We start from the raw sequence: 56,709 nt of genomic DNA on the forward strand, positions 1-56,709 counted from the left end.
CTTGCGCTGCAAGCCGCCACCGAAGCCGGTCAGCGACCCGTCCGCGCCGATCACCCGGTGGCACGGCACCACGACCGGCAGGGGGTTCGACCCGTTCGCCGAGCCGACCGCCCGGGAGGCCTGCGGTCCCAGCTCCAGTCGCGCCGCGATGTCACCGTACGACCGCGTCGCGCCGTACGGGATCTCGCGCAGCGCCGACCAGACCCTCAGCTGGAACCCGCTGCCGGAGGGTGCCAGCGGCAGGTCGAACTCCCTGCGCTCGCCGGCGAAGTACTCGCCGAGCTGGGCCTCGACGTCGGCGAACAGCGCGAGGCCGTCGTCCTGCACCGGCTCCGGCAGTCGCGCCAGCTGCCGGTCGTGCGGCGCGAACCAGAGCCCAGTCAGCGACTCGCCGTCCGACACCGCCAGCAGGTCGTCCACCGGGCTGGCCAGCAGCGTCCAGCGGTGCTGGACGCGCTCGCGGACGTCGGTCATGCCTCAGCCTCCCGCGAAGCACCGACAGGCGCCGCACCGACCACGGGCGGTGCCGCCGGTCGCCGCCGGGACAGGGCCACCCCGAGCAGGCACACCGCGCCCCCGGCCACCGCACCGATCGGCGGCGTCTCGTCGAGCAGCAGCCAGCCCAGGGCGATGGCGAGCGGCGGCACCAGGTAGGTGGTGGAGCCGAGCCGCCCCGCCGAGCTGCGGGCCAGCGCGTACGCCCAGGTGGTGAAGGCGATGGCCGTCGGGAAGATCCCCAGGTAGAGCACCCACCACGCGGCCGACGGACCGGCCGCCGTCAGGTCGCGCCACAGGTCGGCGGCGAACGGCAAGCAGCACAGGCCGCCGATCGTGCACGCGATCCACGTCACCTGCAGGGCAGGCAAGGCAGCCAGCAGCGGCTTCTGCGCGATCACCGCGACGGCGTAGGCGACGGCAGCGGCCAGGCAGAGCACGACCCCCCACCCGTCCGTGGAGTCGGCGGTCGAGGTCGAGACCCCGATCAGCACGACGCCGGCGAAGGCGACCAGGCTGCCGACCAGGAGCCGCTGCGGGAAGCCCTCGCCGAGCAACAGCCCGGCCAGCACCGCGATCAGGATCGGTCCGACGTTGACCAGCATCGCCGCCGTCCCGGCGTCCACCCGCTGCTCCGCAGCGTTCAGCGCCACGTTGTACGCCCCGAACCACAGGACGCCGCACACCACCAGGCGTACCCACTGCGCCCGCGTGGGCCGCGGGGCGGCAACGGCGCCCTCGCGCCGACGCCGCGCGAGCAGCAGCCCGCCGAGCACCAGGCTGGCCACCAGGCACCGGCCCAGGGTCAGCGCACCGGGCGAGACGTCGTCCCCGACGTGCCGGATGGCGACGAAGGCCGACGCCCACAGCAGCACGGTGATCCCGATGGCCAGGGCGGAGCGGCGGTTCTGCGTCATGGTTCCCATGACTGGTGAACGTCGGGGCGGGACGTTTCGTGAGGTGCGAACGGTCCCTCAGCCCACCTCGTACTCCCAGCCGGGCTGCCACCCGAACTCGGTGCTCAGCAGCTGCTCGAGCGAGCGTCCGCGCAGTGCGACCTCCAGCCCGTACCGGGTGGCGACGTGGCCGACCACCAGCACCCGCCGTCCGGACCAGCGGGTCGGCAGGTCGGCGAGCAGCCCGGCCACCCGGGCGGTTGCCTGGCGCCAGCTCTCCCCGCCCGGGTAGGGGAGGTCGAGGTGGACGAGCCGGTCTGCGAGGACGACGTCGCGGCCCGCGCCGTTCCAGTCCCCGTAGTCGCACTCACGCAGCCGCCAGTCCTGCAGCACGGGCAGCCGGCCCGCGAAGGCCAGCTCGGTGGTCTGCACGGCGCGGGCGAGGTCCGAGGTGAAGACGGCGTCGATCCCGTCGCCCAGCCGTCGCCGGCCCAGCTCGGCCGCCTGCTCCCGGCCGGCCCCGGACAGCTCCCCCGGCAGCCACCCGGTCGCCGCCCCCCGCTCGTTGTCGACGGTCGTCGCATGGGTCTCGAACACGACAGCGACGGTCACGCCCGTCACGTTAGGGCAACCCGGCCTGCTGGACTGCTCAACCCACGCCGGGTTCAGGCCGATGGGCAGCACGTGGGAGAGCACGAGCCACCGACGTCCTCGGTCGGCCGCGTCTTCGTGTCGTTCGCGGCGTTGATGCTGGTCGTCGTCGTCGCCATGGGCGTACTCCTGAGCACGTCCTTCCGGGCCGGCGCCGAGCAGCGGGCCCTGACCGCCGCCCGCAGCCAGGCGCAGATGATCGGCAGCAACCGGATCGAGCCCGCCCTGAAGGGCCAGCCGGCGACGCAGCACCTGGGCACGGACGTCATCGCCACCCTCGACCAACTCTCGGGCCGGCTGAAGGACGACGGCCGCATCCTGCGGCTGCGCCTGCGCTCACCCAACGGCCAGGTCGTCTTCTCGGACGACGGCACGGGCTTCGGGGATGCGGCCGACGGCGAGGCCCTCGAGGCCGCCGAGGGCCACGTCGAGGCCGAGCTCACCCGGCTCAACGCGGACGACGACCGCGGCGCCCTGGGCGTCCGGGCCGTCGAGGTCTACCAGCCGCTGGCCGACGGGGCGCTGGGCGTCCTGGAGATCTACCTGCCGTACGCGCCGATCGCCGCCGAGGTGCAGGCCGGTGTCGGCCGGCTCTACCGGGACCTGAGCATCGGGCTGGGCGTCCTCTACCTCGTGCTGGTCGGCCTGGCGCTGACCACAACCCGTCGGCTGCGGCAGTCGGCCACCCGCAACGCCTACCTCGCCGAGCACGACCCGCTGACCGAGCTCGCGAACCGTCGCGGGTTCGCCCTGGCCATCGAGCGCGTCACCGCGGATCCCGCTCGCCCCGGTGGGGCCGTGGCGGTGATCGACCTCGACCGGTTCAAGGAGGTCAACGACTCGCTCGGTCACCACAACGGCGACGCGCTGCTGCTCGCCCTCAGCGTCCGCCTGCAGGCCGCCGTCGGACCGCACGACCTGGTGGCCCGGCTCGGCGGGGACGAGTTCGGCATCGTGCTGCCGCGGATCACCGACGACGCGGCCGCCCATCGCGTGCTGCGCCAGGTGCTGCACGAGCTGAGCGCACCGCTGACCCTGTCCGGCATCGCCCTCGAGCCCGAGGCGAGCGCCGGCTTCGTCCTGATCGGGGAGGACGGCGACGACGCGGCGACCCTGCTGCGCCGGGCCGACATCGCGATGTACGCGGCCAAGGTCCGCAGCGCCGGGGTCATGCGGTTCGAGCGGGCCCAGGACCACTACGACCCCGAGCGGCTGGCCATGGTCGGCGAGCTCGGACGCGCGATGGCGCAGGACGAGCTCGTGCTGCACTTCCAGCCGAAGGTCGCGCTGGACTCCGGTGAGGTCACCGGCGTCGAGGCGCTGCTGCGCTGGCAGCACCCGCGGCACGGCCTGCTCTTCCCGGACCGGTTCCTGCCGCTCGCCGAGCAGACCGGGCTGATCGACCCGTTGACCGACTGGGTGCTGGATCGCGCACTGCGTCAGCTGACTGCCCTCGGCCTGCCGCCGCAGGCGCGGGTGTCGGTGAACGTGTCCGCCCGCAACCTGGGTCAACAGCCCTTCGCGGACCGAGTGCTCGACGCGTTGGGGCGCAACGGGATCGCCGCCGAGCGCCTGGTGCTGGAGATCACCGAGACCGCCGCGTTCGCCGACCTGGAGCGGGCCAGCGCCGTGCTGCGCTCACTGGACGAGGCCGGCATCGCGATCAGCCTCGACGACTTCGGGCAGGGTCACACCTCGATCGGCCACCTGTCGACGCTGCACCTGTCCGAGCTGAAGATCGACCGGGCGTTCGTCGGGGACATGCTGACCGACCTGGCGCACGGCGCGATCGTGCGCTCCCTCGTCGAGCTCGCCCACAACCTCGGCCTGACGGTCGTCGCCGAGGGCGTGGAGGACGACGACACCCGAGAGGCCTTGCGAGACCTGGGGTGCGACGAGGGCCAGGGCTACGGCATCGGCCGTCCCGTCCCCGCCGCCCAGCTGACCGAGTGGCTCAGTAGAAACCGACACGAGCCAGCGGCTCGATGAGCTCCCGCTCCTCGTAGGACAGGTGCGAGAGCAGGGTGTCCGTCAGCAGGTCGAGCGCACCCCGCACTGCTGCGAGTCCGTCCGGTTCGCTCACCAGCGCGACCAGCGCGGCGTCTACCCGCTCCAGCACGTCGCTGATCACGTGGTGCTCCTCCTCGAGCCGGTCGATGACCGGCGCCAGGCGGGGGTCGCGGGCGCGCAGGTGCGGGAAGACACTGGCGTCCTCCAGGCTGTGGTGACCGGTGACCACCCGGCAGTACTGCGCGCAGTAGACACCGAGCGTCCAGTCGTTCTGCCGCAACGTCATCGCCGCGATGTGCGAACGGGCGGCTCCGACGTCCCCGCGCCCCGTCGCGACCTGGTCGACGAGGTCGCGCAGCTGGGTCAGCTCGCTGCGCAGGTGGTCGTGCACGTCGACGAGGTGCCGGCCGGCGGCCTGCTCGTGCGCGGTGTACTCGCGGCCCGGATCCGGGCCGGGTCCGGTGGGTCGGGTCGACTCGTCCCACAGCCGGACGTCGCTGAGCCGGGTGCCGTCGTCCGGGGTGGGGACGACGTCCAGGCCGCTGACCGGCAGGACGACGTCCACCTGGCCGGGGTGGTTCTCGCGCAACGGAACCGGCGCATCGGTGTGCTCGGCGCCGGCCGCCGGCCGGGAGCGCTCGGCCTCGACCAGCTCGCGGACGGCGGGGGCGACCTCCGCGGCGAACCGGCGGATCGTCTCGGGGTCGTCCGAGCCCAGGATGTAGGTGCTCATCCCCTCGGCGAGGGTGAGGTCGGCCAGCTGCTCGACCCAGACGGCCGGCGGGCCCTGCAGGAACTCGCTGCCGTCACCGGTGAAGCTGCCGCTGATGTTGTAGAGCCGCCGGACGTAGGCCGGCTGGCGACCCGCTGCGATCGCCGCTTCGTCGATGGCGGCGTTCATGTCGTGCAGGGTCTCGGGCGCTGCGTAGCCCGCACTGGGCAGCCAGCCGTCGGCCAGCCCGCCGGTGATCGCCAGCATCCGCGGCTTGTAGGCGCCGAGCCAGATCTCGATGTCGTGCGCCGGCGCGGGGCCGGGGTGCGCGCCGGCGATGGCGTGGTGCTCACCGGCCAGGCGCACGGACCTGTCCTCCGGGCGCCAGGCGGCCCGGATCACCGCGATCGCCTCGACCAGCGCGTCGACCCCTTGGGCGGCGGTCAGGGTGGGGCCGCCGACCGCGGCGATCGCCTCCCGGAAGCCACCGGAGCCGAGGCCGAGCTCGACCCGTCCACCGCTGAGCAGGTCGAGCGTCGCCGCGCTCTTGGCGAGCACCCAGGGCGGGCGCAGCGGCACGTTCGCGACGTTGGGTGACAGGCGCACCCGGCTGGTCCGCGCGGCCATCCAGGACAGCAGCGTCCAGGTGTCGGCGAACGATGCCTGGTACGGGTGGTCCTGCACGGTGACGAGGTCCAGGCCGACCTGCTCGGTGAGGACGGCGAGGTCCACGACGTGCTGCGCGCTGGCGGCGACCGGGGTGAGAAAGGTGCCGAAGACCAGGTCCTGCCCGTAGTCGCTCATCTGCCCATCATCCACGCCGGCGAGGTCGTCGTGGCAACGGCGTCCGCTCTGGCGCACGCGGTTGCCACGATCCCGTGACGGCGCGACCGGGGTGGGCCAAACTGGCGGGATGGCCGTTCAGGGAGTCCACCGGATCACCGTGTCCGTCGCCGACCTCGACGTCTCGCTCGCCCTGTACCGCGACGCCCTCGGCCTGGCCGAGCTATGGCGCGAGGGCGAGCTCGCGACGCTCGAAGCACCGGACGGCACCCAGGTGCTGCTGCACGAGCGCGAACCCGCCCCCAGCCTCGCCGGGGTGGCCGCGAGCCTCGCGGTGGACGACGTGGACGAGATGACGCAGGCCGCCGTCGCAGCCGGGGCGACGATGCTGGACGCGCCCGCCGACCAGCCCTGGGGCGAGCGGCAGTCGGTGCTGCTCGACCCGGACGGCCACGTGCTCTGCCTCGTCTCGCCGCTGCCGCCCGCGGCCTGACTCCTACCCGGCCTCCAGCGCGATCAGCAGCAGCTTGGCCGCCTCGCCGCCGCCGTACTGCCCGGGCGAGCCGTCGCTGCGCACCACCCGGTGGCAGGGCAGCACCAGCGGGAGCGGGTTCTTGGCGCAGGCACTGCCCACCGCCCGTACCGCGCGCGGGTTGCCGACCGCCGCGGCCACGGTCGCGTAGCTGGCCGTGTGGCCGTAGCCGATATCGGTCAGGTGCTCGATGACGGCCCGCCGGAACCCGTGCGCCAGCTGCAGGTCCAGCGGCAGGTCGAAGCGGGTCCGGCGTCCAGCGAAGTACTCGTCGAGCTCGCGCGCCACGGGGTCGAGCCGGCTGGGGGCGTTGAGCACCCGCGGGCTGACGTCGTCCGCGAGCTGCTCGAGGACGTGCGCGTGCCCCTCGCGCTCGAAGGACACCTTGACCAGTCCGCGCTCGGTCGCCGCGAGCAGCAGCGGCCCGACCGGGGAGTCGACCGTCCGGTAGGCGACGTCCAGCACGCCGTCGGCGGCGGCGCGGGCGGCGAGCCGCTGGTGCAGCCGGGCGAGGACCGCGTCGTCCCGCTCGGGCAGTGACGCGAACAGGTCGCTGGTGCGCGTGCTCATGCTCGAACCTCCTGTGCGGCAACGGCGGTGCGCATCGCCTTGATGCCGTCCGCGGCCGCGCGACGGGCCGCGTCGGCCGTCCCGCCGACGATGGCGGCGACCTCGGCGTACGGCAGCCCGACGAGGTGGTGGTAGGCGACGCAGGCGCGCTGCTTGGGCGGCAGGTGCTGCAGGACCGGCCACACGTCCGACTCCCAGAGCGCAGCCGGGGCCTCGGTGACGCGCTCGGGCAGCGTGTCGGTCGGGCGCGGACGCCGGGCCGCCGCCCGGATCTGGTCGATCGCCTTGCGGTGCGCGATGGTGACCAGCCAGCCCTGGACGTCGCTGTCCGGACGCAGCCGGGGGTAGGCCTGCAGCGCGGACAGGAAGGTCTCGGACCAGGCGTCGTCCGCGGCGTCCGGGCCGACGACGGCGCGGCACACCCGCAGCACCATCGGTCCGTACCGGGTGACCACCGTCTCGAAGGGTTCGAGGCTCACACCAGGTAAACGTGCCACACCCGCCGAACGTGAGGTGGCCCGACCCGATCAGCTGTTGCGCTCGACGTACCCCTCGGGGTCCTTGTCCCGTGGGGTGATGCCCTCGGCCGCCTTCTGCGACTCGTAGCGCAGGAACTGCACCGCGATGTCGTGCCGCAGCTGCAGCGAGGCGTGCAACCGGAAGTCCGCGAGGTCCTGGCGCTCCTCCTCGCCCATGTGGTCGTCGTTCTCCAGGCGAGCCTTGGCGATCGCCTCCCACCAGGGGGCGCTGCCGGCCCGGTGCTCGGCCGCGTCGCGGACGCCGTCGCGGATCTTGTTGTGGTCCTTGACCGCGTCCTCGACCTCCTCCTCGACGGAGTCCGCGTCCGCCTCGCCCGTCCCGAGCTTCAGCAGGTGCGGGTAGAAGTAGAGCTCCTCGGCCTCCGCGTGGACCTCCAGCAAGATCGCGAGCCGCTGCCAGATCGCGGACGCCGTCTCGGTGTCGTCGCGCACCTCGTCGAGCATCGCGAACATCCGCCGCTGCTCCATGTGCTGGTGCAGGATCACCTCAGTGATGTCCACGTCTCACTCCTCCGGTCGGCCACGGGGCCGCCCGGGGTCAGAGTCGGCGGCCGCTCAGCAGTCTGGTGGCCGCCGCGCGCCAGTGCGAGTTGGAGCACGACGTGTAGTGCGTCCAGGACGCGCCGAGCTGGATCGCCATGCAGTCGGCGGCCCGCTCGGCACCGGTCATGCCCGACCCGCCGAAGACCCGGTTGGTCGCCGACATCATCGCGGGGTAGCTGCCGCCGTAGGCGCGGACCGACAGGATGTGCGACCACTCGTGGCGAACCACGGCATCGAGCACGGACGACGGGACGCCGGGGTTGATGTAGACGTTGTTGCTCGCCAGATCCGTTGCGCCGTAGTGCCCGTAGCGCCCGGTCGAGATCCAGTTGGCCGGCCGGTGGGCGGCGTAGCCCGGGATGCGCGAGATCGCCTGCTGCAGGGACGAGCTGCCGCCGCCACCCGAGGGACGGGCCGCCGACGCCTTCGCCCGAGCGGCCTTCGCCTTCGCCTTCGCCTTCACCGCTGCCTCGTGCGTCGCCTTCGCCTTGGCCGCCTCGACCCGCGCCGACCGGCGCGCCGCAACGACAGCGGCGTACAGCGGCACCGCCCGCCGGACGTGCGTGGGTGGCGCCGCTGCGTCGTCGACGGTCAGCACCAGCCTCGTCGTGAAGGCGTGCGGGGACAGCGAGAAGTCAGCCAGGCGGATGGTCGTGCCGGCCGCGCGCTCGTGTGTCGGCGCGGCCGCGGCGGTGGTCGTGGCACCGACGGGGAGGAGCACCAGCGCGGCGAGGACCGCCACCCGTCTCACTCCGCGCGATGCTGCCATGCCAGACCACCCCTAGTCCCGTGGGCGCCACTCGATCGGTGGCACTACATCGGGCCTCGGCAGGTTCCGTCAGCATCTTGAACCATGACGGTCCACGCCGTGGATGGCGTCCGCGACCGATTCTGCACGGTTTGCCGAGCCAGGACCAGAGTCGATCTCAGAAAGTGAGAGACGCAAGTCCCTGTCATGTGCTATTGGCGCGTGCAGGACAGGGCGTGGGTCCTAGTCGTCGACGGCGCGGGTGGACTGCCGGACCACCAGACGGGTCGGCAGCGGGATGTCCTCGGTGAGGGTGTCGGGTTCCTCGACCGCGATCAGCACCTTCTGCATGATGATCTCGCCGAGCGTCGCGAAGTCCTGCCGGATCGTCGTCAGCGGCGGGAAGAGGTACCCCGCCTCGGGCACGTCGTCGAAACCGACCACGCTGACGTCGCGCGGGACCTGCAGCCCCCGCTCGCGCAGCGCCGACAGCAGTCCGATGGTCATGTGGTCGTTGCCCACGAAGACCGCGACACCGGGCTCGATGTCCAGACCAGAGCCGAGGCGGTGCCCGCTCGCCGCCGACCAGTCGCCGAAGAGCGGCTCGGGGATCTCCAGGCGGTGCCCGGCCAGCTCGTCCCGCCAGCCCCGCACCCGCTCGACGGCGTCGAGCGCGGTCCTCGGGCCCGCGACGTGCAGGATCCGGGTGTGCCCCAGCTCGACGAGGTGCCGGACGGCGGTGCGCGCCCCGCGGTACTGGTCGATGGACACGATCATCGGGCTGCGGCGCGGCGCCGAGGCCGCTGCCACGACAGGGATCCGCAGGTCCAGGCTGCGCACCAGCTCGAGCACGGCGATGTCGACGACGACCAGGACGATCGCGTCCACCCGCTGGCGCAGCAGCCCGTCCACGACGGCCCGGATCGCCTTGGGGTCCTCCGACGGTGCGCTCACCGTCTCCACGTTGTAGCGGGCCGCCCGCGCGGCGAAGTTGAAGTGCATCGCGATCGAGGTCGGCCCGTAGTCCGAGATGCCCGGCGTCACCAGGCCGATCGACCGAGTGCGCCGGGTCACCAGGGCGCGGGCGGCCGGAGAGGGGCTGTACTGCAGCTGCGCGATGGCCTGCTCGACCCTCGCCCGCGTCGACGGCCGCACGTTGGGCAGGTCGTTGATGACGCGCGAGACGGTCTGGTGGGACACCCCGGCCAGGCGAGCCACGTCGAAGATGTTGGCGGTGCGTCCCGGGCCGGGCTTGCCGTCGCCGCCCGCCCGCCGCGGCTCACTCATCGAACTCGTCCGGTCGTGCCACCAGCGCGGTCAGGGTGTCGGCGTTCAGCGAGTCGGACGGCACGACGTCCACGACGCGTCCGTCCATCAGGATCGCGACGCGGTGCCCGACGCGCAGCACCTCCTCCAGCTCGGCGGAGATGAACATGACGGAGAGCCCGTTGCCCGCGAGCTCGCCCACCAGGTTCTGCACCTCGACCTTGGCGCCGATGTCGATCCCGCGGGTCGGCTCGTCCAGCACCAGGACGCGCGGCGACAGCGCCAGCAGCCGGGCGAGGAGGACCTTCTGCTGGTTGCCGCCGGACAACGTGCCGGCGGGGCGGTCCGGGTCCGCGGGACGGATGTCCAGCGCGTCGATCCAGCTGAGCGCGAGCTCGCGCTGCCGGGACGACCGGATCCGGCGCAGCATCCCGCGCTCGGCCTGCAGCGCGAGCGTGATGTTCTCCATGACGCTCAGCTCGCTGATGATGCCCTCGGCCCGCCGGTTCTCCGAGGAGTACACGACGCCGAGGGACATCGCCGACCGTGGTCCACCGAAGCTCTCCGCCTGACCCTGGATGTGGATGATCCCCCCATCCAGCTTGTCGATCCCCGTGATCGCGCGGGCGAGCTCGGTGCGACCGGAGCCGAGGAGCCCGGCCACCCCGAGCACCTCGCCCTCCATGAGGTCGACGTCCGCGCCGCTGATGCCGGCGCCGACGCTCACCCCGCGGGCGCTCAGGAACGGACGCCGGTCGTCCTCGACCACGTGCAGCCGCGGTTTGGCCCGCAGCGACTCCGCGCTGCGGCCGAGCATCGCCTGCACCAGGTCGATGCGCAGCAGCTCCTTGGTCAGGAACTCGCCCACCAGCTTGCCGTCGCGCAGGACGGTCACCCGGTCGCTGATCTCGTAGACCTGGTCGAGGAAGTGCGAGACGAACAGGATCGCCACGCCGCGCTGCTTGAGGTCACGGATCACCCGGAAGAGCTCCGCGCACTCGTCCAGGTCCAGGCTCGACGTCGGCTCGTCGAGCACCAGTACCCGGACGTCGGTCGAGATGGCGCGGGCGATGGCGACCAGCTGCTGCACCGCCAACGAGTGCCGGCCCAGCAGCGAGGCGGGATCGATGTCCAGGCCGAGGTCGCTCAGCACCTCCTGCGCCCGCCGCCGCATCTGCGCCCAGTCGATCATGGCGAACCGCCGCGGCTCGCGGCCGAGCGCGATGTTCTCCGCCACCGAGACGTTGGGCAGCAGGTCGATCTCCTGGTAGACCGAGCTGACCCCGGCCCGCTGCGCGTCGTGCGGCGTCCCGAAGGTCACGACCCCGTCACCGAGCCGCAGGACCCCGGCGGACAGCGGGAGCGCACCGGTGATCGCCTTGATCAGCGTCGACTTGCCGGCACCGTTCTCGCCCATGAGCGAGTGCACCTCACCGGGGAACATCCGGAAGTCGACCCCGTCGAGCGCCGCATCCACCCCGAAGTAGACGGTGGCTCCGGTGAGCTCCAGGAGGGGCCGCGCGTCCATCGGGCCATTATGGTCCGCGCGCGCGACCTCTATCGTCGACGCTCCGACCGCACGACGATCACCCGTTGGACGACGATGAAGAGCAGCAGCAGGAGGCCGATGATGATCCGGGTCCACGCCTGCTCGGCGCCCATGAAGGAGATCACCGTCTTGATGGTGCCGTAGACGAACACCCCGATCATCGACCCGAGCACGTACCCGGTGCCGCCGGACAGCAGCGTGCCGCCGATGACCACCGCAGCGATCACGTCCAGCTCGGTGCCGATCCCGTTGCGGGGGTAGCCGGCCCCCGAGTACGCGGTCAGCACCAGCCCGGCCAGTCCGCCGCAGGCGCCGCTGATCACGTACACCAGCACCTTGGTCCGGGCCACCTCCAGACCCATCAGCCGCGCGGACTGCTCGTTGCCGCCGACCGCGTAGATGGTCCGCCCGAACCGGGTGGCGACCATGACGAAGGCGCCGACGAGGACGACCAGCAGCGCGATGATCCCGGTCGGCGTGATGTACCACTGGCCGACGGCGAACCGCTTCGTCTCCAGCCACAGCACGCCGGAGTGCTCGACCCGGACCGACTTCAGGCTCACCACGTAGGCGAGCCCACGCGCCAGGAACAGACCGGCCAGCGAGGCGATGAACGGCTGCACGTCGAAGAACTGCACGAGGACGCCGATGACCAGCCCGATGGCGGCGCCGACGAGGATGGTCAGCGGCACCACCAGGTACGGGCTGACGCCCGCGCTGAGCAGCTTCGCGCACAGGATCCCGGTCAGCGCCAGCACCGACCCCACGGACAGGTCGATGCCACCGGTGACGATGACGAACGTCATCCCCACCGCGAGGATGAGCAGGAAGGCGTTGTCCAGCAACAGCGCCGACATGTTCAACGGCGTGACGAAGTTGCCGAAGTAGAGCTGGGCACCGACCAGCAGCAGCACGAAGATCGTGACCGCGGCGAACGTCGGCATCAGCGAGGAGCGGCGGCTCAGGAACGCGCGGAGCGCCGAGGGGAACCCCGCGAGGCGCCGGCCGTCAGCGGTGATGCTGCTCATGCCGCGACCTTCGCCTTCTCGACCTGGGAGCCGGTTTCTCGGGCCCGACCTCGTCGCACGAGCGAGCCGGCCACCCGGTGCACGCGCGGCGCCTGGATCAGCACGACGAGGATCACCACGGCGGCGAAGAACACCGGCGCCTCCGCCGACGGGACGCCGAGGAAGAGGATCGTGGACTGCAGGGTCTGGATGATGAGCACCCCGATGACCGTGCCGGCGATGCTGAACTTCCCGCCCAGCAACGACGTCCCGCCCAGCACGACGGCCAGGATCGCGTACAGCTCGATCAGCTCGCCGGCGGCGTTGGCGTCCGCCGCCATGATGTTCGAGCTGTAGATGATGCCGGCGACGCCGGCCAGGCCGGCGCTCGCGACGTACGCGGTGAAGATGATCCCGCGGGAGCGGACGCCGGCCAGCCGGCTCGCCTCGGGGTTGATGCCCACCGCCTCGGTGAGCACTCCCAACGCGGTACGGCGTTCCACCAGGGCCACGACGACGATCGCGACCACCGCGATGATGAACGCGAACGGCACCCAGAACAGGTAGCCGCTCGCGAAGTACTTCAGCGGCGGGCTGACGACCGTGGTGATGAAGCCGCCGGTGATCAGCAGCGCCACGCCGCGGCCGGCCAGCATCAGCACCAGCGTCGCGATGATCGGCTGGATCTTCGCGACCGCCACCAGGAAGCCGTTCCACACCCCGAGCAGGAGCGAGAGGCCGACGCCGGCCGCCATCGCCATCAGGACCGTACCGAGACTGCCCGAGCTGCCCGACCCGTCGATGATGGTGAGGGTGACGGCGCCGGAGATCGCCATGACCGCGCCGACGGACAGGTCGATGCCCCGGGTGGCGATGACCAGGGTCATCCCCAGCGCGACCAGCATCAGCGGGGCGCTCTGCCGCAGGATGTCGATCGGGGCGCCGTACAGCTCGCCCTCGCGGAGCGTCACCTTGATGAACCTCGGGCGCACCGCCGTGTTCAGCGCGATCAGCGCGATCAGGCAGGCGACCGGCCAGAACAGGTGGTGCTTCGTCACTCGCGTCACGCCAGGCTCCCTTGGCTGTCGTTCGCCATCAGGTCGATGAGTCCGTCGAGGTCGATGGAGTGCGAGTCGCGCATCCCGATCTGGCGCCGGTCTCGCATCACCACGATGCGCTGGGCCAATCGAAGCACCTCCTCGAGCTCGGAGGAGATGAAGATGACGGCGAGCCCTTGCTCGGCGAGCTCGGCGACCTTGCGCTGGATGTCGGCCTTGGCGCCGACGTCGACGCCGCGGGTGGGTTCGTCGAGGATGAGCAGCCGGGGCGCGGTCGCGAGCCACCGCGCGAGGACGACCTTCTGCTGGTTGCCGCCCGAGAGGTTGCCGGCGAGCATCGCCGGGTCGGCGGGTCGCACACCGAGCGAGGTCATGAGCTCGGAGACGACGGCGTCCTGCTCGCTGCGCCGGACGCGCCGCAGCCAGCCACGACGTGCCTGCAGGCCGAGCACGATGTTCTCCGCGACCGTGAGGTCCGCGACGATGCCCTCGGCGCGCCGGTCCTCGGACGAGAACGCGATGCGGTGCTCCATCGCCACCCGCGGCGAGGACAGCTTCACGGGGTCGCCGTTCAGCTCGACCACCCCCTGGTCGGCCCGGTCCGCGCCGCACAGCAGCCGGACCAGCTCGGTGCGCCCCGAACCCAGCAACCCGGCGATCCCGACGACCTCGCCCTCGTAGACGTCGAGGTCTGCCTCGCCGAGCACCCCCCGACGGGCGATGCCCGTCGCGCGCAGGACCGGTGCACCGCCGCGGTCGATGACGCGCTCGGCGGTGGCGGAGATGGCCTCGAGCTCGGCGATCTCACGACCCACCATCTGGGTCACGAGCTGGCCGCGGGGCAGGTCCTGCAGGCGGTGCTCGCCCACGAGCTGACCGTTGCGCAGCACGGTGATGCGGTCGGCGATCTCGTACACCTGGTCCAGGAAGTGGCTGACGAACAGGATCGCCACGCCCCTGTCCCGCAGGTCCCGGACCACCGCGAAGAGGCGCTCGACCTCGTCCCGGTCCAGGCTGGACGTCGGCTCGTCGAGGATCAGGACGCGGGCATCGAGGACCATGGCCCGGCTGATCGCGACGAGCTGCTGGACAGCGATGGAGTGGCTCGACAGCAAGAGGTGGGTGTCGAGCTCCAGGCCGAGGCTGGCGAGGTGGCGGGCCGCCTCGTCATGGAGGCGGCGCCAGCTGATGCGCCGGGCACTTCGCGGCTCGTGCCCCAGCATGACGTTCTCGCCGATGGACAGGTTCGGGCAGAGGTTGACCTCTTGGTAGACCGTGGAGATGCCCGCGGCCTGCGCGTCCCCGGTGCTGCCGAAGACCCTCGGCTCACCGGCGATCGTGATGGTGCCGGCGTCGATCGGGTACACGCCCGTCAACGCCTTGATCAGGGTGGACTTGCCGGCACCGTTCTCGCCCATGAGGGCGTGCACCTCGCCGGGTCTGAGGGTGAAGTCGACGCCGTCGAGCGCCAGGACCCCCGGGAAGCGGATCGTGATGCCCCGCATCGCCACCACGGGCGCGGTCTCGCTGAGCACGGACATGTCGTCGGCCGATCCTCTCGAGGTGGCGACTGCGCCGGAGCCGATCAGGTGTTCGGCTCCGGCGCAGTCGGTCATCAGGGTGCCGCGTGAGGATCAGTACGCGCGGGTGGCGATGACGGCCTTCGCCTGCTCCTGGGTGAAGGCACCGTCGGTCGCGAAGTTCTTCTTCTCCACGGTCGTGCCGGCCAGCACCTTCTTCACCAGGTCGGCGGCCTGGTCACCGAGCAGCGGGTTGCACTCCACGATGTAGTTGATCTTGCCGTCGACCAGCGCCTGCATGCCGTCGTGGACGCCGTCGATCGAGACGATGTTGATGTCGGTGCCAGGCTTGCCGCCCGCCGCCTCGATCGCCTCGATGGCGCCGAGAGCCATGTCGTCGTTGTGTGCGAAGACGAGGTTGATGCCCTTGACGCCGTACTTCTGCAGGAACCCTTCCATGACCTTCTTGCCGCCGTCCCGGGTGAAGTCACCCGTCTGGGAGGCGATCGTCTTGATCTGGGTGCCCTTGACCGCGTCGCCGAAGCCGGCCGCCCGGTCGTTGGCCGGCGCGGAGCCGGTGGTCCCCTCGAGCACGACCATGTTGGTGGCCTTGCCCCCGTACTGCTCGGCGGCCCACTTGCCGGCCGTCTCGCCCTCCTTCTTGAAGTCGTCGCCGACCCAGCTGGCGTAGAGGTCGTCGGCCGAGGACGTCGTCCGGTCCTCCAGGACCACCGGGATCTTGGCGGTCTTGGCCTCGTTGAGGACGTCGTCCCAGCCGTCGCTGACGATCGGGGCGATCACGATGGCGTCGACGCCCTGGCTGATGAAGCTGCGCACGGCCGCGATCTGAGCGGCCGGGTCGTTGTCGGCCGCGTTGAACACCAGGTCGAAGCCCTTGTCCTTGGTGAAGGCCTTCTTCATCGACTCCGTGTTCGCGCTGCGCCACCCCGACTCCGACCCGGTCTGCGCGAACCCGACCTTGATCGTCTTGTCTCCGCCGCCACCGCCAGCCGCGTCGTCGGAGGAGTTTCCACACCCCGTGGTGACCAGCGCAAGGGCACCGACCAGGGCTACACCGGCAAGGAACTTCTTCTTCACGCCAGACCTCCTCGACTTGGGACCGGTCTCGCAAGACCGGCTCGGTGTGGGCGTCATTGCCCTACCGCTAGCCCACTGCGCCGGATGTTAGCCCTAACATTTCCAGATTGGCCAGCATGTTATCGATAACATTCTGGTAACACGCCGCGCGTCTTCGTGACCTGTTCGGGCGTGGCTGCTGCAGCAAACCGCAGATAGTTAGCGATCACATCCAAACTGACCCCCTACCGTGAGCACCGATGAGCGCTTCGGACACCTCCCCCCGGCGCGGCGGTCGGATCGGCGTCCGGGACGTCGCCCAGCTGGCCGGCGTCTCGACCCAGACGGTCTCGCGGGTACTCAACAACTCCCCGAACCTGCGCGAGGAGACTCGGGCGCGGGTCCTCGAGGCCATGGCCGAGCTGGACTACCGGCCCAACAACGCCGCCCGCGCCCTCGGCACCGCCACGACCCGGACGCTCGGCGTCGTGGCCACGGACGTCACGCTCCACGGCCCAGCGCTGGCGGTCGCGGCACTGGCCACGGCAGCCCGCGACGCCGGCCGGTGGATCGCCACCGCCTACGCGGACGCCACGGACGAGGCGTCCGTGGACTCCGCCCTGTCGCACGTGCTCGGGCAGGGGGTCGACGGCATCGTGCTGGTCGCCCCCCACGTGCGCACGCGGGACGCCTTGCTGAACCACGCGTCCGGCACGCCCATGGTGGTCATGCACGGCGGCCCCGTGGACCGGCAGGCGGAGGGTACGGCGCTGGTCGTGGACCACCTGGTGAGCCTCGGGCACCGTCGCATCGGCCGGGTGGGCGGTCCGGCGGACTGGCTGGAGGAGCGGTCCCGCCGGGCGGGCCACGACGCCGCACTGGCCACGCACGGGCTCGCGGCCGGGCCGAGCTGGGGGGGCGACTGGTCGGCGGCGGCGGGGCACCGGTTGAGTACTCAGGTCGCCGACGTGGTCCGCTCGCCGAACGGGCCCACCGCCGTCGTGGTCGCCAACGACCAGATGGCCCTGGGGCTGATGGCAGGCCTGCGCGCCGGCGGGGTCGACGTCCCCGGTCAGGTCAGCGTGGTGGGGTTCGACGACAACCCCGATGCCGCGTACTACAGCCCCCCGCTGACCACCGTGCGCCTCGACGTCGGGGCCGAGGCGCGGCGTTGCGTGGCGCAGGTCTTCGGCGACGCACCGCCGGACGAGGGGACGGCGCCCCGGTTGGTCGCCAGGTCGTCAACCGCCGCGCCCGCCTGACCACCTCAGCCTGGCGGAGGGTGGATGTTACCGGTAACGTCCGCGTACACCGACCACCGTTGCGGAGGGATGTCCCGTGAGCGATCCAGCCGTGACGCCCGCGCCGGCACCTGACGCCGGCGAGCGGTTCACGATCGGCGTCGACTTCGGCACCCTGTCGGGGCGCGCGGTGGTGGTCCGGGTCAGCGACGGTGCCGAGCTCGGCTCCGCCGTCCACGAGTACCCGCACGCCGTGATGGACGCCGCGCTCACCGCCGGTCCGTCGTCCAGGACCGAGCACCCGGTGGCGCTCCCCCCGGCCTGGGCCCTGCAGGTCCCGGCCGACTACGTCGAGGTGCTCCAGCACGCGGTCCCCGCCGCCGTCCGCGCCGCCGGCATCGACCCGGCCCAGGTCATCGGGCTCGGCACGGACTTCACCGCCTGCACGGTGCTGCCGGTGCTGGACGACGGCACGCCGCTGTGCGAGCTGCCCCAGTACGCCGACCGCCCGCACGCCTACGTCAAGCTCTGGCGGCACCACGCGGCCCAGCCGCACGCCGACCGCATCAACGAGCTCGCGCACGCTCGGAGCGAGTCCTGGATCACCCGCTACGGCGGCCTGATCTCCAGCGAGTGGGAGTTCGCCAAGGGCCTCCAGCTGCTCGAGGAGGACGACGAGGTCTACCACCGCATGGACCACTGGGTGGAGGCCGCGGACTGGATCATCTGGCAGCTGACCGGCCGCTACGTCCGCAACGCCTGCACCGCCGGGTACAAGGGGATGCGCCAGGACGACCGGTACCCCGACCCAGACTTCCTGGCCGCACTGAACCCCGCCTTCGCCGGCTTCGTCGCGGACAAGCTCGACCACGAGATCGGCCAGCTGGGCAGCGCGGCCGGCACCCTCAGCGCACGCGCGGCCGCCTGGACCGGCCTGCCGGAGGGCGTCGTCGTCGCGGTGGGCAACGTCGACGCGCACGTGACCGCACCGGCGGCGCAGGCCACCAGCCCGGGCCAGATGGTGGCCATCATGGGCACCTCGACCTGTCACGTGATGAGCCACGACGAGCTGGTCGAGGTCCCCGGGATGTGCGGCGTGGTGGACGGCGGCATCGTGTCCGGCCTGTTCGGCTACGAGGCCGGGCAGTCCGGAGTCGGCGACATCTTCGCCTGGTACGTCAAGAACCAGCTGCCCGGCCGCTACGCCGAGGAGGCCGCCGCTGCCGGGGTCTCCGTGCACCAGTACGTGACCGACCTGGCCTACGCCGAGCCCGTCGGCGCGCACGGGCTCGTGGCGCTGGACTGGCACTCGGGAAACCGATCGGTGCTGGTCGACCACGACCTGTCCGGCGTCGTCGTCGGGCAGACGCTGGCGACCCGCCCCGAGCAGGGCTACCGGGCGCTGCTCGAGGCCACCGCGTTCGGCACCAGGGTCATCGTCGAGACGTTCGCCGCGGCCGGCGTCCCGGTCACCGAGTTCATCGTCGCGGGCGGGTTGCTGACGAACCGCCACCTGATGCAGACCTACGCCGACGTCCTCCGGCTCCCGATCTCCACCATCGCCAGCGAGCAGGGCCCGGCGCTGGGCTCGGCGATCCACGCTGCCGTCGCGGCCGGCGCCTACCCCGACGTGCGCGCCGCAGCCGCGGCCATGGGCGCGGTCAACCGGGCGGCGTACGTCCCGAACGAGGCCGACGCGGCGGCGTACGACCGGCTCTACGACGAGTACCGGCAGCTGCACGACTGGTTCGGGCGCAACGGGAACCAGGCGATGAAGCGGCTGCGCGCGCTGCGTCACGACGTCCTCGGGAGTGCGCCGTGAGTGGGTTCGGCGTCGAGGTGGACGCCGCGGTGGCGGCCGTCCGCGAGGACGTCGCGGGGCTGCACGCGGAGCTGGTCCGGTACGGGCTCGTGGTCTGGACGGCGGGGAACGTCTCGGGCCGCGTCCCCGGTGCCGACCTGTTCGTGATCAAACCCTCCGGCGTTCCGTACGACGAGCTGTCGGCGGACCGGATGATCGTGTGCGACCTGGACGGTGTCGTCGTCCCCGGCACCGCCGGCAGCGAGCGCTCACCGTCCAGCGACACCGCCGCCCACGCCTACGTCTACCGGAACCTGCCCGAGGTCGGCGGGGTCGTGCACACCCACTCCGCCTATGCGGTCGCCTGGGCCGCGCGCGGTGAGGCGATCCCGTGCGTGACCACCGGCATGGCGGACGAGTTCGGCGGGCCGATCCCGGTCGGCCCGTTCGCCGTGATCGGCGACGACTCCATCGGGCGCGGCATCGTCGAGACCCTGCGCGGGCACCGGTCCCGGGCCGTGCTCATGCGCAACCACGGGCCCTTCACCATCGGCGTCACCGCGCGGGACGCCGTCAAGGCGGCGGTGCTCACCGAGGACGTCGCCCGGACCGTGCACCTCGCCCGGCAGGGCGGTGAGCCGCTGCCGATCCCACCGGACGTGATCGACCGGCTCTACGAGCGCTACCAACACGTCTACGGCCAGGCCACCGACGACCGCCGGTCCGCCGAACGAGAGGGCTGACATGCCAACTCCCGCCATCGCACCCGGCCTCGACGGCTACGAGGTCTGGTTCGTCACCGGAAGCCAGACGCTGTACGGCGAGGAGACGCTGCGCCAGGTTGCCGCGCAGTCACAGCAGATCGCGCAGGGGCTGGACGGCCTGCCGGTGCGGGTGGTCTGGCAGCCGGTGCTCACCGACCCGGACGGCATGCGGCGACTCGCGCTCGAGGCGAACGCCCGCGACGAGGTCATCGGCCTGGTCGCCTGGATGCACACGTTCAGCCCAGCCAAGATGTGGATCGCGGGTCTCGACGCGCTGCGCAAACCGTTGCTGCACCTGCACACCCAGGCCAACGTCGAGCTGCCCTGGGACGAGATCGACTTCGACTTCATGAACCTCAACCAGGCCGCGCACGGGGACCGGGAGTTCGGCTACATCCAGACCCGGCTCGGGGTCGCGCGCAAGACGGTCGTGGGGCACGTCTCCAGCGCGCGGGTGCTCGGGCAGGTCGCGGACTGGCAGCGGGCAGCGGCCGGCTGGGCCGCCGCGCACTCGCTCAAGCTGGCCCGCTTCGGCGACAACATGCGGTTCGTCGCCGTGACCGAGGGGGACAAGACCGAGGCCGAGCTGCGGTTCGGCGTCCAGGTGAACACCTGGGGGGTCAACGAGCTCGCGGACGCGGTGGCTGCGGCCACCGACGCGGACGTCGACGCGTTGGTCTCCGAGTACCTGGACACCTACGAGGTCGCCGCCGAGCTGCTGCCGACCGGCGAGCGCCACCAGTCCTTGCGGGACGGCGCGGCGATCGAGCTCGGACTGCGGTCCTTCCTGGAGGCCGGCGGCTTCGGTGCGTTCACCACGAGCTTCGAGGACCTCGGCGCGCTGCGGCAGCTGCCCGGTCTCGCGGTGCAGCGGCTGATGGCCGAGGGCTACGGCTTCGGCGCGGAGGGCGACTGGAAGACCGCGATCCTGGTGCGGGTCGCGAACGTCATGGGGGCCGGGCTGCCGGGTGGCGCGAGCCTGATGGAGGACTACACCTACGACCTGGTCGAGGGTCACGAGCGGGTGCTCGGCGCGCACATGCTCGAGGTGTCCCCGTCGCTGACCACCGCCAGGGCGCGGCTGGAGGTCCACCCGCTCGGCATCGGTGGGAAGGACGACCCGGTGCGGCTGGTGTTCACGGCGGACCCGGGGCCGGCCCTGGTTGTTGCGCTGTCCGACATGCGCGACCGCTTCCGGCTGGTCGCCAACGTGGTGCAGAACGTCGACGCCCCCGACCTACCTCGGCTTCCCGTGGGCCGCGCGGTCTGGACGCCGGCGCCGGACTTCCCCACCGCTGCGGCGTGCTGGCTCGCCGCGGGCGGGGCGCACCACACGGTCATGACCACCGCGGTCGGCATCGAGGTGTGGCGCGACTTCGCCGAGATCGCCCGCACGGAGCTGCTCGTGATCGACGACGCCACCACCGTGCACGGGTTCGCTCGCGAGCTGCGCTGGAACCAGGCCTACTACCGCCTAGCCGCCGGCATCTAGCCCCACCCCCACCCCCGGTGATCATGCACGTTCGCCCCCATCCGTCGTGCCCCTCCCCCCACCCCCCCCCGTGATCATGCACGTTCGCCCCGGTCCGGCGTCCTCGCTCAGCCGGCCCGGAGGGCGAACGTGCATGATCACCGCGGGGTGGGGCGAACGTGCATGATCACCACGGGTTGCGGTTAGGGCGGGTTGGGGGCCAGGTGCGTCCCACCCGGCGGGCCGTCGTTCGCAGGTAGGCGTCCCGGTGGGTGGGGTCGTCGTCCGTCCGTGGCCGGGTGGGCGGTCGGCCCGCGATCGGCTGGTAGCAGTCGAAGGATGTGGTGAGGTTGCCCTCGCCGCGGGTCAGGTCCGGCACCTGCTGGTGCAGGTCGTGCACCTGCGCCGCTGGAATCGTGCCCTCGATCAGCAGGCCCCCGTGGCGGCTCGTCGTCGCCAGCGGAACCGCGCGATGCGTCGGCAGGACGGCGAGCGCCACCTGCTGGGACTCGGTGGGCAGCTCCAGCTCGAACCGGTGCAGCGGCTCACAGACGACCGTGCCGGCTTGCTGCAGCGCGGTCATCAGGACGAGTCGGGAGAGGTAGCGGAAGTCCGCTGCGGTGCTGGAGATGCTCTTCGTGAAGGCAGCGTGCCCGAGGCTCTGCCGGGCCCAGTAGCCGCTGTGCGTCATGGTCACGACGCAGTCGAGGATCTGCCAGCCGTGCGGTCCCTGTTCCACCGTGGCCGCAACCGTGTCCTGGACCGCCGTGAAGAACGCGGCGGGCATCGACCCACGCTCGACCTCGAGGCCGAACCGGACGCCGGAGCCGACCGGCGCGGGGTCGACGCGCAGCCCCACTCCGGCCAGGAACGGGTTGGAGCGCCAGCCGAGCTGCTCGACGCAGTGACCGCTGCCGACCACCTGCTCGACGCACAGCGGCGTGGAGCGGCGGAACTCGACCCGGACGTCGTACTCGGACTCGAGCAGTCCGGCGAGCACCTCCTTCTGCACCTCGCCGTACAGCGAGACGGACAGCTCGCCGCGGGCGTCGTCCTGCCGCACGTCGATCAACGGGTCCTGCTCAGCCAGCTGCTGCAGGCCCTGGTACAGCCGGATCCGGTCGGCCTCGTCGATGGCGCTGATCACCGTCTCCAGGGACGGTCGGGCGAACTCGTGCCGGGGGCGGACGCCGGCCGGCGCCGGCCCGATCCGATCGCCGACTCGGGCCGACTCCAGCCCGCGCAACCGGCCGATCTGCCCGGCCCGCAGGCAGTCCGCCACGGCGTGCGTTCCGTCGGCGAACACCGTGATGGCGGTGACCTTCTCGGGGCGGCCGTGACCGAGGTCGAGGTGGTCCCGCGTGCGGATCGTGCCCCCGGCCAGGTGCACGTAGACGAGCTTCTCGGCGGCGCTGCCCCGCTCCACCTTGAACACCACGCCCCGCGCCTCGCCACTGTCGTCCGTGTCGACGACGGGAAGGAAGCGGATGAGCGCGTCGAGAAGCTCATCCACCCCGGCGCCGGTGATGGCCGAGCCGAACAGCACCGGCGTCGCTGCGCCCTCCCGGAACTGCCGCACGAGCCGTGCCATCAGGTCGTCGTCCGTGATGCGTTGCGGCCCACCGGTTGCCGCGTCGAGCACCTCGTCGTCCCGGGCCGCGACGACCTCCTCGACCTCGTCGTGCCAGCGCGCCGCGTGTGGGTCGCGGGCCACCACGGTGGCTGCTCGGGTGCCGGCGCCGACGACGTCCTGCAGGGTGACGCTGGCGGGGGCCAGGCGGGCCCGCAGCTGCCCGACCACGTGGCTCGGGCGCGCGCCGCGACGGTCGATCTTGTTGACGAACACCACCGTGGGGATGCGAAGTCGTTGCAGCGCACGGAAGAGGACGACCGTCTGCGCCTGCACGCCCTCGACCGCCGAGACGACCAAGACCGCCCCGTCGAGCACCGCCAGCGAGCGCTCCACCTCCGCGATGAAGTCGGAGTGCCCCGGGGTGTCGAGCAGGTTGACGGTCACGCCACGGGTCACGAAGGACGCGACGGCGGCGCGGATGGTGATGCCACGGCGGCGCTCGAGCACCATCGTGTCGGTCTGGGTGGTGCCGGCCAGGACACTGCCCGGCTCGTCGAGGACACCCACCTCGTAGAGCAGCCGCTCCGTCAGGCTGGTCTTGCCAGCGTCAACATGCGCGACGATCCCAAGATTCAACGTACGCACGAGCCTTCACGTCCATCCCACTGGTGGTGACAACCGGTCGGGGCGTGAAAGCTGCTCGCATCGGAACTCCTGGCGCTCGGGGGTGATCGTCGTCCGCCACCGAGGGCACCACAGCGAGGGTGGGCGGCGCCACTGGATTTCTGGCCGACCGTGGCCCTACCCGTCCAGGACGAGCCACTGCCGGCCGTCGACGAGCTCGCGCGCCGCGTCCAGGTGTCCTGCGTGGCAGGCGGTCTCGGTGATCACGTGCAGCAGGACCTCGTCACGGTCGGCCAACCTCCAGTCGCCCGGGCCTTGCGGCCACCACCGCGGCGCGGCACCCGGCGACGTAGCGGCGATCACGTCGTCCGCGAGCGCGATCTCGGCCCGGTAGCGGTCCAGTACGGCGTGCGACGGCACCGCGGCGTCCACCTGCCAGGCGTCGTCGTCCCGCTCGATCGCAGCGACGACGTCCGGGTCGCCGGCAACAACCCCGCGGAACCAGAACCGCTCCACGTCGAGGGCGAGGTGCTGCACCAGGCCGAGGCAGGACCACCCCGACGGCAGGACGGGACGGCGCAACGCGTCGTCGTCCAGACCCTCGAGGATGCCCAGGACGTGCCGGCGCTGGCCCTCCAGCCAGCTCTGCAGGGTGTCGGTCTTCGTGGTGGCGCTCATGACGCTCCTCGGTGGTCGCGGGGGATCGGATCACCTGGGACGTCGGAACCGTCGGCCCCTTCTCGACACCCGGATCTGATGGGATGTCGAGAAGCTGGTGCCGGCTCCGACGTCCCCGGTGAACGATCCACATCGACCCAGGAGGTCTAGTCGTGAAGTACGTGATCCTGATCCACGCCAACCCCGAGCCGTGGGGGCACCCGACGTCCCTCTACACCGAGGAGGGCCGCGCCATCTCCGCCGAGCAGCACGACGAGATGGACCGGCAGTTCGACGCGCTCCTCACGGAGATCTCCGGCTCCGGCGAGCTGGTCAGCGCCGAGGCGCTGGGCGACCCCGCGACGTCCCGGCTGTTCCGGTGGACGGCGACGGACCGGCTGGTGACCGACGGCCCCTATGCGGAGACGAAGGAACAGCTGGCCGGCTTCTTCATCATCGACGTCGAGTCCCGCGAGCGCGCCGACGAGATCGCCGTGCAGTTCGCCGGGCCTGGCAGCATGGTCGAGCTGCGGCCGGCCATGTGGTCCGGCGGCGACGACCAGTGAGCCGCCGTCAGCGCCCGACGTCCCGGACGTCGTAGCCGGGCTTGAGCTCGCGGTTCACGAACGCGCCCTTGGACGTGCTCTGCAGCAACGCCTGGAACACCTCGGCCGGGACGTCGAGGTAGGCGTAGGTGGCCCCACCGACGAAGCGGACGTGCAGCTCGCGGCGCTCGGCGTCGAAGCCGACCGCCGCGATGCTGCTGGACAGCACGGAGATCATGTCGGGCCTCGGCATCGACGGCTCCTCAGTCGCCGGGCCGGCGCGTCCGGCGCAGGGCGAGCTCGGCCAGCAGGGCCGCGCAGTCAGGCAGGACGCTGTCGTCGAAGTCGGCGAGCGGTGAGTGGTTGTCCGGCGCGGTCTCGTGGTCCGTGCCCGCGCGGACGGCGCTGACCATCAGGTACGCGCCGGGGACCTCCTGCAGCACAAAGGACATGTCCTCGCCGCCAGGGTCCGGGTTGGCCCACTCCCGGTAGCGGTCGGCACCGAACAGCGACGTCACCGTGTCGACGGCGAACGCGTACTCAGCGGGCTCGTTGACGGTGGCGGGGTAGCCGGGCACGTACCTGACCTCGGCGGTCATGCCGTGCGCGGCGGCGATGCCCTCGGCCACGGTGCGGCTGGCGGTCTCAACCTTGACCCGGGCGGCCGCGGAGAACGTGCGGACCGTGGCGGCCAGGTCGGCCGTCGACGGGATGATGTTCTCCGCGGTCCCGCTGGTGATCTGCCCGACGGTGACGACGACCGGGTCGAAGATGTCGAACTGCCGGGTCACCATCAGCTGCAGGCCGAGGACGATCTCGGCGGCGACCGGCACGGGGTCCTTGGCGCGGAACGGGGCTGAGCCGTGACCGCCCTCGCCCTGGACGCGGACGTGCAGCTCGTCGACGGCCGCGAAGAGCGCGCCGGGGCGCCCGACGAACAGTCCGATGGGATCGCCCGAGGAGTACACGTGCAACGCGTACGCCGCCTCGACCCGGCGTCCGGCGGCGTCCAGCAGCCCTTCCGCGATCATCGGCTCGGCGCCACCCGGCCCCTCCTCGCCGGGCTGGAACATCAGCACGACGTCCCCGGCCAGCTCGTCACGCATCGCGTGCAGGATCCGCGCGGCACCGACGAGCGCGGCCATGTGCAGGTCGTGGCCGCAGGCGTGCATGAGGCCAGGGTGTTGCGAGACATAGGGAAGGTCGACCTGCTCGGCCACCGGCAGCGCGTCCATGTCGCCGCGCAGCAGCACTGGCGGCCCGTCACCGGTGCCCCGGATCACCGCCGTGATGGACGACAGACCCTGCCCGGTGGTCAGCTCGAGTTCAAGCGGGGTCAGCGCCTCGAGCAGCAGGGCCTGCGTCGTCGGCAGGTCCAGGCCCAGCTCGGGCACCTGGTGCAGCCGGCGACGCAGGTCCACCAGCTCGGTAGCCATCGCCTGGGCGTGTTCCGTCGTCCGCATGTGCGCAACCTACGGGACCTTCGGCCCGGGCACGAGGAGGTGCCGTGCAGCACCGTGGGAGTGAGCCAGCAGCGCAGGTCGCGTCTGTCGGCAAGCGCACTGCTCTGAAGGAGAAACTCATGAAGCGCAAGACCTTTGACGTGCTGGTCAGCGTCACCGGCCTCTTCCTCGCCCTCGTCCTCGTCGTGTCGGGATCGCTGCTCGCCTGGGCGAGCCACTTCGTCAGCGACCAGGTGACGACCCAGCTCTCCGCGCAGAAGATCTTCTTCCCGCCGGCGGGCAGTCCGGCCACCGAGGGAGCCGAGTTCGCCCAGATGCGGCAGTACTCCGGCCAGCAGCTCACGACCGGGGCGCAGGCTCAGGTCTACGCCAACGACTTCATCGCCGTGCACCTCGAGGAGGCCGGCGGCGGCAAGACGTACGCCGAGCTGAGCTCGGCCGCCCAGGCCGCCCCGGACGACGCCAAGCTGCAGGCCCAGGTCGCCACGATGTTCAAGGGCGAGACCCTGCGGGGACTGCTGCTGAACGCCTACGCCTTCGGCACCATGGGGATGATCGCCGGGATCGCCGCCATCGCCGCCTTCATCGCGGCGGCCGTCATGCTGGCGCTCGGGGTCCTCGGGCTGGTGCACGCCCGCCGGGTGGACTCGGACGTCGAGCTGTTGCGTGAGCGCACCTCCAGCGACCCGGTCCCCTCGAACGCCTGACCGGTCCCGCAGCCCCGAACCCCGCACCGCGCACACAGCGCGCGGTGCGGGGTTCTCGCGTAGCGTCTCGGACCAAGGCACACCCTGGTTGGCCGGAGAGGACGTGGACCGTGCGGGTTCGGACGATGGCAGCAGCAGTGGCACTGGCGCTCGCCGCGCTCTGGCTGGGCGCGCCGGCGGCGCAGGCGGAAGGGCGCGACCTCTACATCACCACCACGGACGCCGGCCACCCCGCCGCCTTCGCCTGGTTCTACCCCCACGGCGAGCACTGGGGGGTCTGCGACGACCAGAAGGATGGCAAGCGCGCCATCGTGTACCTGAAGAACGTGCGGACCGGCACCGTGTACACCCTGTTCGATGACAACGGCTACAACAACACCTGCAGCCGGTCCCCGGTCAACTTCAACCTCGCCGAGGGGACGCCCGTCGCGCTGCGGGTGTGCCTGCGCGACGGTGCGCTCGGCCCGTTCTCCTCCTGCAGCGCGTGGACCCGCAGCACGGCGTGACCCGGTAGGTCCTCGCGCGGGCCGAGGACTGCTCGGGCGAGTACGTTTCGGGCATGGCTACCACTGCTGACAAGGCCCGCGAGCTCCTCCGCCTGCACACGGACCCCGAGCTCCTGCTCGTGGTCAACGTCTGGGACGTCATCACCGCACGGGTGGTCGCCGACACTCCTGGGACGAAGGCGCTGGCCACGGCCAGCCACTCGATCGCCGCGGCGTACGGCTACCCGGACGGCGAGCAGATCCCGCGCGACCTGATGATCGAGGCCGTGGGGCGGATCGCCGCCGCGGTGGACCTGCCGGTCTCGGCAGACCTCGAAGCCGGGTACGGCGACGCCGGCGAGACGGTCAGCCGGGCCATCGACGTCGGCATCGTGGGCGCGAACCTCGAGGACCAGGTCAAGCCGCTGCCCGACGCCGTCCGCGCCGTCGAGGCCGCCGTCGCCGCGGGCGAGCGCGCAGGGGTGCCCTTCGTGCTGAACGCCCGTACCGACGCCTTCCTCAAGGCCGGTGACCAGGACCCGGCGGCGGTGCTCGCCGACGCCGTCGAGCGTGGCCGGGCCTACCTCGACGCCGGGGCGTCCACCTTCTTCGCGCCCGGAAAGCTCGACGAGGCAACGGTCGGCGCGCTGGTCGAGGCGCTCGGCCCGCAGAAGGTCAACCTGATCGCCGTCCCCGGTTCCCTGAGCCTGGAGACGTTGCAGCGGCTGGGGGTCGCCCGCGTGTCGTACGGGCCGTGGAGCCAGAACGTCGCGCTCACTGCGTTGGCCAACCTCGCCGAGTCCGTCTACGCCGGTGGCGCGCTGCCGGACGGCACGCGCAAGCTCAACTGAGCCCTCCGTCTCGACTGCGAGCCAGGTCGGCCTTGGTCAGGACGGCTCGCGTGGCCAGGTCGACGTCTACCACCGGCCCGCCCTCCTGACCACTGCGATCGATGGCACAGACCACGACCTCGACGGTCGCGCCGAGCCCTCGGAGGGCGCAAGCAGCATCCCGAACCGCTCCGCCGGTCGTGAGGACGTCCTCGATCAGCGTCACCCGGCGGCCTTGCACCTCGGCGCCTTCGGCCAGGCGACGGGTACCGTACTCCTTGGCTTGCTTCCGCACGAAGAGTGCCGGCAGCCCCGTCAGGGAGCTGACCATCGTGGCGATCGGGACCCCTCCCAGCTCGAGTCCGCCGAGGAGGTCAGTGTTCGCCGGCAGGAGCGGGACCATCCCCTCGGCGACGGCGCGGAGCAGGTCCGGCTGCGACTCGAAGAGGTACTTGTCGAAGTACTCGCTGGCGATCTGCCCGGACCGCAGGGTGAACGACCCCTGCAGGCGGCACGCAGCGTCGATCCTGCGAGCGAGGTGAAGGCGGTCCGTGCGCACAGCCTCGGTGCGTTCGAGCAGGGCCCTGAGGCGGTCGAGGTCGGCGCTGACCAGGGCGCCGTCCCGCTCGAACTCCTCGTCGGTCATGCCCGGGGCACGACGCAGCGTGAACACCACCTCGCACCCGTCGCCGTCCGCGATCGCACGCATCGGCACGTAGACCGTCTCGCCCGTTGGCGTGAGGACCTCGTGGTCGAGGACGCCGAACTCGTTGCGGGGCGCGAACGCGACAGACGCCTGTCCCTGCTCGGTCGCCACCAGCCACACGCCGTCAACCTGCTCCACCGAGCCGCCCAGGCCCTGTGCCCACTGCGGCAGGTTGGTCGGGTCGCAGGCGAAGCCGTAGACGGCTGACACCGACCGGTCGATGTGCACGCTCAGGTGGCGCGAGCCCGTCGTCATCCGGCCATCCTGGCACTCGGTCAGCGCCAGGGCGACGTCATCCGATCGCGCTCGTTCCAGCCGGGACGTCGTAGAGCAGGCGCCGCACGCCCGCCCGGGACGCCATCAGGGCCAGCACCAGCAGCGTCACCGGGATGAAGCCGCCCAGGCTGACCGCATCACCGAAGACGAGGTCCACCAGCTCGAGGACGACGAGCTTGCTACCGGCGGCGACCACCCACAGCGACACCGCGGCAACCACTTTCGCGCGTCGGGTCGTGGCGTCCTTGAGCCGCACCAGGATCCGGTTCTTCAGCAGGATCACCAGCTCGAGGGCGAGCTTGAGCAGGGCCGCCGTCAGGAGCGACAGGCTGAAGCTCTCGCTGATCACGGCGGGGACGTACTCGATCGCCAGGTTGAGGACCACGACGTAGACGAAAAGGTCGACGACGTGGCTCGGGCGCGCGCGCAGCCATCGGCGCGCCCCGCCCTGCCGTGGGCGGGGTTCGTCCGGCGAAGCCTGGCTCGGCGCGCTGCTCACAGCCCGACGGTCGCCGAGCGCAGGATCCCCATCAGCACGATGTCCTCGTAGGCACCTCGGACCCACGCGTGCTCGCGCTGTCGTCCTTCGATGACGAAACCCGCCTTCTCGTACGCGCGGATCGCGGCAGCATTCGAGGCGATCGCCTGGAGGTGGACCCGCCGGAGGTTGCGCCGCACGAAGCCGAACTCGACGAGCTGGACGATCGCGGCCGTGCCGATGCCACGCCCCCGGGCATCCACGGCCAGGTTGATCCCGGCTTCGGCGTGGCGGGCGAACGAGTCGACGTTGAAGAGCGACGCTCCGCCGACGGCCACCCCGTCGACGTCGACCACGAAGGACACGGACTCATCGACGCTGTCGGCGGCGCGGGCCAGCCGAGCGTCGAACTGGGCGCGGGTCAGGGGACGCGGCGCTTCGGCATTCCGCTCCTCCCAGGTACCCAGGTCCCTGGCGATCTCGAACAGGACGTCGAGGTCGTCGTCCGTACGGGCTCGCAACGACACGTGGGGCGTCTCCGGCATTGCCCGACTCTAACGTCGAACGTGACGACGCGGCCGTCAGTCGGGGTCGGACGCCGGGGCCTTGCGACGGATGTCGTAGTGCAGCACCAGGAACGGGAACCCGAAGACCCAGAAGGCGTGCTCGGCCCGAAGGTGGCCGTCGCTGACGTAGACGTCGAGCTCCTCGCTGAACCCGGGCACGCTCAGCGTGGTCAGGTCGCGGGAGTCGGGGTCGATGTACGAGAGGTAGTGGCCCGCCTGCGGCACGTCGGTGCGGCTGGTCAGCACCAATCCGCCGCCGGGACGCTCGCGCGGGGCCAACGTGGCCGTGAAGCTCGCCTGCGGCAGCGGGAAGCCCACGCTGACGTACCCGCGATCGCCGCTGCGGTACGTCGTGTAGATGCCGACGTAGATGGGCTCGTCGTTGTCGGCGAAGGACCGGATCCAGCCACGGATGTCCAGGGGCTGCCCGTCCTCGCCCGCGGCCGACGTGATGGTGTCGATCCGGCTGCGCACCCCGCGCAGCGCCTCCCGCTGGTTCATCGGGATGCTGGCCTGCCCGAGTGGCTTGGCCAGGACTGAGCGATAGAGCAGGTAGCCCGGCCGCACCCACTGCCGCCACCGCGGCACGATGTCGAGGGTGAACCGGGTCGTGTGCTCGTAGAACTCGCGGACGAGCGGATCCACGCGACTCGGGTCGAACTCCGGGCCCGCCAAGGCATCGATCGAGGCCACGATGCCGACGTCGGGTGCGGACGGCGTGTAGCTGCCGCCGAGCGTGGCGGCCAGGTCGCGCACGTAGCCCGTCCCGACGTAGCGGGTGCGCGACTCCAGCGGCACGACGAACGGCAGGTCCGCAGCGCTCGCCCGCTCGGCGAGCAGGTTCACCTGGGCGTCCCGGAAGAGCACCGCCGACAGGACCCGGAACATCAGCACCGTGGTGGCGGCGACGACGGCGCCTGAGGCTCCGCGTCGCCCCAGCGTCGCGCCGACGGCCGTCCCGACGACGGGGCCGAGCGCCACCTTCTGCGGGCGCAGACCCAGCGTGCCCGCCACCGCTCCCGAGGCCGTCCCGACCGCGAGAGGTCCCGCACCGGCGCGCTCGGCCAGCCAACCGGCCGGTGCGGCGATCGCCGCGCTCGCCGCGATCCGGCTCCACAGCGCCGGGATCTCGTTCGGCCGCTGGCGGGAACGGGCGACGGCATCGACCGCTGCCAGACCGACCGCACCGAGAGCGCCGCCGGTGATCGCCCAGCGCTTGCCCCCGCGGGCGGCCAGGGTCAGCCCGGCCAGCCCGCCGAGGACGGCGGAGAACGCCACGCCACTGCGCCGATCGGCAGCGCCCTGCTGGCCAGCCATGCGCGGCAACCTACCTGAGGTCCGCGCCAGGATCTGCACTACCCGGTCATACTGAGTGCGTGAGTGCGGATGACCTTGAAGCCCTGTCCATGACGTACGACCTGGCGGAGGCCGCCTTCCTCGAGGTCGTCCGGGCCGACGGAGCGCGGACGGCGGCCGCGGCGACCGCCCGGCGAGTGGCGAGCGCGGCAAGCGCGTTCAACGCAGCGGCCCATCGCAAGCTTCATGCCGGCGAGGACGACGCGTGGATGGCCCTGGATCTGCTCACCGAGCGGACCGAGCTGCTCAGCGAGCTGTGGGAGGGCATCGCGTCCGCCTACGACGCGTGACCCTGTGAGCGTGCCTGCTCGCCCCGTGCCCGCGTGCGCCGGCGAGTAGCAACAGCCCTCAGGACTGGGCCATGTCCACGAAGCGTGAGTAGTGACCCTGGAACGCGACGGTGATGGTGTCGGTCGGGCCGTTGCGGTGCTTGGCCACGATGAAGTCGGCCTCGCCGGCGCGCGGCGACTCCTTCTCGTAGGCGTCCTCGCGGTGCAGCAGGATCACCATGTCGGCATCCTGCTCGATGCTGCCCGATTCGCGAAGGTCACTCATCTGCGGACGCTTGTCGGTGCGCTGCTCAGGGCCACGGTTCAGCTGGCTGATCGCGATGACCGGGACCTCGAGCTCCTTGGCCAGCAGCTTCAGCGCACGGGAGAACTCCGAGACCTCCTGCTGGCGGGACTCGACGCGCTTGCCGCTGGACATCAGCTGCAGGTAGTCGATGATCACGACCTTGAGGTCGTGTCGCTGCTTGAGCCGGCGACACTTGGCCCGGATCTCCATCAGCGACATGTTGGGGCTGTCGTCGATGAACAGCGGGGCATCGGACAGCTCGCCCATCGTGCGGGCCATCTTCGTCCAGTCGCTGTCCTCCAACCGGCCCTGGCGCAGCTTCTGCAGCGGGATGCGCGCCTCGGCGCTGAGCATGCGCATCGTGATCTCGGTGCGGCTCATCTCGAGCGAGAAGATCACCGAGGTCAGGCCGTTCTTGATGGACGCCGACCGGGCGATGTCGAGGCCCATCGTCGAGTTGTGCGTGGGGATCATCGACGCTCCGGCGAGGTACAGGTGATCCGCCGCCGCGACCTCGATACACCGGACCGGCACGGAGTCGATCGGCACGACGTCCGTGATGAACCGTGATCCGCGCCGGGTGAACTGTCGAACCCCACGCTCCTTGTGCAGCAGGCGCTTGCGCTCGAGCCAGAAGACCTCGTCGTCGGTGCTGAACGAGACGGTGAAAGCGGTCGATGAGTCGGGACGACGCCCACGCACCGCCTTGTGCGAGACACCACAGCGGTACCCGAGGCTCACGACGAGCTCCCGCACCCCCTCGGCCAGGCGCTCATTCGTGCTGGTGAACTGGACGAGGCCCGTCGGGGCCACGGTGCCGTCGGTGTCGAGGAGGCCGGCGAGCAGATCGCGACGCTGACGCTCACTGCCGCGCAGGTACTCAGCGGGAATGTGCTTGTTGCCGAGAACGCCGATGGTCCGCAGCCGACCCTGAACCGTGCCGAGCTTCCAGTGGCAAGCCTGGCACCGAACCAGACCAACAGTCTCGGTGCCGCAGTCCGGGCACCTCGGCTCGGGCATCGGAGGACTGACCAGCCGCGCCCGACCGCCGCAGCTGCGGCTACACGCCTTGACCTGAGACGTCTGGGGTGTGAACGACGCCCCGCAGACGACGCACAGCCGCTCGGGCACCTCCACCTCGGTCGGCAGTCGCAGCTGGTAGCGAAGGTGCGTAGCCGTGGCCGTCACGGCGAGGCCGTCCTGCTCCAGGCGCAGCACGATCTCGGGGTCGGCGCTGGTCAGCGTCGCCGCGAGCGTGGTGCCGTCGCCGAGCCAGGCGCCCAGCGTGTACGGCTCAAGCAGGAACACCTGCTCGGCCAGCTGCAGTGGCCGCGTGGTGCTCACGCTGTGGTTCAAGCGCCCGTCGGCGGTCTCGCAGCGAAGCGTGGCCCCGATGTCGGCAGTGGTCCGCACCCCCGGCAGCACGCGCTGCCGACCGTCCCGACGGTGCTTGGCCGCCTGCGCGCTCCGCCGCGACGCCCTTGTGTCGGTCAGCCACTGGTGCTGCTCGTCGGCGACCAGCATCGAACCGTCCGAGAAGTGCACCTCGTAGCAGGGCCGCCCCGTCATGACCTCGGTCGCGCCCACCACTCGGGTCGGCACACCGTCCGCGCCGATGACCTCGTCGCCGACCTCGACCTCACCCATCGTCGTCCAGCCGGACGGCGTCGCCAGCGGGGTGTCGAGCGCGAGCGCCTTGCCGATCGCCGGCCGGGCCGCCAGGACGATCATCTGACCCGGGTGCAGACCGTTCGTCAGCCGGTCGAGGTCGGAGAAGCCGGTCGGGACGCCGATCATGCCCTCGCCGCGGTGCCCAGCCGCCTCGATCTCGTCCACCGTCGGCTCGATGATCTGGCCGATCGGCAGGTAGTCCTCGCTGGTGCGCCGCTCGGTGACGGCGTACACCTCGGCCTGGGCGGCGTTGACGATGTCGTCGACGTCCCCGCCGGTCGTCGCGTAGCCGAGCTGGACGATCTTCGTCCCCGCGTCGACCAGCCGGCGCAGCACCGCCCGCTCACGCACGATCCGGGCGTAGAAGCCCGCGTTCGCCGCCGTCGGCACCGACGAGATGAGCGTGTGCAGGTACGGCGCGCCGCCGACCCGCGCGTGGTCGCCGCGCTTGTTCAGCTCGTCGGAGACCGTGACCGCATCAGCCGGCTCGCCGCGCCCGTACAGGTCCAGGATCGCGTCGTAGATCAGCTCGTGCGCCGGACGGTAGAAGTCGTTCCCCCGGAGGACCTCGACGACGTCCGCGATCGCGTCCTTGCTCAGCATCATCCCGCCGAGCACGGACTGCTCCGCCGCGACATCCTGCGGAGGGGTGCGGTCGAACGACTCGCCAGGCCCGCTCGGCGGCCCGTAGCTCGACGGCGCGTCAACGTCCGTGATCGACACCCTGCTCCCTCCCAGATCTGACCCGCCCGAACCCCGTCCGCGACCCGAGTAACAGTTGATCAGTAGGCACCGACAACGGCTGGTCTAGAGCTGGCGGGGACACGCTAGGGGTGTCCGGCCACCAGCTCAAACCCCGTTGTGCACAACCCCGATGAGAAGGTGTGGACGACCTGTTGACCGCTGCCCACAGGCTGTGTGGTTCGTTGTGGACGACGCGCCCGGCCAGCGGGGAGGCCGTGCTCATCACCAGCACCAACGTCGTGCACAGCCTGTGGACAAAAGAAAGTTCGAGGGATTGTGGTCTTCCGCGCGTCACCTTCTCGCCATCCGGACGGCACCTCCCGTGAGGTCCTCCGCCTGGCGGTGCCCGCCTTCCTCGCACTGGTCGCCGAACCGCTGTTCCTGCTCGCCGACTCGGCCATCGTGGGCCGCCTCGGCACCGTCCAGCTCGCCGGCCTGGGTGTGGCGTCTGCAGCCCTGGCCACGACGGCCGGGGTCTTCGTCTTCCTCGCGTACGGCACGACCGCCTCGGTCTCCCGGCGGGCAGGCGCGGGTGACCTGCTCGGAGCGCTGCGGCTCGGCGTGGACGGCGTGTGGCTGGCCGTGCTCATCGGTCTCGCCGCCGCCACCACCCTGATCCTGCTCGCCCAGCCGATCGCCGACGCGTTCGGGGCCTCCGGCCCCGCCACCGACCAGGCGGTCACCTACCTGCGGATCAGCGGGATCGGCGTCCCGGCCATGCTCGTCGTGATGGCCGCCACCGGCGTGCTGCGCGGCCTGCAGGACACCCGGACCCCGCTGGTCGTCGCCGTCGCCGGCTTCAGCCTGAACATCGTGCTCAACGTGGTGCTCGTCTACGGCCTCGACCTCGGCATCGGTGGTTCGGCGCTCGGCACGGTCATCGCGCAGACCGCCATGGCGCTCAGCCTGGTCGCCGTCATCGTGCACGCCCTGCACCGCCAGCACGGCAAGGCACTTGCCCTGGTACTGCGCCCGCACCCTGGCGGCGTGCTAGCCGCGGCCCGCGACGGCGTCCCGCTGCTCGTCCGGACCCTGGCGCTGCGCGCCGTCCTGCTGCTGACGACCTGGGTGGCGGCGTCCGGTGGGGACGTGACGCTGGCCGCCTACCAGGTGTCCGCCACGATCTGGACGTTCCTCGTGTTCGCCCTCGACGCGCTCGCGATCGCCGCGCAGGCGCTCACCGGCTACGCCCTCGGCGCCGGGGACGTCGAGCGGGCCCGCCGCCTCACCGCGCTGATGGTGCGCTGGGGCGTCGGGTGCGGCGTCGTCCTGGGCCTGGTCGTGCTCGCGCTGCACCAGGTGCTGCCCGTGCTGTTCACCGAGGACCCGCTGGTGCGGCGCGCGCTGGCCGCCGCGCTGGTGGTGGTGGCGGTGCAGCAGCCGCTGTCCGGGTTCGTGTTCGTGCTGGACGGCGTGCTGATCGGGGCCGGCGACGGGAGGTGGCTCGCCGTGGCCGCGATCGCCCAGCTCGTGCTCTACGTGCCGGTCGTGGTGCTGATGCAGGCGGCCGACGTGGCGACGTCCGGGCTGTGGTGGGGGTTCGGCGCGTTCATGCTGGCCCGCGGGCTGCTGCTCGGGTGGCGCGCCCGCGGCGATCGGTGGGCTGTCGCCGGCGCGACCCGCTGACCCTTTCCGCCACTCAGGCCGGTTCTGCGGGTCGAAAAGCGGACTCAGTGGCGGAAAGCGGACTGAGCGGCGGAAGCGTCGGGTGGGCAAACGGCGGAGGGGCCCGCACCCCGGGTGGGATGCGAGCCCCTTCGACGGGACCGGACGTCGGTCAGCCGGCGACGACCTCGAGGGCCACCTTGGCGGCGACCTCGGGGTGCAGACGCACGCTGACGTCGTGACGGCCGACAGCCTTGATCGGCTGGCCGAGCTCGATCTTGCGACGGTCGAGCTGCGGGCCACCGCCCGCGACGACGGCCTCAGCCACGTCACCGGTGGTGACGGCGCCGAACAGACGGCCACTGGCGCCGGCGTGCGCGACCAGCTTGATCGTCTTGCCCTCGAGCTGCGCCTTCACGGACTGCGCCTGCTCGAGCGTGGCGATCTCGCGGGACGAGCGAGCCTTGCGGATCGCGTCGACCTGCTTCTGGCCACCCTTGGTCCAGGGCGTGCCCAGCGAGCGCGGGATCAGGAAGTTGCGGGCGTAGCCGTCCTTGACGTCGACGACGTCGCCGGGCGCACCGAGGCCGGTGACCTCCTGGGTCAGGATGAGCTTCATGTGTCTCGTCCCCCGATCAGCGAGCAGAGCTCGAGTAGGGGAGCAGCGCCATCTCGCGAGCGTTCTTGATCGCGCTGGCGAGCTGTCGCTGCTGCTGGACGGTGACACCAGTCACCCGGCGCGCGCGGATCTTGCCGCGGTCCGAGATGAACTTGCGCAGGAGCGCAGTGTCCTTGTAGTCGATGTACTCGACCTTCGCCGCCTTCAGCGGGTTGGCCTTCTTCTTCGGCTTGCGCACAACGGGCTTTGCCATCGTGGAGCTCCCCTTTCGTGGAGCCCGGACCGCGTGCGATGTCGGTCCGGGATGGTCGGTTCGGATCTGTCAGGTACCCGGTCTGACCGGGCCAATCACGTGCTCGTCCTCGAGGATCAGAACGGCGGGTCGTCGTTGAAGCCGCCGCCGGAGTTGCCGCCCCCACCGGAGCCACCACCCCAGCCACCCTGGCCACCGGCGGCAGCGCCACCGGAGGAGGAGCCACCGGACGGGCCGGTCGCCCACGGGTCGTCAGCCGGCTGGCCGCCACCCTGGCCGCCACCGGAGCCACCGCTCCAGCCACCGCCGGAGCTGCCGCCCTGGCCGCCGCCACCCTGGTTGCCGCCGAACCCGCCACCGCCGCCGCGCTGGGCCTTGGTGACCTTGGCGGTTGCGCGACGCAGCGTCGGGCCGATCTCGTCCACCTGCATCTCGACCACGGTGCGCTTCTCGCCCTCCTTGGTCTCGTAGCTGCGGGACTGCAGCCGACCCTGGGCGATCACCGCGGTGCCGCGGGTGAGCGACTCGGCGACGTTCTCGGCCGCCTCACGCCACACGGAGCACCGCATGAACAGCGTCTCGCCGTCCTTCCACTCGTTCGACTGGCGGTCGAACGTGCGGGGCGTCGACGCGATCGTGAAGTTCGCGACGGCCGCACCGGAGGGGGTGAAGCGCAGCTCGGGATCGCCGGTGAGGTTCCCGACGATCGTGATGATGGTGTCGCCTGCCATGGCCTGCCCTTCGAAACTGCGGGGGTGGGGTGTGGTCCGTCAGGGACGGATCAGCGGATCTCGGGACGGATGAGCTTGGTGCGCAGCACGGACTCGTTGAGCCCCAGCTGGCGGTCGAGCTCCTGCGCGAGGGCCGGCTCGGCGGTCATGTCGACCACCGCGTAGATGCCCTCGGACTTCTTGTTGATGTCGTACGCGAGGCGACGACGTCCCCAGACGTCGACGTTCTCGACGCTGCCGCCACCCTTGCGGATGACGTTGAGGAACTTGTCGAGGCTCGGCGCGATGGTGCGCTCCTCGAGATCGGGGTCGAGGATCACCATGAGCTCGTAGTGACGCATGCGTTAACCCACCTCCTCTGGACTCAAGCGGTCACGGTCTCTCCGTGACAGGAGGGTTGATACGTCGTGCGTCGCGGCACCCGGCTGACCGGATCCACCGGCCTGGGCCCACGACGACGGGGTCAAGGATACCGGCTGGGTGGCGCGGCGAGCGAATCGTCGTCCACAGGGCTCGGGACGTCCGTTTCGTCAGCCTCGGCCTCGGCCCCGGGCTGCGCCTCGAAGTCGTCCTCGAAGTCGTCCTTGAGGTCGTCGCCGAGGTCGTCGGACTCGTCACCGAACCGGACGACGACCGCGTCGTCCGCACCGTCGAACGGACCGCCCAGCGGATCGTCGTCCCCGAGCCGCCGGACGACGTCCAGCTCCGGACGACGGGCGTCCCGCACCACCATCGCGACCAGCCAGAGCAGGCCCGCGACCCGGACGACGACGAGCAGCGAGTACCAGGACCCCGGTAGGCCCCGGTTCGCCGAGGTCTGGCTGGCCAGGTACAGCCAGACCCCCATGAAGTACGTCGCCTCGCAGCCTGCCCAGATCAGGTGGTCGCGCCAGCGCGGCCGGGCCAGTGCCGCCAGCGGCAGCAGCCACAGGGACGCCTGGACCGGCCAGGCCTTGCCGGTGATCACGACGACCGCCAGCACGACGAAGGCCACCTGGGCCACGCGTGGCCGGCGCTCGGCACCCAGGGTCATGAGGAACCCGACGGCGGCGGCCAGCACGATGCCCAACAGGGCCAGCGTCGTCACGGTGCCCGGGTCCAGCCGGGTCGCGTCCAGGCCCAGCTTGGTGGTCCAGCGCGGTTTGGGGTCCGACGGCAGCGACAGCGGCAGCAGCCACAACGACCCGTAGCTCGCCCCGCTGTTCCACCAGGAGCGGTAGGCCACCTTCACGGCGTCCGCGTTGACCACCAGGAAGGGGAGGAACACGGCCACGACCGTGACCAGGGCAGCGACCGCGGTGGTCAGCCACTCCCGCCACCGACCGGCCCGGAGCGCGACCAGCGCGAGCGCCAGCAGCAGGACGACGGGGTAGCTGCGCGCCGTGATCGCCAGGCCGAGCAGCACCCCGGCGAGCAGGGGTCTCGAGCGCCCCCAGGCGAGCAGGGCGGCCGCGGCGAGCGTGATGCCGAGCAGGTCGAACGAGACGAGGGCGGACAGCGCCAGCAGTGGGCTGAGGGCGACGAGCGAGGCGTCCCAGGGTCTGCGTCGTCCGGTGCTGGCGACGGTGAGCAGCACCAACGAGATCAGGAGGACGGCGATCACGCCGGTGGACAGGTCGAAGTACCAGCGGTCGCGCTCGATCGCCGGCCCGTGCGGGGTGAGCGTGCCGACCGCCCAGGTCAGCAGGCCGGTCAGCGGCGGTTGGGCGAGGCCCGTCGCCCCCGGCGAGTGCCCGTAGGGCATGACGCCCTGGGCGATGCCGCTGGTCTCGTAGAGCAGGGGCAGGTCGCTGTAGCAGCCGTGGAAGAACTGGTCGGGCGTGGTCCAGCCCTGCTCGCGGCAGTGCTGCTTCTCGACGACGCCGACGAACAGCACGAGCATGGCGAGCACGACCAGGACGCGGGCCGCCGTCCACCAGCCGCTCCGGCCGCCGCGCACGCGGTCGCCGGACGGGCCGCCGATCACCGGCGAGAAGCGCCGTACGGTCGGGTCCTCGCGGGACGGCGCGACGATCACGCCGACGTCGTCGGTCCCGGACGGCGCGGTGCTGGCCTCGAGGGCGGTGTCCACCGGGCGATCATGCCTTACCTCAGCCGCCGGAGCCGTTCTTTGCGTCCTGCCCGTTGCCGGTCGGGGTGGCGGTGCCGGTCGGCGTCGGCGGGGTCGTCGGCAGCGTCGGCAGGCTCGGGGTGTCCGAGGGCGTCGGGGTGCTGGGCGCGGTGACCGTGGGGGTCGGCTTCTGGGTTGCGGTCGCTGTCGGCGTGGAGGTCTGCGTCGGGGTGGCAGTCGCCGTCGCGGTGGGGGTGTTGCTCTTGCCGCCGTAGACCGGCTCCGGGAACTGCTCGACCTTCATGCCTTCGGTGGCGCCCTTCATGAACGCCGTCCAGATGTGCAGCGGGAAGGACGCACCTTGGACGTTGTTGTTGCCGCCCAGGCCGTTGAGCGAGAGCTGGACGACCCGGCCCTCCTTGTCCTTGCCGTTGCGGTAGAGACCGACAGCGGTGGCCAGCTGAGGCGTGTACCCGGCGAACCAGGCGGACTTGGCGTCCTGCGCGGTCCCGGTCTTGCCCGCCAGGGGACGGTCGATCTGGCTGGCCGCGAAGCTGCCCGTCCCGTGCTTGACCACGTTCTGGAGGGCGTAGGTGAGGTCGGCCATGGGGCCGCTCTCGAAGGCGCGGTTCGGCTTCACCTTCACCTTGTAGACCTGCTCGCCGGTGGCGAGGGTGACGCTCTTGACCATGTAGGACGTCGCGTGCATGCCCTGCGCGGCGAACGTGGCGTACGAGGTGGCCACGTCGATCACGCGCGGCGAGGCGGTACCCAGCACGTTGGCGAAGTTGGTACCGAGGTCGGTGGTGCCCTCCGGGTACCCGGCGGCGATGGCGGCGTCCCGGGACTTGTCGGGGCCGACCTGCTCGTTGAGCTGGGCGTAGATGGTGTTCACCGAGTGCTCGGTGGCGAAGATGAGGTCGTGCGTGCCGCCCTCGCCGGCGCTGAAGTTGCTCACCTTCCACGGCTTGCTCTCGCCGGGGATCTTGATCTCCTTCGGTGAGTCGCCGTTGAACGTCGACTTCAAGGAGACGCCGTCCTCCAGCGCTGCGGCCAGCGTGAACGGCTTGAACGTCGAGCCGGCCTGCATGGTGTCCTGGGTGGCCGCGTTGCGCTGCCGCTTGACCGCGTCCGCGCCGCCGTACATCGCCACCACCGCACCGTCACCGGGCTTCACGGCGACCAGCCCGACGCCGACGCCCTTGGTGCCGTTCTTGGGCATCTCGTCCCTGACGGCCTTGACCGCCTGGGCCTGGGCCTTGCGGTCGAACGTGCTCACGATCCGCAGGCCACCACCGTCGATGTCGGCGTCGGACAGCCCGCCCTTGCTGACCACCTCGCTGCGCACCGCGTTGAGCAGGTAGCCGTTGGTGCCGCCGAAGCGGTTGTCGGTCGAGCGCTTGGCGATCTTGGGGAACTTCACCGCGTCGGACTGGGCCTGGGTGGCCCAGCCCTCCTTGACCATCCCGCTGAGCACGTAGTCCATCCGCGCCTGGGCGTTGTCCTTGTGCGTCACCGGGTCGTACAGGCCCGGCGAGCGGACGATCGAGGCGAGCAGGGCGCTCTGGCTCAACGTCAGCTTGCTGACGTCGACGCCGAAGTAGGCGCGGCTGGCCGCCTGGACCCCGTAGGCGCCGCGGCCGAAGTAGATCGTGTTGAGGTAGTTCTCCAGGATCTTGTCCTTGGACTCGTTCTTCTCGATCTTCAGCGCGATGACCAGCTCTTTGGCCTTGCGGGTCGGCGAGCGGTCAGCGGTCAGGAAGTAGTTCTTGACGTACTGCTGGGTGATCGTCGAGCCACCCTGGGTGGAGCCACCACGGACCTTGACCCACACGGCGCGTCCGTAGCCCTTGGGCGAGAAGCCCTTGTTCTCGTAGAAGCTGCGGTCCTCGGCCGACAGCACGGCCTTCTGCAGTGACTCGGGCATCTGCGACAGCGGCACCGACTCGCGGTTCACCTCACCGAAGCGGCCGAGCTCGGTCTTGCCGTCCGACCAGTACACGACGGACGAGTTCTGCAGGACCTGCTTGTTCGGGTCCGGCACCGAGACCGAGTGGTAGAGGACCGCGAAGCCGATCACCAGCAGCAGGAAGCATGCAGCGCCCGTGCCGAGCACCAGCCGCCACGACGGGATGAACCGTCGCCAGCCGGACTTCAGGGCGCGGGGGTAGTCCACGATGCGTCGCACGAGGCGTCGTTCTCCAACCGGTCAGGGGCAGGCAGGCTCGGCGTCCGGTGTCCGGACACGATGTCCAGTATGGGTGGGACGACGCCTCGGATCCCAACCGAGAAGGCCGTCTTCACGGCGTCCTCACGAGATCCACGCGCGAACTGCCGGTGCGGTTGACCTGCGGTTCTTCTCGTGTGACCGGGCGCACACCAGCGGGCCGCACTTGCATCGTCCGGGGCCGTGACCTACAGTCCGACATATCGCAGCGATACATCGCGGCGTTGTGTCGAAACCGAGAACCGAGGGGTGCAGCGTGGCCAAGCGTGCCGACGTCCTCGATCTCGCCGTGCTCGGTCTCCTGCACGACAGCCCCCTGCACGGGTACGAGCTGCGCAAGCGGCTCGCCACCGTACTGGGTCCGTTCCGGGTGCTCAGCTACGGCACGTTGTACCCCTGTCTCAAACACCTGTCCGAGCAGGGCTGGATCACCAGCTCGGACGTCGCCCCCGGAGCGGGACGGCGCGCGCGCATCGTCTACGAGCTCACCGCGGCGGGCAAGGAGCACTTCGACGCCCTGGTCGACGAGTCCGGCCCCGCGAGCTGGGAGGACGAGAGCTTCGGCGTCCGGTTCGCCTTCTTCGCCCGCACGCCCACCGAGGTGCGGCTGCGGATCCTCGAAGGCCGGCGCAGCCGCCTCGAGGAGCGCCTCGACTCGATCTCGACCTCGGTCGCCCGCAGCCGCGAGCGCGCCGACCAGTACACGCTCGAGCTGCAGCGGCACGGGCTCGAGTCGGTCCAGCGCGAGGTGCGCTGGCTGAACGAGCTCATCTCCCACGAGCGGGGCGAGACCCCGCCGCGGGACACCTGAACCGCACCACCCGCACGAACCCAGCACCATCACCTGTCAGAGCACCACCGATCAACCACATGAAGGAGCACCGAATGGCATCCGTTCGCGTAGCCATCGTCGGCGCCGGCAACTGCGCCGCGTCGCTCGTCCAGGGCGTGCACTACTACCGGGACGCCGACGCCAGTGGCAGCGTGCCGGGCCTGATGCACGTCATGTTCGGCGACTACCACGTCCGCGACATCGAGTTCGTCGCCGCGTTCGACGTCGACGCCAAGAAGGTCGGCTTCGACCTGTCCGAGGCGCTCGTGTCCAGCGAGAACAACACGATCAAGTTCTGCGACGTCCCGCCGCTCGGTGTGTCCGTGCAGCGTGGCCCGACCATGGACGGCCTCGGCAAGTACTACCTCGAGACCATCGAGCAGTCGGACGCCGAGCCCGTCGACGTCGTCCAGGCCCTCAAGGACTCCGGCGCCGACGTGCTGGTCTCCTACCTGCCGGTCGGCTCCGAGCTGGCCGACAAGTTCTACGCGCAGTGCGCGATCGACGCGGGCGTCGCCTTCGTCAACGCCCTGCCCGTCTTCATCGCCTCCGACCCCGAGTGGGCGAAGAAGTTCGAGGACGCCGGCGTCCCGATCATCGGTGACGACATCAAGTCCCAGGTCGGCGCGACGATCACCCACCGCGTCATGGCCAAGCTGTTCCAGGACCGCGGCGTCGTGCTGGACCGCACGTACCAGCTGAACGTCGGCGGCAACATGGACTTCAAGAACATGCTGGAGCGCGACCGCCTCGAGTCCAAGAAGATCTCGAAGACCCAGGCCGTGACGTCGAACATCGACCACGACCTCGGTGCGAAGAACGTGCACATCGGCCCGTCGGACTACGTCCAGTGGCTGGACGACCGCAAGTGGGCGTACGTGCGCCTCGAGGGCCGCGCGTTCGGCGACGTCCCGCTGAACCTCGAGTACAAGCTCGAGGTCTGGGACTCCCCGAACTCGGCCGGCATCATCATCGACGCCATCCGTGCGGCGAAGATCGCCAAGGACCGCGGCATCGGCGGCGCGCTGCTGTCGGCGTCGTCGTACCTGATGAAGTCCCCGCCCGTGCAGCGCCCGGACGACGAGGGCCGCGCGAGCGTCGAGGCCTTCATCCGCGGCGAGGTCGAGCGCTGACCTTCGGTTGACGCGACTGGTTCGCTGACACCAGAGAAGTGGGGCACCCGAGATGGTTCGGGTGCCCCACTTCTCTGCTCTCGCCTATACGGTCACGACATGCGCCGCCACGTCACCGCCGAGCTCGACCTCGAGGTCGCTGCACTCGCCACCCTCGAGCTCCAGGTCGCCGTGGCCACCCGCCCCGACCTCACCCTCGACGAGCAGCTGAGCATCACCCTCGACGGCGAGCCGCTGCCGGTGCGTGAGGTCGAGACCCAGCACGGCTCGCGGGTGCACCTGCTGGAGTCCGGGGCGGGTGCCGTCCAGGTGCGCTACCGCGCGACGATCGACGGCCGGGCACCCGCCGACCCGGCGAGCGACGTCGACGTCGTGACCGCTCGCCGTCCCAGCCGGTACGCGCACTCCGACGCGCTGCTCGGCTTCGCGCTCAAGGAGTTCGGCCCCCGCCCGGACGTCGCGACGCTGCTGCCGCACGTCGCCTCCTGGGTCGGCACCCACCTGGACTACATCCCCGGCAGCAGCCGAGGCACGGACGGCGCGACCCAGACGCTGCTCGCCGGCGCCGGCGTCTGCCGCGACTACGCGCACCTGGTGATCGCGCTGCTGCGCGCGCTCGACGTCCCGGCCCGGCTGGCCGCCGTCTACGCGCCCGGGCTGGCGCCCATGGACTTCCACGCCGTCGCCGAGGCCGTGGTGGACGGGCGCTGGCGGGTCGTCGACGCCACCTGCCTCGCCCCCCGCTCGACCCTGCTGCGAATCAGCACCGGCCGGGACGCCGCGGACACCGCCTTCCTCACCACCTACGGCGGGGACGTCCTGCTGAGCAGGGTCGAGGTCAGTGCGGTGGTCGACGGCGAGCTGCCGACGGACGACGTCCGGGCCCTGGTCTCCCTGGGCTGAGGCCGCGTCGGCGCCGACATACAGTGAGGGCGTGCCCTTCGTCGCGGACCTGCGCACCGTCCTGCGCGGCCGGGACTTCCGCCGGCTGTTCGCGGTGCGGCTCAGCTCCCAGGCCACGGACGGCATCTTCCAGGTGGCGCTGGCGAGCCTGGTCTTCTTCTCCCCCGAACGGTCCGCCACCCCGCGCGCAGCCGCGGGCGTGTTCGCCGTCACCGTGCTGCCGTACACGCTGGTCGGACCGTTCGCCGGCGTCCTGCTCGACCGGTGGCGGCGGCGCCAGGTGCTGCTGTTCGCCAACGTCATCCGGGCGGCGATGGTGCTCGGTGTCGCGGGGATCCTGCTCGCGTACTCGGTCGGGCCGGCGCTGTACGTCGCGGTGCTGGCCTGCCTGTCGGTCAACCGCTTCTTCCTGACCGGGCTCGGCGCGAGCCTGCCGCACGTCGTCCCGCGGCACGAGCTCGTGATGGCCAACGCGGTGTCGCCCACCTGCGGCACCCTGGCCGTGCTCGCCGGTGGCGGGCTCGCGTACGGCGTGCGGCGACTGTTCCCGGACGGCGACCCCGGCGACGCGGCGCTGCTCGTCGTCGCCGCGCTCGGCTACCTCGCCGCCGCCGCGCTGGTCACCCGGCTCGCCGTCGACAAGCTAGGGCCGGACGCAGACGAGGCAGTCGACGTCCAGGCTCCGACCCCCGGGTGGCACGCAGTGGCCGAGGGGGCGGCGCACGTGCGGCAGCGACCGAAGGTGTTCCACGCGCTCGTCGTGGTGGGGATCAGCCGGTTCGGCTACGGCCTGACCACCATCGCGACGATCCTGTTGTGCCGCAACCACTTCAACGACCCGGCGGACGTCGACGCCGGGCTCGAGCTGCTGGCGTCGGTCTTCGCGGCATCGGCCGTCGGTTTCGCGCTCGCCGCGGTCGCGACGCCGCTGGCCAGCGAGCGCTGGGGCACGAGCGGCTGGATCTGGCGGTGCCTGCTGCTGGGCGCCGTCGCCGAGCTGCTGGTGCTGGCCCGGCTCACCGTCCCGGTCGCCCTCGTGGCCGCGGCGCTGCTGGGGTTCGCGGTGCAGGGCCTGAAGATCTGCGTCGACGCCACCGTGCAGCGCGACGTGCACGACGAGTTCCGGGGCCGGGTCTTCGCGGTCTACGACGTGGTGTTCAACGTGGCGTTCGTGGTGGCCGCCAGCTGCGCGGCGCTCGTCGTCCCGCAGGACGGGTTCGCGCCGTCCCTCTGGCTGTTCATCGCCGTGCTGTTCACCGTGTCGGCCGCCGGGTACGGGCACGCCAGCCGCCGGCTCGCCCCCACCACCTGAGCGGGTCGAGGGTTACTGCCACTTCTCGAGGGTCGTTCGCCTCGAGAAGCGGGTCCACGCCCACTGAACGTGATCAACGGCGGGCCGGTCAGGGAGGGCGGGGCGGTCAGGGCGCGGACTCGGGCTGCTCGGCCCACCAGCGCCGGAGCTCGGCGTGGGCGGCGTCCTCGCTCAGCGGTCCCTGGTCCATCCGGACCGCCAGCAGGTGCTTGTACGCGCGCCCCACGACCGGGCCGGGGCGCAGGTCGAGCGCGGCCATGATCTGCTCGCCGTCCAGGTCGGGACGGATCGAGGCCAGCTCCTCCTGCTCCTCGAGCCGTGCGATCCGCTCCTCGAGGTCGTCGTAGGTCCGGGACAGCAGGGCGGCGCGGCGGGCGTTGCGGGTCGTCGAGTCCGAGCGGGTGAGCCGGTGCAGCCTCTGCAGCAGCGGGCCGGCGTCGTGCACGTACCGGCGCACCGCCGAGTCCGTCCACTCGCCGCCCCCGTAGCCGTGGAAGCGCAGGTGCAGCTCGACCAGCCGGGACACCTGCTTCACGGTGCTCGAGTCGAACCGCAGCGCCTTGAGCCGCTTCGCGGTGAGCTTCGCCCCGACCACCTCGTGGTGGTGGAACGACACCCCGCCGCCGGACTCGAACCGTCGGGTCGCCGGCTTGCCGATGTCGTGCAGCAGCGCCGCGAGCCGCAGCACCAGGTCCGGCCCGGGCACCACGTCGTCCTCCAGCGCGATGGCCTGGTCGAGCACGGTCAGCGAGTGCTCGTAGACGTCCTTGTGCCGGTGGTGCTCGTCGATCTCGAGCTGGAGCGCCGGCAGCTCGGGCAGGAACACGTCGGCGAGCCCGGTGTCCACCAGCAGCCGCAGGCCCACCCGCGGGTTCGGCGAGAGCAGCAGCTTGGTCAGCTCGTCGCGCACCCGCTCCGCCGACACGATCGACAGCCGGTCCGCCATCGCCGCCATCGCGGTCCGCACCTGCGGGGCGACCTCGAAGCCGAGCTGTGCGGCGAACCGGGCCGCGCGCATCATCCGCAGCGGGTCGTCGGTGAACGAGGACTCCGGCGTCCCCGGCGTGCGGAGCAGTCCCTGCGCCAGGTCGGTCAGCCCGCCGTGCGGGTCCACGAACTCCCCGGAGGGCAGGGCCAGAGCCATCGCGTTGACCGTGAAGTCCCGGCGCACCAGGTCGTCGTCCAGGCTCGTGCCGTACGCGACGGCCGGCTTGCGGGAGTCGGCCTCGTACGCCTCGGCCCGGTACGTCGTCACCTCGACGACGTCGCCGCCGTGCCGGGCGCCGATGGTGCCGAAGGCGCGACCGACGTCCCAGGTGGCGTCCGCCCAGCCGGCCAGGACCCGCTCGGTCTGCTCCGGCGTCGCGTCGGTCGTGAAGTCCAGGTCGTTCACCCGCCGCTTCAGGATCAGGTCGCGCACCGACCCACCGACCAGGGCGAGGTCGAAGCCCGCGGCGGCGAAGCGCTCGCCGAGCGACTGGGCCACGAGGGGGATCTGGGGGCTGGACACGTTGGCCAAGCCTAGGCCAGGCGGATCGGTCCGCCGTGCTCCGCTCGTTAGAGTGACGACGTGCCCCATCCCGAGCCGCGCCCTCATCGACGCCTGCCGTCGGTCGAGGAGACATCGGCGGGCGGGCTGGTCGTGGACCAGACCGGCGAGGGCCCCAAGGCGGCGTTGATCGCCCGGCGCAACCGGGCCGGCCGCGTCGAGTGGTGCCTGCCCAAGGGCCACCTCGAAGGCGACGAGACGCTCGAGCAGGCCGCGGTCCGCGAGGTCGCCGAGGAGACGGGCATCCGGGGCCGGGTCGTCGCCCCGTTGGGCACCATCGACTACTGGTTCTCGGTCCCGGACAAGCGGATCCACAAGGTCGTCCACCACTACCTCATGGAGCGGGTCGGCGGCCGGCTGACCATCGAGGACGATCCCGACGCGGAGGCCATCGACGTCGCGTGGGTTCCGGTCGACGAGCTCGAGGCGCGGCTGACCTTCCCGAACGAGAGGCGGATCGCCGACGCGGCCGCCCGCCGGCTCGCCGGTCGTCCATGAGCGCGCGTCGACTCCTGGCCGTCACGGCCGCCGGGCTCGTCACGGGCCTGGTCAGCACGCTCACCTCCCTGGTGACCGCGCCGGGCGCACTCGTGGCGCACGCCGAGACGCTGCCCGCCCGCATCGTCGTCACCTCGGTGTCGCCCGCGCTGGTGCAGCAGGGCGACACCGTGCACGTGACCGGCCGGATCACCAACCAGGGCAAGACCGCGATCGAGCAGGTGTCCGTCCGGATGCGCGCCGTCGGTGGGCGGCTCGGCACCCGGGACGACGTCGACAGCTGGCTGGACGGTCGGGACCCCCGCGAGGGCGTCCCGGTGAACCCGACCGCCGAGCTGCCCGCCCCGCTGGCGGCCGGGAAGAGCGCGACGTTCACCCTCGACGTCCCGGCCCAGGCGCTCGGTCTGCGCGGCGGAGCCTTCGGCGCCTACCCCATCGCGCTCGACGCCCGCGCCACCGACAGCGACGGCGCCCGCGACCAGGTCGCGCTCCTGCGCAGCACCCTGCAGTGGCAGCCCCCGGCCCGTGAGTACGTCAAGCAGCAGATCGGCTGGCTGGTCCCGTTCACCGGCCTGCCCGCGGCGACCGCCAACGTCGTGCCCACGATGGAACAGGTGCAGGCGGCCCTCGCGCCCGGACGCCGGTTGGCGCGACTGCTCGACGCGGCCTCGTCCCCCGGGGTGGCCTGGGCCGTCGACCCCGCGCTGCTCGCCACCCTGCAGGCGGCCGCCGAGGGCACGCTGCCCAGCACGAACACGTCCACCAGTACCCCGACGGGCACCCCGACCGGCACCACCAGCCCGACGACGATCACGTCAGCCACCCCCTCGTCCACCCCCTCGTCCACCCCGTCGTCCACCCCGTCATCCACCGCGGCGTCCCACCCGGCCCGCGCGGCCGCCGCGGACTTCTTGGCCCGGATGCGCGCGGCCGCCGCGGGCCGCGAGATCATCGAGCTGCCCTACGCCGACCCGGACCTCCAGGTCATCAGCAACGCGAGCGCCATGACGCTCGTCACGGCCGCTCGGGCGGCGGGGGCCGGAACGATCAGCGAGCTGCTCGGCGTCACGCCGCGGGTCGACCTCGGCCTGCCGACGGACGGGTACGCCGACGACCGGCTGATCGGTGACCTGGCGGGGCAGGACGTGACGCGACTGGTGCTGGACGAGCGGAGCCGACCCCTGGTCGATGCGCTCTCGTACACCCCGGACGCGATGACCCAGAGCCTGCCCGCGGGGGCCACCGCGGTGCTGTGGGACGCGCAGCTGTCCCGCCTGGCGACCACCGCCTCCAGCCGGGACGCCGCCTCGACCGACCGCTTCCTGGCCGAGACCGCGGCCATGACCAGCGAGCGCCCGGGGCTGGCCCGACGGATGCTGGTCACGGTGCCGCCCACGGCCGTGCTGGACGTCGCCGCCTTCAAGGCCCTCGTCGGCACGGTGTCCACCGCGCCATGGCTCACGGTGATCTCCGTCGGGTCGATGTTCGACCCTCCACCGGAGCGAGCGGACGCCTCGCAGCTGCCCCGCCACCAGGTCGACGCCCCGACGACCCCCGCGAACGAGGGCATCACCACGTTGGACGTCGGCACCGCGCTCGGGCTGCGATCGCAGCTGGCGGCGCTCGGCGAGGTCGTGGCCGAGCCGGCCGAGCTGACCGCGGACCTGCAGCGCTCGACGCTCGACCTGGTCTCCTCGGTGTGGCGTGGCCACCGCAAGCCGCTCGCCGTCCACCAGGCGACGTCGACCCAGGCGGTGCACGCGGTGACCTCGAAGGTCAGCGTGCTCAAGACGACGATCACGTTCCTGCGCAGCTCCGGCGAGCTCCAGCTGACCATCCGGAACGACCTGCGGCTCAAGGTGACGAACCTGCGGCTGCGGGTGGTCGCACCGAGCCCGCGGCTCGTCGTGTCGCAGGAGATCTCGGACCCCATCGACGTCGCCCCCGGCACCCGGACGAGCATCCGGGTGCCCGTGCGCGCGCTGGCCAGCGGGCAGGTCGAGCTGCAGGCGCAGCTCATCTCGCCGAGCGGTGGGGCGGTGGGAGACCCGGTGGCGGTGCAGGTGCGCGTGCGTCCCACGGACAGCTGGGTGCTCAGCGTGTTCGCGGTGATCGTCGGGCTCGTCGTCCTGGTGGGGCTGGTCCGGGCGCTGCGCCGACCGCGCCGCCGGGCCCGCACCATCGACGTCCCGGACGAGGGTGAGGCGTCGTGAGCGACTCCAGCCTGATGCGGGCGACCACGGTGATGGCGTCCGGCACGTTCGTCTCGCGCCTGCTGGGGCTCGTCCGGGTCCAGCTCCTGACGGGTCTGCTCGGGGTCAGCGGCGCCCTGGCCGCAGACGGCTTCGCCACGGCCAACACGGTGCCCAACCAGCTGTACAACCTGATCGCGGGCGGCCTGCTCAACGCCGTCCTGGTCCCGCAGATCGTCCAAGCGACCAAGCACAGCGACGGTGGTCAGGCGTTCCTCGACCGGTTGCTGACCATCTCGCTGCTGGGCATGGCCGTCGTCACGCTGGTGGCCACCCTGCTGTCGCCGCTGGTGCCGCTCGTCTTCGGGCCCTCGACCGGTCCCGGCTGGGACGCGTCGACCATCGCCCTGGTCGTCGCCTTCGCCTACTGGTGCCTGCCGCAGGTGTTCTTCTACGGCGTCTACACCGTGCTCGGCCAGGTGCTGAACGCCCGCGGCCGGTTCGGTGCCTACATGTGGGCCCCGGTCGCCAACAACGTGGTCGCGATCGCCGGCCTGGTCGTGATGTTCGTGTGGATCGGCGGCTTCAACAAGATCACCAACCCGCATCCCCCGTCGACGTGGACGGCCGGCCAGATCGCGGTGCTCGCCGGGTCCGCGACCCTCGGCGTCGTCGTCCAGGCCCTGGTCGTGATGGTGCCGCTGCGCCGGATGGGGTTCCGCTACCGCCCTCGCTTCGGCTTCCGCGGGGTGGGCCTCGGTGGGGCCGGCCGGGTCGCCGCGTGGACCTTCGCGGGCGCCCTGATGGGCCAGCTCGGGTTCATCGTGACCTCGCGGGCGGTCAACGCGGGCGGGTCGCTCGGGGGTCCGGGCCAGAACGCGTACGGCAGCGCGTTCCTGCTGTTCATGCTGCCGCACTCGCTGATCACGGTCTCGCTGGTGACGGCCCTGTTCACGCGGATGAGCCACGCGGCGCACGAGCGCGACACCCGCGCGGTCCGGCGGGACCTGTCCGTGGGACTGCGGCTCACCGGCGTGGCCTCGGTGCTCGCGCTGGTCGGCATGCTGGCGGTCGGCGACGAGCTGACCCGGGTGCTGTTCTTCAAGAACTCGGCCGCGGAGACGTTCGCGATCGCGGCCGCGACCACCGCGATGATGCTCGGCCTGGTGTCGTTCAGCGCGCAGTACCTCTTCCAGCGCGCGTTCTACGCCTACCAGGACGCCCGGACGCCGTTCCTGATCCAGATCCCGGTCGTCCTGGTGATCGCGGCGACCAGCTTCGCGTCGGCTCGCGAGCTCGACCCGGACCGCGTCGTGGTGGGCATCGGGGTGGGCATGGCGGCCGGGTACACCGTCGGCGCCGTCCAGTCGGCGGTGGTCCTGCGCCGGCGACTGGGCGGGCTGGACGGCGCGCGCGTCCTGCGCACGTACGTGCGGTTGGTCTGCGCCGGGCTCCCGGCCGTCGCCGTCGGCCAGGGCGTGTCCGCGGTGGTGCACGTGCTGCTCGGCCACAGCGTCGGCGCGTCCTTGGTGGCCCTGGTGCTAGGGGGGTCCCTGGTGCTGGTGGTGTACGTCGGCGTGCTCCGCCTGCTGCGCGTCGACGAGCTCGACGAGCTGGCCGAGCCGCTGCTGCGTCGGCTGCCCGGACGTCACTGAGGCCGATCGGCTCAAGTCGGGCACCGCGGCACCCGAAGTCGTGAACATGGCAAGGACCTTCTGGAGCGGCACCCCCCGTGACGAGGGCGGCATCGTCCTGGGCTGGCTCACCAAGGTCGCGGTCGTCCTCGCGATCGTCGGCGTCATCGCGTTCGACGTGATCTCCGTGGTGACCGCCCGGCTGTCCGTCGAGGACGCCGGCCAGCAGGCCGCCCTCACCGCGAGCGACGTCTGGTCCCGCACGCACGACGTGCAGGCCACGCTCAAGGCGGCCGAGGACTCGGCCACCGAGTCGAACCCCCTCAACGTCGTGGACACCGCGACGTTCCGGGTGGACGCCGACGGCACCGTGCACCTGCGCGTGACGCGCGACGCCCCGACCCTGGTGGCGCACTACGTGAAGCCGCTGCGCGAGATGTCCGAGGTGCACGCCGACAGCTACGGCCGGTCCGGCGCGTGAACCGCGGCCGCGCCTGCGAGCCCGGCCCGCGCAGCACGCGGATCGCCGGACTCGCAGTCGTCGGCACCGTGACGGCCCTGGTCGCCGCGCTCGCCCTGCCCGTCGCCCCGGCGTCCGCCCAACCGAACCTCGCCCAGCTTCGGGCGCAGGCGAAGTCCCTGCAGAAGCAGCTGGACCGGCTGACCATCCAGCAGAGCCTCGCCGTCGAGCGGTACGACGCCGCCCAGGACGCCCTGCTGCAGGCCACCACCGGTGAGATCGACGCCGGCATCCAGGTGGACGACGGCCAGAAGGTCGCCCAGGAGAGCGCGGACGACGCCGCCCGGCGGATCCGCGCGATCTACCAGAGCGGCGGGCCCGTCGGCCTGACCGCCACCATGCTCGGCAGCAGCTCGCTCAGCGACGTGCTGATCCGCTGGCACGCCATCGAGGGCATCGTTCGCTCGGACACCGAGCGCACCGACGTCCAGCAGGTCGCGGTCGCCCGGCAGCGTCAGGTCGCCGCAGCGGCCAGCCGCAACCGGGTCCGCACCGCCGTCCGGCAGGAGGTCGCCGACCAGGCGGCCGCCGCCGTCACCGACGCCATCACCCGCCAGCGCGAGCTGCTGGCCCGCACGGACGCCCGCGTCGTCGAGCTGGCCGAGCAGGAGGAGCAGCGGCGCGAGGCCGAGGCGCTCGCCAACGCGGCCCGGGCCGCGATGGAGGCCGGCCTCGGTGGCGTCAGCGACGCGGCCGGGCACGGGCTGGAGGGTGGCACGGCCGGCAGTCAGACCCTGCCGGACGTCCCCGCCCCGAACCCGGTCGCGGCCGCCGCCATCGCCGCCGCGGCGACCCGGCTCGGCCTGCCCTACGTGTGGGGCGCGACCGGGCCGAGCAGCTTCGACTGCTCCGGGCTGATGCAGTGGGCCTACGCCCAGGCGGGCGTCCCGCTACCGCGCACCTCGCGCGCCCAGTACGCGGCCTTGCCGCACGTCCCGCTGTCCCAGCTCGCGCCGGGCGACCTCGTCTTCTACGCCACGAACGTCAACAACCCGGCGTCCATCCACCACGTCGGGATGTACGTCGGCAACGGCCTGTCGCTCTACGCACCCGAGACGGGCAGCGTGGTGAAGATCGGCCCGGTCGCCTACGGCACCATCATCGGCGCCGCCCGGCCCACCCTGGGACGCTGACCGACACCGTCCCGAGTTGGGTGCCCCAGCACGGGCGCACCCGTACCATGTGCAGGCAGCGGCCACCGGGTCGCCTCGCGGTCAGCGCCGCGACGAGCGGGGAGGTCGACGCTGGACAAGGTCGGACCAGGCAGCGTTCTCGGCGGACGCTACGTGCTCAAGCGACGGCTCGACGACGCAGCGCAGACGTCCACCTGGCAGGCGCACGACGAGACCCTCGAGCGTTCCGTGCACCTGCGCGCCATCGCCGCGGACCACCCCAACGTCGAGGCCGTGCTGGACGCCGCCCGGCGGGCCGCCGCGGTGGAGGACGCCCGCCTGGTCCGGATCCTGGACGTCGGGGTGGACGACGAGGCGACCTTCGTGGTGAGCGAGTGGCTGACCGCGCCGTCCCTGGAGGAGCAGCTCGCCGAGGGCGGTCCACTGGCACCCGGCCCGGCCCGGGTGGTCGTCGGCGAGTCCGCGCTGGCCCTGGAGGCGGCTCGGCACCGCGGTCTGCACCACCTGAGGCTGACGCCTGGGCGGGTGCACCTGCTGGACGACGGCACCGTCAAGGTCACCGAGCTCGCGACCGCGGCGGCCCTGGACGGCGCCGAGGTCGCCGAGACCGACTCGGGCGGCGAGGACGCCACCCGCCAGGACGCCCACGACCTGATCGCCCTCGCGTACGCCGTGCTCACCGCGCACTGGCCGCTCACCGAGGGCAGTGACCTGCCTCCCGCGCCCCAGGTGGCCGGCAAGCCGGTCGCGCCCGGGCAGATCGTCACCGGCGTCCCGGCGGACCTCGACACCCTGTGCGCACAGACCTTCGCGGGAGCCGGCGCGCCCGACTCCCCCAGCGACCTCGCCGGCCAGATCGCCCCCTGGGGCCGGCAGCGCACCGAGGACCGGTCCGGCGGCGCGTTCCCGCACGCGCTGGCCCCGGTGCCCCGCTCCGGGCTGCCCACCGCACCGCCACCCGCCGCACCTCGGACGACGGCGCCGCAGCCCGTGGTGGCCCCGGTGGTTCCGCCGGCCGCACCGCCCGCACCGCCCGCACCGCCCGCACCGCCCGCACCGCCCGCACCCCAGCCCGCACCCCAGCCCGTCCCCGCCGCCGCCACGAGCGAGCCGGCCGTGCTGGGCGGCTTCGGCCTCGCCTACGCGGACGACGAGCCGCCGACCGCACCCCGCCCCGAGGGCGCCCGGTCCGAGCGCCACCCGGCCGTGGTGCTGGCGCTGGTCGGTGGCTTCATCGTGATCTTCCTGCTGCTCGCCTACTGCGGCCTGCGCGGGCTGGGCGACAACGCCTTCGTGCCGAACGCGAAGCCCTCCACGACGGCCACGACGCCCGCCACGACGCCCCCGACCGAGACGACGACGCCGGACGAGACGAGCACCCCCACGGCGACCGGCGGCCCGATCACGGTGACCGGGACCAGCGGCTTCGACCCGCAGGGCGACGGGAACGAGAAGGACTCCATCGCCGGCAAGGCGACGGATGGGAACGCCTCGACGTCCTGGACGTCGGACACGTACAAGTCGGCGGAGTTCGGTGGCCTCAAGAAGGGGGTCGGACTGCTCCTCGACCTCGGGGGCGAGCACCAGGTCACGTCCGTCCAAGTCAAGCTGGGCGCCGACGGCGGGGCCGTGGAGTTGCGCGACGTCAACGGCGAGAAGCTGGGCCAGAAGCTCGCCCAGGCCGACGACGCGAGCGGCACCATCACCCTCGAGCCCACCCAGCCGGTGACGGCGTCCCAGCTCGTCCTCTGGTTCACCTCGCTCCCGCAGGCCGACGGCGGCTACCGCGCCGTCGTCGACGAGGTGACGGTGAAGTGAGCGAGCGCTCCGACGCCGACCTGCTGGCCGCGCACGTCGCGGGCGACGCCGATGCCTTCGGTGAGCTCGTCCACCGGCACCAGAGCCGGCTGTGGGCGGTCGCGGTCCGCACGCTCGGCGACCGTGAGGAGGCGGCCGACGCCCTGCAGGACGCGCTGGTCTCCGCCTTCCGCCGGGCGGGGAGCTACCGCGGTGAGGCCGCGGTCACCACCTGGCTGCACCGGATCGTCGTCAACGCGTGCCTGGACCGGGTGCGGCGGCGCGCGGCTCGACCCGCCGTCCCGCTCCCCGAGCAGGAGCCCGCCGACCACCGCGACGCCCACGCGAGCACCGAGACCGCGCTCGACGTGCGCGCGGCCCTCGCGACGCTGCCCGAGCACCAGCGGATGGCCCTGGTGCTCGTCGACATGCACGGCCTCCCGGTCAGCGAGGCCGCCGCCGTGCTGGGCGTCGCCGAGGGGACCGTCAAGTCCCGCTGCGCCCGCGGCCGCGCCGCCCTGCTGCCCCTGCTGGCCCCTGGTGGGAACCGATCGGCCGGTTCCGACGTCCCAGGAATGGACCCCCCTGCTGAGACGAAGGAAGCTGCTGTGCCGACCGAAGGAGAGCGTGCGTGAGCCACCCCGCACTCGACGCCTTCGGTGACCTCGCTGAGGCCGCCCGCGACCCGCACGTCGCCGGCTGCGCACAGTGCCAGACCGAGCTCGCCACCCAGCAGCAGATCCACGACCTGCTCACCTCGCTGCCGGACCCGGGGCCGATCCCGCCCGACGTCGTCCACCGCATCGAATCCACCCTGCGCGAGCTCGCCAGCGGTGACCAGAGCCCGGAGTCCAGCAGCGTGACCCACCTCGCCACCCCCGCCGACGAGACCGCCGCCGACCTGGACGCGAGCGAGGCGAGCACCTCGGCCGCGACGGTCGTCCCGCTGCAGTCCGCGCCGTCCGCGCGCCGTCGTCGGCCTTTCCTGGTGGCCGCCGCGGCCGCGCTGGTCCTGGTCGGCGGGGGCGCGCTGGTCAGCCAGCTCGTCCCGAACAGCGCCGACAACGCCACCAGCTCGGCCGGCGCCGCGATGCAGGACAAGGGCAGCAGCGACTCCTCCGGCGAGGCGACGGTGCGAGCGCTCGCCTCCGGCACCGCGTACACCCGGGCGAAGCTCGCCCAGCAGGTGCAGGAGCAGCTGGGGGCGGCTCCGGCGAGCTCGGCGGTCGCT

At 71.8% G+C, this 56,709-nt stretch carries 54 protein-coding genes (2 of these 54 running past the window's edge); 24 read left to right on the top strand and 30 right to left on the bottom strand.

What is annotated here, in order from left to right; genetic code table 11:
- The 3 genes in view from ABEB17_RS07165 to ABEB17_RS07175 are tightly spaced (at most 48 nt apart) and all read right to left on the bottom strand, a layout consistent with a single transcriptional unit that may run on beyond the window.
- Positions 1-474 carry the 5' portion of a methylated-DNA--[protein]-cysteine S-methyltransferase gene (locus tag ABEB17_RS07165; protein WP_345715995.1) on the bottom strand. Its footprint begins 39 nt before the window's first position, so the window shows 474 of its 513 coding nt (coding positions 1-474); the start codon lies at positions 472-474; the stop codon falls past the left edge of the window.
- Positions 471-1,421, bottom strand: a complete 951-nt coding sequence (locus tag ABEB17_RS07170) for a DMT family transporter (RefSeq protein ID WP_345715996.1) — start codon at positions 1,419-1,421, stop codon at positions 471-473. Before ABEB17_RS07170 ends, ABEB17_RS07165 begins: the two co-directional genes overlap by 4 nt.
- Positions 1,422-1,469: 48 nt before the next feature.
- The gene (locus ABEB17_RS07175; protein ID WP_345715997.1) at positions 1,470-2,003 is read right to left on the bottom strand and encodes a histidine phosphatase family protein; all 534 of its coding nucleotides are present in this window, start codon (positions 2,001-2,003) and stop codon (positions 1,470-1,472) included.
- A gap of 72 nt (positions 2,004-2,075) precedes the next feature.
- On the opposite strand from ABEB17_RS07175, the gene ABEB17_RS07180 reads away from it, so the two are divergent.
- Positions 2,076-4,031 (top strand): putative bifunctional diguanylate cyclase/phosphodiesterase, encoded by a 1,956-nt coding sequence (locus ABEB17_RS07180; protein WP_345715998.1) that lies wholly within the window; start codon positions 2,076-2,078, stop codon positions 4,029-4,031.
- On the opposite strand, the gene ABEB17_RS07185 is transcribed toward ABEB17_RS07180, so the two are convergent.
- Positions 3,997-5,568 carry an LLM class flavin-dependent oxidoreductase gene (locus ABEB17_RS07185; protein WP_345715999.1) on the bottom strand — a complete coding sequence of 524 codons (1,572 nt, stop codon included), beginning with the start codon at positions 5,566-5,568 and terminating at the stop codon, positions 3,997-3,999. The genes ABEB17_RS07180 and ABEB17_RS07185 overlap by 35 nt on opposite strands.
- 109 nt (positions 5,569-5,677) lie before the next feature.
- Between ABEB17_RS07185 and ABEB17_RS07190 the strand changes: the two genes are divergently transcribed.
- Complete coding sequence (locus ABEB17_RS07190) at positions 5,678-6,040, top strand: VOC family protein (RefSeq protein WP_345716000.1); 363 nt, start codon at positions 5,678-5,680, stop codon at positions 6,038-6,040.
- Positions 6,041-6,043: 3 nt separating this feature from the next.
- Here ABEB17_RS07190 and ABEB17_RS07195 read toward each other — a convergent pair whose 3' ends face one another.
- From ABEB17_RS07195 to ABEB17_RS07240, 10 genes are all read right to left on the bottom strand, one after another.
- Positions 6,044-6,649 (bottom strand): methylated-DNA--[protein]-cysteine S-methyltransferase, encoded by a 606-nt coding sequence (locus ABEB17_RS07195; RefSeq protein ID WP_345716001.1) that lies wholly within the window; start codon positions 6,647-6,649, stop codon positions 6,044-6,046.
- Positions 6,646-7,128, bottom strand: coding sequence for an RNA polymerase sigma factor (locus ABEB17_RS07200; RefSeq protein WP_345716002.1), 483 nt, complete (start codon positions 7,126-7,128; stop codon positions 6,646-6,648). The genes ABEB17_RS07195 and ABEB17_RS07200 overlap by 4 nt, the downstream gene beginning before the upstream one ends.
- Before the next feature lie 48 nt (positions 7,129-7,176).
- Positions 7,177-7,689, bottom strand: a complete 513-nt coding sequence (locus tag ABEB17_RS07205; RefSeq protein ID WP_345716003.1) for a hemerythrin domain-containing protein — start codon at positions 7,687-7,689, stop codon at positions 7,177-7,179.
- A 37-nt stretch (positions 7,690-7,726) separates the two neighbouring features.
- A complete protein-coding gene (locus ABEB17_RS07210) occupies positions 7,727-8,500 on the bottom strand; it encodes a hypothetical protein (protein WP_345716004.1) in 774 nt (257 codons plus the stop codon).
- 222 nt (positions 8,501-8,722) lie between these two features.
- Positions 8,723-9,766 carry a LacI family DNA-binding transcriptional regulator gene (locus ABEB17_RS07215; protein WP_345716005.1) on the bottom strand — a complete coding sequence of 348 codons (1,044 nt, stop codon included), beginning with the start codon at positions 9,764-9,766 and terminating at the stop codon, positions 8,723-8,725.
- The gene (locus ABEB17_RS07220) at positions 9,759-11,273 is read right to left on the bottom strand and encodes a sugar ABC transporter ATP-binding protein (protein WP_345716006.1); all 1,515 of its coding nucleotides are present in this window, start codon (positions 11,271-11,273) and stop codon (positions 9,759-9,761) included. The genes ABEB17_RS07215 and ABEB17_RS07220 overlap by 8 nt, the downstream gene beginning before the upstream one ends.
- A gap of 29 nt (positions 11,274-11,302) precedes the next feature.
- Complete coding sequence (locus tag ABEB17_RS07225) at positions 11,303-12,322, bottom strand: ABC transporter permease subunit (RefSeq protein ID WP_345716007.1); 1,020 nt, start codon at positions 12,320-12,322, stop codon at positions 11,303-11,305.
- Positions 12,319-13,368 carry an ABC transporter permease gene (locus tag ABEB17_RS07230; RefSeq protein WP_345716008.1) on the bottom strand — a complete coding sequence of 350 codons (1,050 nt, stop codon included), beginning with the start codon at positions 13,366-13,368 and terminating at the stop codon, positions 12,319-12,321. The genes ABEB17_RS07225 and ABEB17_RS07230 overlap by 4 nt, the downstream gene beginning before the upstream one ends.
- Positions 13,365-14,900 (bottom strand): sugar ABC transporter ATP-binding protein, encoded by a 1,536-nt coding sequence (locus ABEB17_RS07235; protein WP_345716010.1) that lies wholly within the window; start codon positions 14,898-14,900, stop codon positions 13,365-13,367. Before ABEB17_RS07235 ends, ABEB17_RS07230 begins: the two co-directional genes overlap by 4 nt.
- A gap of 93 nt (positions 14,901-14,993) precedes the next feature.
- Complete coding sequence (locus ABEB17_RS07240) at positions 14,994-15,977, bottom strand: ABC transporter substrate-binding protein (RefSeq protein ID WP_345716011.1); 984 nt, start codon at positions 15,975-15,977, stop codon at positions 14,994-14,996.
- Between the two features lie 239 nt (positions 15,978-16,216).
- Between ABEB17_RS07240 and ABEB17_RS07245 the strand changes: the two genes are divergently transcribed.
- The 4 genes from ABEB17_RS07245 to araA all read left to right on the top strand — a co-directional run bounded on the left by ABEB17_RS07245 (position 16,217) and on the right by araA (position 21,254).
- Positions 16,217-17,218, top strand: coding sequence for a LacI family DNA-binding transcriptional regulator (locus tag ABEB17_RS07245; RefSeq protein ID WP_345716012.1), 1,002 nt, complete (start codon positions 16,217-16,219; stop codon positions 17,216-17,218).
- Positions 17,219-17,294: 76 nt separating this feature from the next.
- Positions 17,295-19,019, top strand: a complete 1,725-nt coding sequence (gene araB, locus ABEB17_RS07250) for a ribulokinase (protein WP_345716013.1) — start codon at positions 17,295-17,297, stop codon at positions 19,017-19,019.
- Positions 19,016-19,741, top strand: a complete 726-nt coding sequence (locus ABEB17_RS07255; RefSeq protein WP_345716014.1) for an L-ribulose-5-phosphate 4-epimerase — start codon at positions 19,016-19,018, stop codon at positions 19,739-19,741. Before araB ends, ABEB17_RS07255 begins: the two co-directional genes overlap by 4 nt.
- A 1-nt stretch (position 19,742) precedes the next feature.
- A complete protein-coding gene (araA, locus tag ABEB17_RS07260) occupies positions 19,743-21,254 on the top strand; it encodes an L-arabinose isomerase (RefSeq protein ID WP_345716015.1) in 1,512 nt (503 codons plus the stop codon).
- A gap of 166 nt (positions 21,255-21,420) precedes the next feature.
- Here the strand turns inward: araA and ABEB17_RS07265 are convergent, their stop codons facing one another.
- Together ABEB17_RS07265 and ABEB17_RS07270 are read right to left on the bottom strand one after the other, a co-directional pair.
- Entirely contained in the window at positions 21,421-23,451 is a 2,031-nt protein-coding gene (locus tag ABEB17_RS07265) for a GTP-binding protein (RefSeq protein ID WP_345716016.1), read from the bottom strand.
- Between the two features lie 156 nt (positions 23,452-23,607).
- Positions 23,608-24,108 (bottom strand): DinB family protein, encoded by a 501-nt coding sequence (locus tag ABEB17_RS07270; protein ID WP_345716017.1) that lies wholly within the window; start codon positions 24,106-24,108, stop codon positions 23,608-23,610.
- Between the two features lie 152 nt (positions 24,109-24,260).
- Between ABEB17_RS07270 and ABEB17_RS07275 the strand changes: the two genes are divergently transcribed.
- Positions 24,261-24,653, top strand: a complete 393-nt coding sequence (locus tag ABEB17_RS07275; protein WP_345716019.1) for a YciI family protein — start codon at positions 24,261-24,263, stop codon at positions 24,651-24,653.
- A 7-nt stretch (positions 24,654-24,660) separates the two neighbouring features.
- Here the strand turns inward: ABEB17_RS07275 and ABEB17_RS07280 are convergent, their stop codons facing one another.
- Together ABEB17_RS07280 and ABEB17_RS07285 are read right to left on the bottom strand one after the other, a co-directional pair.
- Positions 24,661-24,885 carry a KTSC domain-containing protein gene (locus tag ABEB17_RS07280; protein WP_345716021.1) on the bottom strand — a complete coding sequence of 75 codons (225 nt, stop codon included), beginning with the start codon at positions 24,883-24,885 and terminating at the stop codon, positions 24,661-24,663.
- 10 nt (positions 24,886-24,895) lie between these two features.
- Entirely contained in the window at positions 24,896-26,095 is a 1,200-nt protein-coding gene (locus tag ABEB17_RS07285) for a M20 metallopeptidase family protein (RefSeq protein WP_345716022.1), read from the bottom strand.
- A gap of 119 nt (positions 26,096-26,214) precedes the next feature.
- Between ABEB17_RS07285 and ABEB17_RS07290 the strand changes: the two genes are divergently transcribed.
- The 3 genes from ABEB17_RS07290 to ABEB17_RS07300 all read left to right on the top strand — a co-directional run bounded on the left by ABEB17_RS07290 (position 26,215) and on the right by ABEB17_RS07300 (position 28,138).
- Positions 26,215-26,802, top strand: coding sequence for a hypothetical protein (locus tag ABEB17_RS07290; RefSeq protein WP_345716023.1), 588 nt, complete (start codon positions 26,215-26,217; stop codon positions 26,800-26,802).
- 125 nt (positions 26,803-26,927) lie between these two features.
- Positions 26,928-27,308, top strand: a complete 381-nt coding sequence (locus ABEB17_RS07295; RefSeq protein ID WP_345716025.1) for a hypothetical protein — start codon at positions 26,928-26,930, stop codon at positions 27,306-27,308.
- Positions 27,309-27,361: 53 nt separating this feature from the next.
- Positions 27,362-28,138, top strand: coding sequence for an isocitrate lyase/PEP mutase family protein (locus tag ABEB17_RS07300; RefSeq protein ID WP_345716026.1), 777 nt, complete (start codon positions 27,362-27,364; stop codon positions 28,136-28,138).
- On the opposite strand, the gene pyrE is transcribed toward ABEB17_RS07300, so the two are convergent.
- From pyrE to ABEB17_RS07320, 4 genes are read right to left on the bottom strand one after another with little or no spacing between them, the layout of a single operon-like run.
- Positions 28,131-29,078 (bottom strand): orotate phosphoribosyltransferase, encoded by a 948-nt coding sequence (gene pyrE, locus ABEB17_RS07305; RefSeq protein WP_345716027.1) that lies wholly within the window; start codon positions 29,076-29,078, stop codon positions 28,131-28,133. The two genes, ABEB17_RS07300 and pyrE, sit on opposite strands and share 8 nt — an antisense overlap.
- 37 nt (positions 29,079-29,115) lie before the next feature.
- Positions 29,116-29,598, bottom strand: a complete 483-nt coding sequence (locus tag ABEB17_RS07310) for a hypothetical protein (protein ID WP_345716028.1) — start codon at positions 29,596-29,598, stop codon at positions 29,116-29,118.
- Positions 29,595-30,122 (bottom strand): GNAT family N-acetyltransferase, encoded by a 528-nt coding sequence (locus ABEB17_RS07315; protein ID WP_345716029.1) that lies wholly within the window; start codon positions 30,120-30,122, stop codon positions 29,595-29,597. Before ABEB17_RS07315 ends, ABEB17_RS07310 begins: the two co-directional genes overlap by 4 nt.
- A gap of 36 nt (positions 30,123-30,158) precedes the next feature.
- A complete protein-coding gene (locus tag ABEB17_RS07320; RefSeq protein WP_345716030.1) occupies positions 30,159-31,460 on the bottom strand; it encodes a hypothetical protein in 1,302 nt (433 codons plus the stop codon).
- 59 nt (positions 31,461-31,519) lie between these two features.
- Here ABEB17_RS07320 and ABEB17_RS07325 point away from each other — a divergent pair, with 59 nt between their 5' ends.
- Positions 31,520-31,789 carry a hypothetical protein gene (locus ABEB17_RS07325; protein WP_345716031.1) on the top strand — a complete coding sequence of 90 codons (270 nt, stop codon included), beginning with the start codon at positions 31,520-31,522 and terminating at the stop codon, positions 31,787-31,789.
- Positions 31,790-31,847: 58 nt separating this feature from the next.
- Here the strand turns inward: ABEB17_RS07325 and dnaB are convergent, their stop codons facing one another.
- Positions 31,848-34,463, bottom strand: a complete 2,616-nt coding sequence (gene dnaB / locus ABEB17_RS07330) for a replicative DNA helicase (RefSeq protein WP_345716376.1) — start codon at positions 34,461-34,463, stop codon at positions 31,848-31,850.
- Between the two features lie 300 nt (positions 34,464-34,763).
- Between dnaB and ABEB17_RS07335 the strand changes: the two genes are divergently transcribed.
- Positions 34,764-36,116, top strand: a complete 1,353-nt coding sequence (locus ABEB17_RS07335; RefSeq protein WP_425551681.1) for an MATE family efflux transporter — start codon at positions 34,764-34,766, stop codon at positions 36,114-36,116.
- 151 nt (positions 36,117-36,267) lie between these two features.
- Here ABEB17_RS07335 and rplI read toward each other — a convergent pair whose 3' ends face one another.
- The 6 genes from rplI to ABEB17_RS07365 form a co-directional block, all read right to left on the bottom strand.
- Positions 36,268-36,714 (bottom strand): 50S ribosomal protein L9, encoded by a 447-nt coding sequence (gene rplI, locus ABEB17_RS07340; protein ID WP_345716033.1) that lies wholly within the window; start codon positions 36,712-36,714, stop codon positions 36,268-36,270.
- Positions 36,715-36,730: 16 nt separating this feature from the next.
- Positions 36,731-36,967, bottom strand: coding sequence for a 30S ribosomal protein S18 (gene rpsR / locus ABEB17_RS07345; RefSeq protein WP_345716034.1), 237 nt, complete (start codon positions 36,965-36,967; stop codon positions 36,731-36,733).
- Positions 36,968-37,083: 116 nt separating this feature from the next.
- Entirely contained in the window at positions 37,084-37,698 is a 615-nt protein-coding gene (locus ABEB17_RS07350; RefSeq protein ID WP_345716035.1) for a single-stranded DNA-binding protein, read from the bottom strand.
- A gap of 50 nt (positions 37,699-37,748) precedes the next feature.
- Positions 37,749-38,039 (bottom strand): 30S ribosomal protein S6, encoded by a 291-nt coding sequence (rpsF, locus tag ABEB17_RS07355; RefSeq protein WP_345716036.1) that lies wholly within the window; start codon positions 38,037-38,039, stop codon positions 37,749-37,751.
- Positions 38,040-38,161: 122 nt separating this feature from the next.
- Positions 38,162-39,769: a glycosyltransferase 87 family protein gene (locus ABEB17_RS07360; protein ID WP_345716037.1), complete on the bottom strand. Its 1,608-nt coding sequence runs from the start codon at positions 39,767-39,769 to the stop codon at positions 38,162-38,164.
- Between the two features lie 19 nt (positions 39,770-39,788).
- Entirely contained in the window at positions 39,789-41,936 is a 2,148-nt protein-coding gene (locus ABEB17_RS07365) for a transglycosylase domain-containing protein (RefSeq protein ID WP_345716038.1), read from the bottom strand.
- A gap of 295 nt (positions 41,937-42,231) precedes the next feature.
- On the opposite strand from ABEB17_RS07365, the gene ABEB17_RS07370 reads away from it, so the two are divergent.
- From ABEB17_RS07370 to ABEB17_RS07385, 4 genes are all read left to right on the top strand, one after another.
- Complete coding sequence (locus tag ABEB17_RS07370) at positions 42,232-42,786, top strand: PadR family transcriptional regulator (protein ID WP_345716039.1); 555 nt, start codon at positions 42,232-42,234, stop codon at positions 42,784-42,786.
- Positions 42,787-42,860: 74 nt separating this feature from the next.
- Positions 42,861-43,940, top strand: a complete 1,080-nt coding sequence (locus tag ABEB17_RS07375; RefSeq protein WP_345716040.1) for an inositol-3-phosphate synthase — start codon at positions 42,861-42,863, stop codon at positions 43,938-43,940.
- A 99-nt stretch (positions 43,941-44,039) separates the two neighbouring features.
- A complete protein-coding gene (locus tag ABEB17_RS07380; protein ID WP_345716041.1) occupies positions 44,040-44,843 on the top strand; it encodes a transglutaminase-like domain-containing protein in 804 nt (267 codons plus the stop codon).
- 31 nt (positions 44,844-44,874) lie between these two features.
- On the top strand, positions 44,875-46,155 hold the full coding sequence (locus tag ABEB17_RS07385; RefSeq protein WP_345716042.1) for an MFS transporter: 1,281 nt from the start codon (positions 44,875-44,877) through the stop codon (positions 46,153-46,155).
- Positions 46,156-46,261: 106 nt separating this feature from the next.
- On the opposite strand, the gene ABEB17_RS07390 is transcribed toward ABEB17_RS07385, so the two are convergent.
- On the bottom strand, positions 46,262-47,734 hold the full coding sequence (locus ABEB17_RS07390) for a CCA tRNA nucleotidyltransferase (RefSeq protein WP_378227034.1): 1,473 nt from the start codon (positions 47,732-47,734) through the stop codon (positions 46,262-46,264).
- On the opposite strand from ABEB17_RS07390, the gene ABEB17_RS07395 reads away from it, so the two are divergent.
- The 8 genes from ABEB17_RS07395 to ABEB17_RS07430 form a co-directional block, all read left to right on the top strand.
- Complete coding sequence (locus tag ABEB17_RS07395) at positions 47,726-48,202, top strand: NUDIX hydrolase (RefSeq protein WP_345716044.1); 477 nt, start codon at positions 47,726-47,728, stop codon at positions 48,200-48,202. The two genes, ABEB17_RS07390 and ABEB17_RS07395, sit on opposite strands and share 9 nt — an antisense overlap.
- On the top strand, positions 48,199-50,415 hold the full coding sequence (locus ABEB17_RS07400; RefSeq protein ID WP_345716045.1) for a DUF6049 family protein: 2,217 nt from the start codon (positions 48,199-48,201) through the stop codon (positions 50,413-50,415). Before ABEB17_RS07395 ends, ABEB17_RS07400 begins: the two co-directional genes overlap by 4 nt.
- On the top strand, positions 50,412-52,049 hold the full coding sequence (murJ, locus tag ABEB17_RS07405; protein ID WP_345716046.1) for a murein biosynthesis integral membrane protein MurJ: 1,638 nt from the start codon (positions 50,412-50,414) through the stop codon (positions 52,047-52,049). Before ABEB17_RS07400 ends, murJ begins: the two co-directional genes overlap by 4 nt.
- 46 nt (positions 52,050-52,095) lie before the next feature.
- Entirely contained in the window at positions 52,096-52,509 is a 414-nt protein-coding gene (locus ABEB17_RS07410) for a hypothetical protein (protein ID WP_345716047.1), read from the top strand.
- Positions 52,506-53,681 (top strand): C40 family peptidase, encoded by a 1,176-nt coding sequence (locus ABEB17_RS07415; RefSeq protein ID WP_345716048.1) that lies wholly within the window; start codon positions 52,506-52,508, stop codon positions 53,679-53,681. The genes ABEB17_RS07410 and ABEB17_RS07415 overlap by 4 nt, the downstream gene beginning before the upstream one ends.
- 153 nt (positions 53,682-53,834) lie before the next feature.
- A complete protein-coding gene (locus ABEB17_RS07420) occupies positions 53,835-55,499 on the top strand; it encodes a protein kinase family protein (protein ID WP_345716049.1) in 1,665 nt (554 codons plus the stop codon).
- The gene (sigM, locus tag ABEB17_RS07425; protein WP_345716050.1) at positions 55,496-56,113 is read left to right on the top strand and encodes an RNA polymerase sigma factor SigM; all 618 of its coding nucleotides are present in this window, start codon (positions 55,496-55,498) and stop codon (positions 56,111-56,113) included. Before ABEB17_RS07420 ends, sigM begins: the two co-directional genes overlap by 4 nt.
- Positions 56,110-56,709, top strand: partial view of an anti-sigma factor gene (locus tag ABEB17_RS07430; RefSeq protein WP_345716051.1) — the 5' portion only. 222 nt of this gene lie beyond the right edge of the window; the window shows 600 of its 822 coding nt (coding positions 1-600); it begins with the start codon at positions 56,110-56,112; the stop codon falls past the right edge of the window. The genes sigM and ABEB17_RS07430 overlap by 4 nt, the downstream gene beginning before the upstream one ends.

The sequence above is a fragment of the Angustibacter luteus genome (assembly GCF_039541115.1).
Taxonomy (GTDB): Bacteria; Actinomycetota; Actinomycetes; order Actinomycetales; family Angustibacteraceae; genus Angustibacter; species Angustibacter luteus.

Bases quoted from the DNA above. Each gene is read 5' to 3' on its own strand.
- ABEB17_RS07170 (WP_345715996.1), bottom strand. From the start codon at position 1,421: ATGGGAACCATGACGCAGAACCGCCGCTCCGCCCTGGCCATCGGGATC.
- ABEB17_RS07185 (WP_345715999.1), bottom strand. From the start codon at position 5,568: ATGAGCGACTACGGGCAGGACCTGGTCTTCGGCACCTTTCTCACCCCG.
- ABEB17_RS07190 (WP_345716000.1), top strand. From the start codon at position 5,678: ATGGCCGTTCAGGGAGTCCACCGGATCACCGTGTCCGTCGCCGACCTC.
- ABEB17_RS07195 (WP_345716001.1), bottom strand. From the start codon at position 6,649: ATGAGCACGCGCACCAGCGACCTGTTCGCGTCACTGCCCGAGCGGGAC.
- ABEB17_RS07210 (WP_345716004.1), bottom strand. From the start codon at position 8,500: ATGGCAGCATCGCGCGGAGTGAGACGGGTGGCGGTCCTCGCCGCGCTG.
- ABEB17_RS07215 (WP_345716005.1), bottom strand. From the start codon at position 9,766: ATGAGTGAGCCGCGGCGGGCGGGCGGCGACGGCAAGCCCGGCCCGGGA.
- ABEB17_RS07220 (WP_345716006.1), bottom strand. From the start codon at position 11,273: ATGGACGCGCGGCCCCTCCTGGAGCTCACCGGAGCCACCGTCTACTTC.
- ABEB17_RS07225 (WP_345716007.1), bottom strand. From the start codon at position 12,322: ATGAGCAGCATCACCGCTGACGGCCGGCGCCTCGCGGGGTTCCCCTCG.
- ABEB17_RS07235 (WP_345716010.1), bottom strand. From the start codon at position 14,900: ATGTCCGTGCTCAGCGAGACCGCGCCCGTGGTGGCGATGCGGGGCATC.
- ABEB17_RS07245 (WP_345716012.1), top strand. From the start codon at position 16,217: ATGAGCGCTTCGGACACCTCCCCCCGGCGCGGCGGTCGGATCGGCGTC.
- araA (WP_345716015.1), top strand. From the start codon at position 19,743: ATGCCAACTCCCGCCATCGCACCCGGCCTCGACGGCTACGAGGTCTGG.
- ABEB17_RS07270 (WP_345716017.1), bottom strand. From the start codon at position 24,108: ATGAGCGCCACCACGAAGACCGACACCCTGCAGAGCTGGCTGGAGGGC.
- ABEB17_RS07280 (WP_345716021.1), bottom strand. From the start codon at position 24,885: ATGCCGAGGCCCGACATGATCTCCGTGCTGTCCAGCAGCATCGCGGCG.
- ABEB17_RS07285 (WP_345716022.1), bottom strand. From the start codon at position 26,095: ATGCGGACGACGGAACACGCCCAGGCGATGGCTACCGAGCTGGTGGAC.
- ABEB17_RS07290 (WP_345716023.1), top strand. From the start codon at position 26,215: ATGAAGCGCAAGACCTTTGACGTGCTGGTCAGCGTCACCGGCCTCTTC.
- ABEB17_RS07295 (WP_345716025.1), top strand. From the start codon at position 26,928: ATGGCAGCAGCAGTGGCACTGGCGCTCGCCGCGCTCTGGCTGGGCGCG.
- ABEB17_RS07300 (WP_345716026.1), top strand. From the start codon at position 27,362: ATGGCTACCACTGCTGACAAGGCCCGCGAGCTCCTCCGCCTGCACACG.
- pyrE (WP_345716027.1), bottom strand. From the start codon at position 29,078: ATGACGACGGGCTCGCGCCACCTGAGCGTGCACATCGACCGGTCGGTG.
- ABEB17_RS07315 (WP_345716029.1), bottom strand. From the start codon at position 30,122: ATGCCGGAGACGCCCCACGTGTCGTTGCGAGCCCGTACGGACGACGAC.
- ABEB17_RS07320 (WP_345716030.1), bottom strand. From the start codon at position 31,460: ATGGCTGGCCAGCAGGGCGCTGCCGATCGGCGCAGTGGCGTGGCGTTC.
- rplI (WP_345716033.1), bottom strand. From the start codon at position 36,714: ATGAAGCTCATCCTGACCCAGGAGGTCACCGGCCTCGGTGCGCCCGGC.
- rpsR (WP_345716034.1), bottom strand. From the start codon at position 36,967: ATGGCAAAGCCCGTTGTGCGCAAGCCGAAGAAGAAGGCCAACCCGCTG.
- ABEB17_RS07350 (WP_345716035.1), bottom strand. From the start codon at position 37,698: ATGGCAGGCGACACCATCATCACGATCGTCGGGAACCTCACCGGCGAT.
- rpsF (WP_345716036.1), bottom strand. From the start codon at position 38,039: ATGCGTCACTACGAGCTCATGGTGATCCTCGACCCCGATCTCGAGGAG.
- ABEB17_RS07375 (WP_345716040.1), top strand. From the start codon at position 42,861: ATGGCATCCGTTCGCGTAGCCATCGTCGGCGCCGGCAACTGCGCCGCG.
- ABEB17_RS07380 (WP_345716041.1), top strand. From the start codon at position 44,040: ATGCGCCGCCACGTCACCGCCGAGCTCGACCTCGAGGTCGCTGCACTC.
- ABEB17_RS07390 (WP_378227034.1), bottom strand. From the start codon at position 47,734: ATGGGGCACGTCGTCACTCTAACGAGCGGAGCACGGCGGACCGATCCG.
- ABEB17_RS07400 (WP_345716045.1), top strand. From the start codon at position 48,199: ATGAGCGCGCGTCGACTCCTGGCCGTCACGGCCGCCGGGCTCGTCACG.
- ABEB17_RS07410 (WP_345716047.1), top strand. From the start codon at position 52,096: ATGGCAAGGACCTTCTGGAGCGGCACCCCCCGTGACGAGGGCGGCATC.